Source organism: Mycobacterium sp. UM_WGJ, assembly GCF_000455125.1.
In the GTDB taxonomy this organism is placed as follows: domain Bacteria; phylum Actinomycetota; class Actinomycetes; order Mycobacteriales; family Mycobacteriaceae; genus Mycobacterium.
In genome coordinates this window covers 1-56,188 of record NZ_AUWR01000009.1, presented here as the reverse complement: position 1 = coordinate 56,188, position 56,188 = coordinate 1, and the positions used below count along the sequence as shown (strand labels likewise).

Below are 56,188 nucleotides of genomic sequence, written 5' to 3'. Positions count from 1 at the left end.
CCTCCGGGTACAGCGCGGCGGGCTCCCAGAGCAGTTCGCGCAGACCGGCGGGCCGCTGTCCGGGTCCGGCCGAACTCAATGCGGTACGCGCGGCGTCTTGGTAGCGCAGTCCGGTGCCGGCCAGTTCCAGACCGAGCAGCTCCGCGCCGCGGTCGGTTGCGGCCATCCGCACCGCCAGCTCGCAACCGTTGGAATGACCCAGCACGAACAGCCCTGCGCCACGACCCCGTTCGCCCAGGATCCGATCGACGGCCAGATAGGCCAGCCGGACGCGTTGCTCGGGCTCGGTCATCGCCTCCGGATACAGGGCTGAGCTGCCGTAGCCCGGACGATCTAACGCGATCACGGTGTAGCCCAGCGCCGCACCGGCTCTCAACAGCGACAGCGTGGGCTGTCCGGGGCAGTCGAAGTAGATCGACGTGGTCCCACCACCGTGCAGCGCGACAACCACCGCACGCGGATCGGGGACCTCGGCGACCAGTGCCGACATCGGGACCCCGTCGGCACTGACCATCCGCGGGCGCACCGTTGTGTTCACGAGTCGGTCCTCACGAGTCGGTCCGCAGCAAGATGACCCCACTCGGTGTCAGTCCGCCGCTGCTGGCCACGGCGACCCGCGCATCGGCGATCTGGCGTTCACCGGCCTCACCGCGCAGCTGGGTGACCGCCTCGTGGATCAGTCCCATGCCGTGCGTACGGCCGTGCGAGAGCTGACCACCGTGGGTGTTCAGCGGCAGCACCCCGTCGCGTGCGATGTTGACGCCCCCGTCCAAGAAGCTCTTCGCCTCCCCGATGCCGCAGAAGCCCAGTGCCTCAATCCAAGACAGGCAGTTGAAGGTGAACCCGTCGTAGAGTTCGGCGACGTCGACGTCCGCCGGCCGCAACGACGTCCGGGACCACAGGTGCGCGGACTGGCCGAGGACCTGCGGTTCGTGGGTCAGCGTGCTCTGGTCCCAGTCGGTTCGCTCGATGATCTGGGTGCCGACCGCCTCGACGCGGATCGGCGGCTTGGCCAAGTCGCGTGCCGCATCGACGGCCGACACGATCACCGCGACCGCGCCATCGCACGGGACGTCGCAGTCGTAGAGACCGAACGGGGTGGTGATCATCCGAGCGGACAGGTAGTCCTCCATGCCCATCGGATCGCGGTAGATCGCGGTCGGGTTGAGTGCGGCATTGGCCCGCTGGTTCAACGCGATCCAGCCGAGTGTCTCGCGGGTGGTCCCGTAGCGGTGGAAATGCCGCTGCGCATTGAGTGCCAGGGTGTGTGCTGCCGAGGTGGCGCCGAACGGAACCTGCCAACTGTTCGTACGCCGTCCGCCGGGTGGTGAGGCTTTGCCTACCTTCAGCAGCTCGCCGAAGGTCGACTCCCATACGGTTCGGAAACACAACACGTGCCGGGCCAGCCCGGTGGCCACGGCCATCATCGCGGCAATGACAGAGCCGCTCGGACCGAAGGTGTCCATGCCGCCGTTGATCCAGGTCGGGCGGAACCCCAACGCGCCCTCCAGCGCCGACACCCCGCCCTCGCCCATGCCCGCGACGTCTAAGCCCGGGTACGTGGAGAGTCCGTCGATGTCCTCGAAGGTCAAGCCCGCATCGGTGACGGCCGCCTGGCATGCCTGCACGGTCAGCGCCAGCGGCGCGGCCATCAGCCGACGGCCCAGTCGTGACGCCCCGACCCCGGTGATCGCCACCTTGTCCTCGAACTTGTCGGCGGACACCATCGGGCGCACATGCTGTGCGTAGTCTTCGGGCGCGATCTCATCTTCGGGAAGCGGCTTGATCTCCGCACTGTCGGGCACCGGCCGAAACAGCGGTAGCCAGACATCGTCGATGTTCTCGAACGCCACCTCCACCTGCTGGCCCAGCCCGAGCCGGTCGGGGTCGCAGTCGATGAGGGTGGTGGTCAGCCGAACTCGTGGGTCTTCGTCGATCGCTACCTGGGCCACCACATAGGGCGCCGGCAGACCGGGCAAGCTGAATCGGTGGTTGACGGTGAAGCCCGCCAGCGTGGCCCGGCCAGACACGTCACGCACACCCATATTCATGCTGCGGCAATACCGGCACACCGGTTGTGGCGGATGGATCAGTGCGGCGCAATCGAGACAATTCTGCAGCCGCAGCACGCCGTCAGCTCCAGCGGACCAAAAGAATTCGTTCTCGGGGGTGACCGCGGGAAGGGGGCGGCCAGGTGCGCTCACAAGTCGACCTCTCCGGTGATTTCGATGATGGCGTGCACCGGGCAGTCCAGCAGGGCGCGCCTGACATCGTGCTCGTCGGCATTCTCAACCGACCCGTCGCCCGTCAAGGACGCATAGCCCCAGTCGTCCAGCGAAAAATGTTTGGGCGCGTGTTTGGCGCAGAACCCGAACCCGTCGCACAGCGTGCGGTCCAGGCGGATCTTCATGCCGTCACCTCCTCGACCTGGTAGGGACGCATCGCGCGGAAGGCGCCGCCACGGCAGACGTCGCAGGCGCCGTCGAGGTGGCGCGTCACCAACTCCGGAAACCGGGTCAGTAGACTGGCGGCAACATGGGTGGCACCGTCCAGCGTGCCGCAGGCGCCGCGCCCGGGCAGCACACCGGCCCACCGTTGCAGCCGCTGCACGTCTTCGGTGGTCGCGACTCCATCCCGCAGGGCTTCGGCGACCGCCGCCATAGCCACGGTGCCGTTGAAGCACGACCCACACTGCCCGGCGTTCTCCCTGCCGAAATAGGCCAATACCGCGGCCGTCACCGCCACCGGGCAGTCGTCGGTGAGAACGCAGATCGCCCCGCAGCCCAGGCCGCTGCCGCTCGCGCGCAGCGACTCGTGGTCGAGGGTGACCCGCAGCGCTTCGTGGTTGAGCAGACCGGCGAAATACCCACCCATCAGAACACCGCGGACCTGCTCGGCCGCAATCCCGTGCGCGCTCAGCAGTTCGGCGATCGGGACGCCATGCGGCAGCTCGTAGAGCACGGGCGAAACCCCGCCGCCGCTGACCGTGGCCAGGAAGGTACCCGGCGACAAGGCAGTTCCGTGCGTGCGAAACGCTTCGGCTCCGTGCTGTTGCAGATAGGGGAGATTCGCCAGCGTTTCGACATTGGAGACCAGGGTCGGCAGCGCACCGACTCCCTGTTGGTAGGGGCGAGGTGGTTTGTCCGTCGGCTTGGCCGGGCCGCCGTTGATGGCCCGCACCGCCGCAGTCTCCTCGCCGGCCACATAGCCCGCGTCGACGGTGACCACCCGGATCGACAGCCCGCCAAGGACTTCCGGGCCGACCTCGGTCAGGGCGTTCTCGACGCTGCGGGCCGCCCAGGCATCGGAGACATAGACGTAGGCGCGACGTGCCGCCACCGTAGCCGCGGCCAGCCGTAACCCGTCCAGTACCAGATGGGGTCGGTTGCGCAGCAGCCACCGGTCCTTGATCGAGGCTGGTTCGCCCTCTTCGCCATTGGCCACCACGACGGTGTCGCGGCCGCGGCGGCCGGCGTCGCGCACCGAACGCAGCTTGACTGCGAGCGGGAATCCCGCGCCGCCGCGGCCGAGCAGACCGCTGCGTTCCACCTCGGCGAGAAGCTCGTCCGGGTCGCGCAGCGGTCGATAGCCGCCGGCCTGGTATTCCGTTGCGCCCTCGACACCGGACTGCAGTCGCAGCAGTCGCGGCGGGCAGCCCGGCCAGGCGGCCACAGTGATCGCTTTGGCGTCCGGAGTGACCGTGCTGTTGGTCGTCATTGACACCTCGTTTGACTAGGCTCGCGGACGTGAGAACAGCGGTGGTGCGACTCGACGTCGACCCGGCCGGGAAGCTGGTGCCCGAGCATCTGATGTCGGGAATGGCAACGCTGCGCGAGCTGGCCGGCCAAGCCGGTGTCGATGTGGTCGATGCCGACATCGCCGCCATGCCGGTGGGCCGGCGACACGTACGGTTGCTGATCACCGGAGCCGAACGGGACGTCATTGATATCGGTGTGCGGCTGTGCGCCAAAGCCTTCGGCACGGCGCCGACGCCAGGTGTGGTGACCTACCTCAGCAGGGGCACCGATGACGACGTGCACGGGGTGCTGGCCGGGCTGGGACTGTCCGGCGAGATCGCTCGCGCAGCGGGGCCCGATGGTCTGGACATCGTGCACGTGACGTTGGCGGAGTCGGATCTGCAGCGGGTCGGCGAAAGCCGGATCCACACGGCGCTGGAGGCGTCGCTGAACTGCGAGGTTCACATCCATACCAGCTGAGTGCATCAGCGGCCCAAAAATTCCAGGATCGCCGGGGCGGCCTGCACCCAGGTGTCGAACATGTTGAAGTGACTGACTTTTCCCGATGCCCGATCTTCAGCGGCCCGCTCCCAGGCGTCTTCGGGCCAGGGTGGGTCGATCAGCTCGGATCCCTTGATCAGGCAGTTGACCTCCAGTGAGGTCCGTTTCGGGTGGTCCCAGTCGTTCTCGCCGCCGCGGATGATCAGTGTGGGAACCGTGATCCGGTCGAACATCTCGTCGTCCACGCCGGGAATCGTCTGGCCCGGCTTGGAGACGAAGGCGTTGAGCCAGCGCAACATCACCTTGAGGAACGCATCGCCGTCCAGGTCGAGCAGCCGTTGTTTGTTGTTGGGATTCTCCTCGATCCGCTCCTGCCATTCGCGTACGCCCAGCAGGGCCGCCGGGCCGCCACCACGCGCGGCCAGGATGCTGGGCACCACGTAGTAGGACCCGAGCACGAAGGTGCCGTAGATGCCGCCCACGATGTTCCACAGGGCCAGCTTGGTGACCAACTCCGGATAGAGCATGGTGGTCAGGATCGAGTCGCGTGCCCCACCCGAGCCGCCGGCCAGGATGACCGGTCCAGTCCCCAGGGCGGTCAACAGTCCGTGCAGGGTTTCGGCGCGCATGTGCGATTCGGACTGGCCGTAGAACTGCACGTCGGAGGCCCCGCAGTTGGGCCGGTCCCACAGCAGCACGCGGTACCCGCCTTCGACGAGAGCGTCGGCGAGCGGGCGCAATCCGGGGATCTCCTTGGAGAATCGCCCACCGGGGGTCAAGACGATCAGCTCACCCGTGGTACCGAGGATCTCGTAGACAACGTTGCCGGCGTTGACTTCGATAGAGGCCACCGAAAACTCCTGTGCGCTAGGCCTGGACGAGGACGTCGTTGCCGACTACCCGCACCGGGTAGGTGCGGATGCTCCACTCCGGTTTGACCGCGGTCGTACCGGTGGCGAGTTCGAAACCCCATTGATGCCAAGGGCAGTAGATGTACTCGAGGTCGCGGACCATGGCGGCGTCGCCCGGGCGCTCCTCGTCGACGACGGTACGGCCGCGCAGCCGGCCCGAGCACAGCGGACCGCCCTGGTGAGGGCAGAAGTTCGCGATTGCGTAGAACGTCCCATTGATGTTGTACACGCCGACTCCGTGATGCCCGATCGGCACGAGCTTGTGCGTGCCGGGCGGGATTTCATCGATCGTGGCAACAATGTGCTCGCGGCCCTGGGCCAGCCGGGGCCGCTGCTCGTCGTGGCTCATCTAGAACACCCGCACCTGTCCCTCGAGGGCCGGGACCGTGTCGGGAAGGTGGTAGGTCTGCAGTCCGTTTTTGAACATCACCGCTTCCCGGGCCGCCTTGGGCAGGTGTTTGACCAGCCAGCGCGGATCGTCGAAGGTCCAGTGCGGGTAGTCCGAGGAATAGAGCAGGATCTTCTCGCACTCCATCCATTCCAGGGCACGTGAGAGTTCGGTCTTATCCTCCGGGTAGTCCAATGGCTGGGTGGTGAATTTGATGTGTTCCTTGACGTATTCACTGGGCTTGCGCTTGATGTCCACCCATGACTTGCGGGCCGCGTAGATGGCGTCCATCCGCCACATCAGCGGCAGGATCCAGGTGAAGGCGTGTTCGACGAGCACGATGCGCAGGTTCGGGTGCCGGTCGAAGACCCCGTCGAACACCAGGCTCATCACCTGGTTCGCTGCCAGCAGCGAGTAGGTGACCATGAAATCGTGGTTGTAGCTGGGCATTCCTACCGGCGGCATCGGCAGTTCTTCGTGATGGCTGCGGGACAGGTGGCAGCTCACGGTGATGTCGTGCTTGGTGGCCGCCGCCCAGATCGGGTCGTACTTGGGGTCGCCCCACGCGGGCCGTGGCTCGGCCTTGATCAGGATCTGCGCCATGTAGGGGTGCCCGGCCCATTTCTCGATCTCGGCGACCGCGCCGGCGGGGTCCTCGATCGCGGCGCAGATCGAGCCGCGCCAGCGCTCATGCCAGTTGTTCTTGGCGTCGAGCCAATGGTTGGCCTGCCAGTCGTTGAGCGCAGTCGACATCGCCTGCTGTGCTTCGGGGAAGCGGGCCGGGTAGGCGGCGGGCTCAAGGATCGCGTAGTCGGCGCCCGCTTCCATGATGAGTTGTTTGAACGCCAACTCCGGGTCGCTTCCCGGGAATTCGCCATCGGCCGGGAACGCGTCAACACGCATGGCGAAGGCGTGTGCGTAGTCGGGGGCGTCGTAGTAGATCTGCTCGCCGACCCGACGGGGCAGAAAGTACTTGCTGCGCCAGGGCTCGGGGAGATATTGCACCAGGTCGCCGCGCCGCGGCACCGGGTGAACGTCCGAATCCACACACCGCACAGCGATTCGCTCGGCGGCCGGCTTACGCTCGGTGGCTGTCACGGTCATCGTGAACTCCCTTGATTCCTGCTGCTCTCTAGTGTGCGCCCGCGACGGCGCCCACGTCGATGCCGTATAGCCGACTGGCGTTGCGCCAGCACAGCTTGTCGCGCTGTTCGGCGCTGAATGCGCGTGGAACGATCAGGTCGTTGCGCTGCCAGTGCGGATAGCTGGACCCGTACATCACCATGTCCTCTTTGCCGGTGAAGCCGAACCATTCGCCGGCAAAATCGGTGTCCCCGGGGCCGTCCATGGCGCCCTGCACGAAGTAGACGTGGCCGGGCAGGTAGTCGCTGGGCATCTTCGGCGCCCAGGGTGTTTGCTCCAGGTGTGGCCGGCCGAAGGTGTCCATCCGCCAGATGATCGGCGTCAGCAAGTCCGCGGCGCCGTCGGCCCACACGAACTTCAGCGCCGGCATCCGCTCGAAGACGCCCTCGGCGATCATGTTCATCAGGTGGTACAGGTAATTGCATGCCATGAAGCTGACGTACTGCTCGTAGGTGCGGGGCACGCCGGACGGCGTCGGCGAGGCGGAGATGCCCGAACCCACCTCGATGTGTGCCACGACCGGCAGGCTCGCGTCGATGGCCGCCTCCCACAGCGGCCAGAACTGCGGTTTGCCGAAGAGTTCCCGGGATTGCAACGGAACGCCGATCTGCACGATCCGGGGGTGATCCTTCCAGCGTTCGATCTCCCGCAGCGCGCCGGCGATGTCGTCGGGGTTGACCCGGATGGTGCCCCGGAAGCGCTCGCCGTACTCGGGGTGGTCCAGCCAGCGCGACACCAGAATCTCGTTGTGCGCCGCGGCGATCGCAGATCCCAGATGCCGGTCCGGCATGACCCCGCGGGTCATCGGGTGCAGCACCGCCACGTCGATCCCGCGTTCGGCGAACAGGTGCTGGGCGACCAGGTCGGGGTCCGACCCCGGGTATTGGCGCTGCGGGCCGTCGGTGCCGGGGGCGTACTCGCCGCCCGGCGCGCCGTACCAGTCCATTTCGTAGTCGGGAAAGCCGCGGCTCTTGAACGGTTCGCGCATGAAGGTGCGGAGGTCGGAGTTGGATGCCGCAAAGATGTGCACACTGGCGTCGATGACAGGCGTGCGGGTGCCGTCGGGGTGCTCGATCATCAACGCCGCCCTTCGTAGTACCGCCCGCCGGGCACGTGGTGCAGTCACCGTGCCGCCCGACCCCCCGGTGGTACCCATTGTATAGCTGTATTCTTTGCATGCAAGAACAAGATTCTCATACTGACCCGCGACGGTTGCCCGCAGTGGGTGACGTCGTCGCCAGATCACTACGTCGTTATGCAGCGACGGCAAGGCATCTCAACACGAGATCGTTACATCCATTAGCGAGAATGTTATTCTCAATCGGCGCTTGGGAGAGGTGGCTGCGATGCTTTTGGAGTTCGACGAAGATCAGCGACTGTGGCAGGGCACGGTACGCGATGTGGTGGGCAAGCAGTGCTCGCCCTCGCTGGTACGCCGTGTCGCCGAGGGAGAGGAAGGCGGCGCAGTCGACTCACTCTGGAAGGTCTACGTCGACCTGGGCTGGACCGAGCTGCACGAGCCCGAGAACGCGGTAGAGCTGGCGATCGTCCTGGAAGAACTGGGCCGCGCCACCGACCCGACGCCCTTCCTGGCGACCATGACCCAATTCGCCCCGCTGGTCGGTGAGCGCCACAACCCGGACGGTTCCACTGGCGCAGCGGTCTTCAGTGGGGTGAGTGCGCATCGCAACGCCGCCGGCTGGGTGCTGGAGGGAACCGCCCTGCGTGTCCTGGACGGCGACCGCGCCGATCGGCTGGCGGTAGTCACCGCGGCGGGTGTGTTCTTGGTCGACGCCGGCGCGGTGACGACCCGAAAATCGGCCGTCTTCGACCCGACGTTGCACGTCAGCGACGTGTCCTTCGCCGGCGTTGAGGTGCCTGACGGGGCCCGGATCCGCGTCGACGTCGAGCGGGCGCGCCACGTCGCGCTCAGCGGAATGGCGATGACGATGGTCGGTGCCTGCCAGCGCATCCTCGACCTGGCCTTGGAGCATGTCCGCAGCCGGCAACAGTTCGGGGTGCCGATCGGCTCCTTCCAGGCCGTCCAGCACAAGGCCGCCGACATGCACGTGGCGATCGAACGCGCCCGGGCGCTGGCCTATTTCGCCGCGTTGACGATCACAGTCGATGACCCGCGGCGGCGGATGGCATCCGCCATGGCCAAGGCCGCCGCTGGGGAATGCCAGTCGGTGGTCTTCCGCCATGGGCTGCAACTGTTCGGCGCGATGGGCTTCACTTGGGAGAACGACCTGCAGTTCGCGCTCAAGCGGGCCAAGGCGGGCGAGTTGATGCTGGGGGGCGCCGCGCAGCACCGCGCCGCGATCGCCGAGGAGTACCTTGCAGCTCGCATTTGACGCGCACGTCGAGGAGTTCCGCGCCGAGTTCGCGGCCTTCCTCGACGCCAGCCTGCCCCCCGAGGCCGACGCCTTGGAGCGGCCACGTTCGGTGTCGCACATGCCGCAATGGGCGCGCGACTGGCAGCGACTGCTGTTCGACAACGGCTGGTTGTTGCCCGGCAATCCGCCGGAGTTCGGTGGTCGCAACGCCACCCTGCTGCAGCAGTTCGTGCATCTAGAAGAGCTGTGCCGGCGCCGCATCTATCACAGCTTCAATCCGCAAGGTGTGAATATTATTGCGGCATCGCTTCTTTCGTTCGGTAGCGATGAGCAGAAGCAACGCTGGGCGGTGCCGATTCTGCGTGCTGAGATCACCGCCTCGCTGGGCATGAGTGAGCCGAGTGCGGGATCGGACCTGGCGTCCTTGCGGACCAGGGCCGATCGTGACGGAGAAGACTTCATCGTCAACGGCCAGAAGGTGTGGACCTCGGGCGCCCACGATGCCGACGTGCTGCTCACCTTCGTTCGTACCGATCCCGATGCGCCCAAACACAAGGGCATCAGTGTGCTGGTCATCCCGACCGACACCGCGGGGGTGGTGCGCCGTCCGTTCCCCACCATCTGCGGGATCGACGACGAAGACTTCAACGAGGTCTTCTTCACCGATGTGCGGGTGCCGGCGGAGAATCTCGTCGGTCCGCTGCACGGTGGCTGGCGGGTGGCCAACGGATCCCTGGGGCACGAACGCACCATGATGTGGCTGGGTTTCGCCGACCGGCTGGACAACATCATCGCCGACTTCCATCCCGAGGGTGCGCTCGAACGTGACCGGTTTGCCACCGCGGTCATGGATTATCAGGCCCTGCGCCTGCTGGGGTCGGCGGCGCTGGCGCGCGCGGCGCGCGGCGAGGAGGACGCGGCCGCACTGTCGGTGCTCAAGCTGCTCGGTTCCGAGGCCGAGATGTTCGCCTCCGGTCACGCGCTGGACGCGGCCGGTGCGGACGGCCTGGTACACCCTGCGAATTCGGGATCATATGCGCCGATGAACCTCGACAGTTACTTCGCCAGCTGGTTCGAGCGGCACGCCCGAAGCTTCTCCGGCACCATCGCCGGGGGTACCTCGGAGATTCACCGCAACATCATTGCCCAACAGGGGCTGGGACTGCCTCGCGGCTAGCGCGAGGCTCAGTCGATGACGACCGGTTCCTTGCGCTCGGTGATCGGGCGCGCGCACTCCTGCTCATCGCAGATCCGCTGCAGCTTCTCCAGGGTCGCGTCCAGCCCCGGCCCGAGCCGCTTGCCCGGGGTGAAGGTGGCCGGCAGGTTCCGCATGCCCTGGATGACGCCGATCGTGTCGTAGTGCACCGCGCCTGCAGGGTCGCACTGGTAGTCGGGCATCCGGTCGAGCACCGCGGTCAGCATCGACTTGAAAACCGTGCGCGCCACGTTGGACCCGATGCAGCGGTGTACTCCCAGGCCGAAGCTGAAGTGCCGGTTGCCTTTACGGTCCAAAATGATGCTGTTGGGATCTTCGAAGATGGCCGGGTCGCGGTTGGCCATCGCCCACGACAGCCACAGTCGCTCGAACTGTTTGAACTGCTGGCCCTCCACCTCGACGTCCTCGGCGAATGTCCGGCCGTCGCCGGGGGCGGGCGTGAAGAACCGGAGGAATTCCTCGGTCGCCGGGTCCAACAGCGTCGCGCGTTCCCGGCTGAGCCGGGTGCGCTCGGCCGGATTCTGGCCGAGCCATTCCAGTGCGTGCGCCGTCAGCGCCGTGGTGGTGTCGAAACCGCCGCCGATGACCAGGCCCAGGTTGCCCAGGATCTCGATGTCGGGTGCCGGCTCACCGTCGATGCGCAACTGCAGCATCGCGTTGACCAGCCCCGGGCGCGGGTTCTCCCGGATCTCCATCATGTTGTTGATGATGTCGATGCCCATCTCGCGATGCTGCTCGTTGATCTTTTCACGATCGGGTGAGTGCTCCGGGGTGTACACCGAGGCGTGGGTGGGCTCGCTGTAGACGTTCCACTTCTTGAGTTCGATGCCCATCATGGCGAGGGTGAACACCGCGGGCACCACGTTGGCCAGGTGCTCGACAAAATCGATCTGGCCCGACTCGATGTGCTCATCGAGCGCGGCGCGGGTGATCTCATCCACGAACGGCACCCACCGCTTGATCGCAGCGGGGGACAGGTACGGGTTCAGCGCGCCACGGTAGGCGCTGTGTTCGGGCTCATCCATCTCCAGGATGCCGCCGCGCACCACGGTCGCACGGCTCGCCTTGGGAATTGTGATGCCCTGGAAAGGAGTTTCGCCGCTGACGTCGTGGTGGTTGGAGACGACCGGACAGCGGGCCAGCTCGAAGACATGCTTGCTGTCGGCGGCCACCCAGTGCCCGTTGTAGGTGGGACTCCACGCCATCGGACACTTGGCGTGCATCTCGCTGGTGATCTCGTCGAATCGATCGCGGTACTCCGGGGTGTGCCGATCGAAGTAGAAGGTGTTCTTCTTGCGATCGTCGGATGCATCGTCTTGGCCGGTCGCGGGCAGTGAGTCGTTGACGCTCAAGGAATCCTCCCTTTCATTCCTCGATGAGAATGGCCTGTTCGGGGCAGGAGTGTGCGGCCTCACGCACGGCGTCCTGCTGATCGGCCGGAACCACTTCGGACACCGGCGAAGAGGTGCCGTCAATGTCGTTGAGCACGAAGGAGTCGGGCGCGATCATCGCGCACAGCGTGTGGCCCTGGCACCGCTGGCCATCAACGGAAACCTTCATGTTCTCGCTCCTTTCAACCGATTTCGGTGCGCTGCGAAACGACGGGTGCCATCAGACGTGGTAGTCGTACCACTTCAGGTATCCGCCGGCGTCAACTCGCAACTGCATGCCGGTGACGTAGCGGGCCTCCTCGGAAGCGAGCCACAGCACTGCGTTGGAGATGTCCTCGGGTTCGATGAACGGCACCTTCATCGCCTGCTGGACGTAGAAGACCGGCTCGGCGTCGGCGCGGGTCGGGTGTTCCAGGTCGGGCCGGAAGGAGCGGTACATCGGCTCGCTCTGCAACATGTCGGTGTTGCAGTTGGTCGGGTGGATGACGTTGGCCCGGATGCCGCGTACCGCCAACTCCGTTGCGAGATCATGGACGTACTGTGCGATCAACCGCTTGGAGGTCATGTAGGCCATCCCGCCGGGGTCGGCGCCCGGGTTCGCCTTCTGATGGGCGTCCATCAACGCGGCCGCCGAGGAGGTGGCGATGATCGAGGCGCCTTCGGACAGGTGGGGCAGCGCGACCTGGATGCCGTTGATGGTTCCGACCAGGTTGGTATTGATGACGTCGGTCCAGGCCTGCAGCGGCGGGTTGCCCTTCATGCCTGCGACACCGGCCTGCGCGACTACGATGTCGAGCTTGCCGAACTCGGCCAGGCCGGCGTCCAGCGCGGTCTTGAGCGCCGCTGCGTCGCGTACGTCGGCCTGCGCGGTGACAATGCTGCGACCGGTCTTCTCGACCAGCTTGGCGGTCTCCTCGAGATCCTCCGGCCGCGCCATCGGGTAGCCGATCGTCTCGATGTCCTGGCACAGGTCGACGGCGATGATGTCGGCGCCTTCCTCGGCAAGTCGCAGTGCATGGCTGCGGCCCTGCCCGCGGGCTGCCCCCGTGATGAATGCGACCTTCCCGGCAACGCGTCCCACTGGTGTTCCTTTCGTTGGTGCCCGTGCACGCCGTGGCGTGGAAATATCTTGAATGTCAGGTGTTTCGGCCGCCATTGACGCCGAGGATCTGTCCCGTGATGTAGCCGGCCTCCTCGGACACCAGGAACGCGCAGGCGGCGGCGATGTCGTCGGGTTTTCCCATGCGTCGCACGGGGGTCTTGGCGATGTTGTCCTCGATGTTGCCGAGGAAGCCTTGACGGTCGGCGTTGCGCAGCATGGGGGTGTCGATGAAGCCCGGCGGCACGGCGTTGACCGTGATACCGCTCGGCCCGTACTCCAGCGCCAAGGTCTTGGTGAGCCCGTTGACGGCGGACTTGGCCGCGACGTAGTGCGCCATATAGGGAGTGCCGGAGTGCGTGCTCGACGAGGAGATGTTGACGATGCGCCCCCAGCCGGCCTCGACCATGTCGGGCAGCACCGCCTGAACGGTGTGGAAGACCCCGTTGAGATTGATGTCGATGATCTGTTGCCAGTCCTCGAAGCTGATGTGGCTGAACTTTTTGAAGCCGTCTTTGCCGGCGGCGTTGACCAGGATGGTGACCGGGCCGAGCTGTTCGCGGATCTGGGTCAGTGCGGCGTCGATCTGTGCGCGATCGGTCACGTCGGCGGCGAAGGCCAGATCCTGGCCGTGTTCATGCGCCGGTCCCAGCTTCGCCTCTCCTCCGTCGAGGCTCGCTGAACCGCCGTTGGGTTTGAGATCGATGATGGCCACCCGATGGCCGGCGGCCCGCAATCGGGCCACGACCGCCGCACCGATGCCCGAGGCGCCCCCGGTCACGACAGCAGTCCTTACGAGGCCGGTCTCGGTCACAAAGAATCTCCCTTCCGAGTGGTGAGAATCGTACTCTCGCACATTGGATTCTGGCAAGGCGCACCCGGACTCCCTCTAAGCTGCGAAAATGCCGCAGCCGCATTAACTCTCGCCGTAGAACGGCAGGTTGCAACGCTTTTCGGGCGGCCTTGAGTTCTCACATAGGAGATGTATGATTCGCCGCAGATGAGAACCTAGTTACCCGTCTGGAGGCTTGATGCGTACGCAGGACACAGCAGAGACCGCCGCCGATAGCTCCATGGGACAGGGTGTCGACCGGCGACTGCTGATCAACGGTGAGTTGGTGGAGGCGGACACCACGTATGCCTCGCTCAACCCGGCCACCGGCGAACTCCTGGGCTACGCCCCCGAGGCCGGCGTCGAGGACGCGGGCGCGGCCATCGCGGCGGCCCGTCGGGCCTTCGATACCGGTGAGTGGGCCACCGACACCGCACTGCGGATCCGCTGCCTGGACCAACTGCACCGTGCGCTCGTCGAGCACCGTGACGAACTCGCCGCACTGACCATCGCCGAGGTCGGTGCTACCCCGGCGCTGACCCAGGGTGCACAGCTGGACCAGCCGATCGCGATCGTGCGCTACTACGCCGATCTGCTGAAGAACTATCCGATGACCGAAGATCTCGGCAACGTCGAGAGCCGCGGAATGCTGCATCACCGCTGGGTGGAGAAGGAAGCCGCCGGCGTCGTCGGCGCGATCATCGCCTACAACTACCCCAACCAACTGGCCCTGGCGAAGCTCGCGCCCGCGCTGGCCGCCGGCTGCACCGTGGTACTCAAGGCCGCGCCCGACACGCCGCTGATCACTCTCGCGCTCGGCGAACTGATCGCCAACCACACTGATATCCCCGCCGGGGTGGTCAATGTGCTCAGCTCGTCGGACCCCGCGGTCGGTGCCGTGTTGACCACCGACGCGGGCGTGGACATGGTCACTTTCACCGGATCCACCCCGACTGGGCGGGCGATCATGGCCGCTGCCAGCGGGACACTCAAGCGGGTCTTCTTGGAGCTGGGCGGCAAGTCCGCGGCCATCGTCCTCGATGACGCCGACTTCAACATGGCCGCGGTGTTCGCCGCGTTCTCCATGGTCACCCACGCCGGCCAGGGCTGCGCACTGACATCGAGGCTGCTGGTGCCCAACAGCCATCACGACGAGATCGTCGAGATGATCAAGACAAACTTCTCGCACGTGCGCTACGGCGACCCGACCGACCCCAAGACCTACATGGGGCCGCTGATCAGCGCTAAGCAGCGCGACAAGGTCGACGCCATGGTGCAACGCGCGGTGGCCGCCGGTGCCACGCTGGTGACCGGCGGGGAAAAGGTCGACCCCGGCTTCTTCTACACCCCAACGCTGTTGACCAACGTCGACCCGGACAGCGAGATCGCCCAGGAGGAGGTCTTCGGACCCGTCCTGACGGTGATCGGCTATGACGACGACGATGATGCGGTCCGCATCGCCAACAACTCGATCTACGGACTGTCCGGTGCCGTTTTCGGCAGCCAGGACCGGGCGCTGGCGCTGGCCCGCCGGATCCGGACCGGAACCTTCTCGATCAACGGTGGCAACTACTTCAGCCCGGACGCGCCGTTCGGGGGATACAAGCAGTCCGGCATCGGCCGGGAGATGGGTGTCGCGGGGCTGGAGGAATTCCTGGAGAGCAAGACCCTCGCCACGCCCGTCGGAGCCGCCGAATGAGGCCGCTGGAGGGCATCCGGGTGCTCGAGGTCGCGATGTACGGATTTGTCCCGTCGGCCGGTGCGGTACTGGCCGAATGGGGTGCTGAGGTCATCAAGGTCGAGCATGCGGTCACCGGCGACCCGCAGCGCGGGCTGCGTCAGACCGGCATGTTGCGGGTCGAGGGCGACCCCAACCCCAACATCGAGCACGCCAACCGCGGAAAGCGCAGCATCGGCCTGGACGTGTCGACGCCCGAGGGGCGCGAGGTGTTGCTCGAATTGGCAAAAGGCGCAGACGTTTTCCTGACCAGTTTCCTTCCCGGTCACCGCAAGAAGTTCGCTATGGACGTCGAGGACATTCGTGCGGTCAACCCGAAGATCATCTACGCGCGCGGCAGCGCGCTGGGCCCCCGCGGCACCGAATCGGAAAAAGGCGGCTACGACATGACCGCCTTCTGGTGTCGCGCCGGTACCGCCGCCACCATCACCCCGCCCGGTATCGACGGCATGATCGCACCGCCCGGGCCGGCCTACGGGGACACCATCTCCGGCACCAACCTGGCCGGCGGTATCGCGGCGGCGCTGTTCAAGCGCGAGCGCACCGGCGAGCCGTCGGTGGTGGACGTATCGCTGCTGGGCAGCGGCCTGTGGGCCATGGGCCACACCGTCGCCTTGACCAGTCATCTGGGCGAGCGCCTGATTCAACAACCGCCAGGCGTGCATGGCTCGCCGATCAACCCGCTGGTGGGGGTGTACGCGACCGCCGACGAGCGCTACATCTCGTTTGTCATGATGCAGCCCACCAAGTTCTGGGCCGACGTGTGCCAACACATGGAACTGCATGACTACATCGACGATCCACGGTTCGCCACCGCGCAGTCCTTCGCCGAGCACACCCCGGCCGCGGTGGAGATCCTGTGCGCGGCGATGGCCAAGCGGACGCTAGCCGAGTGGAGTGAGCGCTTCGCCACCCTGGCCGGCCCGTGGGCGCCGGTCCAGGACACCTTGCAGGCCGCTGCGGACGCGCAGATCCGCGCCAACGAATACATCGTGCAGGCCGGCGAACTCGAATTGGTCGCCAACCCGGTGCAGTTCGACGTGACCGCCCCGAGGACCGGTGCGGCACCCAGATTCGCCGAGCAGACCGACGAGATCCTGGCCGAGCTCGGCCTGGACTGGGACCGCATCATCGAACTCAAGACCGTCGGCGCGGTCACCTAGGCGACCGGGTAGCAGCAAGGAGTTTCTCGATGCCATACATCGCCAAAGGCCACCCGCTGGGTGCCAGTGGTGTGGCACAGTGCGTAGAACTCTTCGAGCCTGCGGTGTCGGCGGTAACCATCGTGGAAGGGGCGGCAGCGATGGTGCTCAGTGGTGTCGGAGCGCTGATCCCGGCTCGCGATGACGTCCGCCTCAACGCCGCGGTGACGGGGCGGTAATGGTTCAGGGAGCGACGGCAGATCCGCCGCTGGGCGGCCACCTCAACGATCCGGACCGAGGGCCGGTCGCCGCGGGCCGGCATCGGCCCGAAGGGGCGCGGCGCCGGCAACCGACGTACCTGCGTCCGCTGATCGGACTGGCGACGGTGCTGACGATCGCGGCCCTCATCGGGCTGCCGATCGCGCTGTTTCGCGACAGCTTCACCCGCACCGTGCCCGTCACGGTGCTGTCGCAGCGCGCCGGCCTGGTGATGTACCCCGACGCCAAGGTAAAGATCCGCGGTGTACAGGTCGGCAAGGTCGACGACATCGAGGCCAAGCCGGACGGCACTGCTGTCCTGCATCTGAAGATGGAGCCGGGACAGCTGGCGCTGATTCCGGCCAACGTCACCGCCCGGATCGCCTCCTCGACGGTGTTCGGGGCCAAGTTCGTCGATCTGGTGCCGCCGCCGGAACCGGTCACCGCCCGCATGCATGCCGGCCAGGTCCTGGCGGGCGAACACGTTACCGTCGAGATCAATACGGTGTTCCAGCAGCTGGTGCGGGTCTTGGACAAGATCGACCCGAAGAAGCTCAACGAGACTCTGAGTGCGGTCTCGACGGCGTTCAACGGACGCGGGCAGAAGCTGGGGCAGGCGCTCACCGACTTCGACAAGCTGCTGACCGAGATCGAGCCCAGCCTGGGCACCTTGGAACACGAGACCGCCACCATGGCACCGGTGTTCCGGTCCTACGCTGATGCGGCCCCGGACCTGACCGCCGCCCTGAATGCCACCACCACCATGAGTGACAGCATCGTGGCCGAGCAGGACAGCCTGGACACCTTCCTGCTCAGCGCCATCGGGCTGGCCGATACCGGCAACGAGGTGCTGGGTGAGAATCGACAGGCCCTGACCGACTTGACACAGGTACTGGAGCCGACCGCCGCGCTGCTGGACAAGTATCACGAGGAACTCGGCTGCTCGATCGGCGGTCTGGTGCCGTTCGCCAAATCCCCGCCGTTCGATGTCCCCGGCATCATCATCACCGCCAGCTTCACCCTGGCCAAGGAACGCTACCGCTACCCCGACCATCTACCGAAGGTGGCGGCCCGCTCCGACCGGTCCTACTGCACCGAATTGGGCCTGCCCGACGTACCGCCGGAGTACCGGGTGCCCGCGTTGATCGCCGACACCGGCGCCAACCCGTACGAATACGGCAACCAGGGCATCCTGCTCAACTCCGATGGCCTCAAGCAAGCGCTGTTCGGCCCGATCGGTGGGCCGCCGCGCAACAGCGCCCAAGTGGGGATGCCGGGATGAGAAGCGGGCTGGCGACTCTGGTCAAGTTCGGCGTCTACGCCGTGGTGATGGTACTGGCGACGGTGTTTCTGTTCGCGATCTTCGCCGAAGTGCGGACCGGCCCAACGGTGGGCTATCAGGCGGTGTTCGCCGACGCTTCGCGGCTCAAGGCCGGCGACAGCGTGCGGGTCGCCGGCGTGCGGGTCGGCACGGTCGGTGGCGTATCGCTGCGTCCAGACGGAACGGTTCTGGTGAAGTTCCAAGCCGACCGCAACATCCCGCTCACCACCGGCACCCAGGCCTCGGTGCGCTACCTGAACCTGGTCGGTGACCGCTACCTGGAACTGGTCGATGGGCCGGGTTCGACTCGGCTGTTGGGAAAGGGAGCGCAGATCCCGCTCGAGCGCACCGCGCCGGCGCTGGATCTGGACCTGCTGCTCAACGGCCTCAAGCCGGTGATCCGCGGACTGAATCCGCAGGACGTCAATTCGCTCACGGCCTCGTTGATTCAGATCATGCAGGGCCAAGGCGGCACCATCGACTCATTGATGTCGCGGACGTCGTCGTTCTCAAACTCCTTGGCCGACAACAACCAGGTGATCGAATCGCTGATCGACCAACTGCGTACGACGCTGGCCACCCTGTCCAACGGCGACAAACGGTTCTCCGGGGCGATCGACCGGCTGAGCAAGCTGGTCGCCGGCCTGGCGGCCGATCGCGACCCGATCGGGACCGCGGTGTCCGCTCTGGACCGCGGCACCGCGTCGCTGGCCGATCTGCTCGGCAACGCCCGGGATCCTTTGACCAACACCATCACTCAGGTGGATCGGTTGACCACGGCGATCAACGCTGACCTGGCCGGCCTGGACATGTCGTTGCAGAAGGCTCCGGAGAACTACCGCAAGGCCATCCGACTCGGCGCCTACGGCGGGTTTATCCAGTACTACCTCTGCGCTGTCCAGATCCGGGTCAGCGACACCCAAGGCCGCACAGCGGTGTTCCCCTGGATCAAGGCGGAGGAGGGCCGATGCAGCGACACCGACTGAGTGCCATGCCGTCCGGCTCCGCCCCACCACGACGGGGGGTCGGCCGATGCTGAAATACCATGGCAGCCACCTGACGCGAATGGGCCTGATCGGCATCGTGGTCGTCGCGTTTATCGTTGCGATCGGGCTGCAGCCCGAACAACTGATCCAGTGGGCCACCTGCGTGCGCTACCAGGCCCGGTTCGCGGAAGCCGGTGGTCTCAGCACTGGCGCTGATGTCACGTTGTCGGGGATCAAGGTGGGCTCGGTCACCGATGTCGCGTTAGACAACGGCGATGCCCTAGTGACCTTCACCCTGGCGGGCAAGTACGGGCTGGGCGGGCAGACCACCGCACACATCCGCACCGGGTCGCTGCTCGGTGAGCGGGTGCTGACGGTGGAGCCGGCCGGCAGCGGCAAGATGCGCCCGCTCGAGGTCATCCCGCTCACCCGCACGTCCTCGCCGTACTCGCTGGTCGACGTGGTCGGTGAACTGACCACGAACACCGCCGGCACCGACACCGAGTCGCTGAACCGGTCGCTGGACACCCTCTCGGACACCATCAACCAGATCGCTCCGCAGTTGGGGCCGACGTTCGACGGTCTGAGCAGGCTGTCCCGGGCGGTGAACAGCCGCAATGAGGGCCTCGCCGACCTGCTGAAGTCGGCCGCAGATCTCACCGGTGTGCTCTCCGAACGCAGCCAGCAGATCAATTCGCTGATCCTGGACGCCGACAGCCTTGTCGACGTGCTCAACACCCGACGGCAGGCCATCGTCAATCTGCTGGTCAGCACGTCGGCGGTGTCCCGGCAGCTGTCCGAACTGGTCGCCCAGAACAACGAACAGCTCAAACCGACGCTCGAGAAGATCATCGAACTGAACAAGATCTTGGTGAAGAACCGGGACAACCTCGCCAAGGCGCTGCCCGGTCTGGCGAAATACGAACTCACCCAAGGCGAGACAGTGTCCAACGGGGCTTACTACAGCGCCTACGTTCCGAACCTGTTCCTGCCGCAGCTGCTTCAGCCGTTCTTCGACTACGCCTTCGGATTCCGGCGTGGCGTCGACGCCGGGCAGCCGCCGGACAATGCCGGGCCGCGTGCCGAACTTCCGTTCCCGGTCAATGGGATCCCGCAACCAGGAGACCTGCCGCCCCGATGAGGACTCGTAAACCACTGCAGATTGCGGCAGCCGCCCTGGCGGCAGTGCTGCTGGCGGGTGCGGGCATGCTCGTCCGTCAGACCGTACTGAAACCGACCGGGATCACGGCGTACTTCTCCACCGCGACCGCCATCTATCCCGGTGACGAGGTCCGGGTCGCCGGGGTGAAGGTCGGCTCCATCGACCGTATCGAACCGCAGGGCACACAGGCCAAACTGACGTTGCGGGTCGACCGCAAGGTGCCGATCCCGGCCGACGCCAAAGCTGTCATCGTCGCCCCCAACCTGGTGGCGGCGCGGTTCGTCCAACTGACCCCCGCCTACCATCGCGGCGACGGGCCGACCCTTGCCGACGGCGCGGTGATCCCGCGCGAGCACACCGCTGTCCCGGTCGAGTGGGATGAGGTCAAGACCCAGTTGAACCGGCTTGCCGCCGAATTGGGGCCGCGTAGCGGAGTTTCGGGAACGTCGGCGTCGCGCTTCATCGACAGCGCGGCCAATGCGATGGACGGTAACGGCGCCAAACTGCGCGAGACGTTGGCGCAACTGTCCGGCGTGGCCCGGATCTTCGCCGAGGGCAGCGGCAACATCGTCGACATCATTTCGGGTCTGCAGACCTTCGTGACCGCGCTACGCGACAGCGATCAGCAGATCGTGGTGTTCGAATCCCGGCTCGCCACCTTGACGAGCGTGGTCAACGACAGCCGATCCAACCTGGATGCAGCTCTCACCGACTTCGCCGGCGCGATCGACACGGTGCGGGATTTCGTGGCGGGCAGCCGCGCCGAAACCGCCGAGGCCTTGCAGGGCGTGGCCAAGGTCAGTCAGACGCTGGTCGATTCGAAGAATGCGATCCGCAACATTCTGCACATCACCCCGAACGCGATCGCCAACACGCTCAACATGTACAACGTGACCAGCGGGACCCCGGTGGGTTCGTTCGCGTTCGCCAACTTCAGTAACCCGGTCCAGGCGATCTGCACGATGACCGGCGCGATCGGCAACGTGACGTCGACGGAGACCGGAAAGCTGTGCGAGCAGTACCTTGGGCCGGCTATGCGGCTGCTGAACTTCAACGGCCTCCCGTTTCCGATGTCGCCGTACCTGACCAAGGCGGCCAGCCCGGAGAAGTTGATCTACACCGATCCGGCGTTGATGCCGCACGCAGAGCACCCCGGGAACCTGCCGGAACAGGAGCCGTCGATCTCGGCCTACACCGGGTTGCACGGCGATGTTCCCCCGCCGCCGGGCTGGACCGATCCGTTGCAGCCCCGCGGTTCCTACGCGCCGGACGGATTGCCCGCCGCAGCGACACCGCCGCTGATCCCCGGAGTGCCGCTGCCCAGCCCGACCACCTTCGACGGGATGTTGCTGCCGGGCGGCCCGCCGCCGGGGCCGCCGCCCGGCCTGCCAGGTCCGTTACCGGCGGAAGGGACACCCTCGCCATGATCGGTCTCCGTTCCCTGCGGCGCAGTGCGGCGCTTGCCCTCGCGGTCGCCGGTACCTCGACCGGCTGTGCCTTCGGCGGTTTGAACTCGCTGGCGCTGCCGGGTGTTGAGGGCCGCGGAGCCGGGGCGCAGCATTTCACGGTCCAGCTGGCCAATGTCGGGACACTGGAATCTAATTCGCCGGTGATGCTTTCCGACGTGGTGATCGGCAGCGTCGGCAAGATGACCGTCAGCGACTGGCACGCCAATGTCGACATCGCGGTCAACCCCGGCGTCGAAGTCCCGGCGAATGCGGTCGCGACCGTCGGGCAGACCAGCCTGCTCGGTTCGATGCACCTGGCGCTCAATCCGCCGATCGGACAGGCGCCGACGGGCAGGCTGATGTCCGGGGCCACCATCCCGCTAAGCGACTCGTCGACCTATCCGTCGACCGAGCAGACGCTGTCGTCGCTGGCTGTGCTGGTCAACGGCGGCGGACTTGGTCAGATCGGTGACATCATCCATAACTTCAGTGCGTCCATGGCCGGCCGTGAGGCCGACATCCGCGATCTGATCGTGCGGCTGGACCACTTCACCGGCGCGTTGGACCGGCAGCGGGACAACATCGTCGACGCCATCGGCGAGATGAATCGGGCGGCCACGACTTTCGCCGGGCAGCGCGACACCATCAACCGTGCGCTGAACAAGATCCCGCCGGCCATCGACGTCTTGATAAGGGAGCGACCAAAATTCGTCACCGCGTTGACCAAGCTGGGGCAGTTCGGTGACCTGTCGTCGGGTCTGGTCAACGACTCCGGGCACCAACTGGTCTCCGATCTCATCCACATCGAGCCGGCCTTGCGTTCGCTGGCCAACATCGGCCCGGAGCTCAACTCGGCAGTGGCCTACGCCTCGGCCTTCCCCTACGGCCCCAACGCGATCGAGCGTGCCGTGCGGGGCGACTTCTTGAACCTGTTCGCCGTTTTCGACCTCACCAAGCCCCGACTCAAGCGGGCGCTGTTCGCCGGCACGCAGTGGGGTGACGAGGACGCGAAACTGGTTCCGGCGCCCGGTGACCCGTGGTATCTGAACTATTCCTACGATCCGCTGCAAGAGCCGATCCTGCAGTCATCGGGCCAGGCCGTGCCGCCGGGAGCGGTTGCCTCGGGAGGCGGTGGCTAGATGCTGACACGCTTTGTTCGGATCCAGCTGATCCTGTTCCTGGTGGCATCGGTGATCGGTGTGGGAGCCATGTTGTTCGGCTACATGCAGGTGCCGACCATGCTCGGGATCGGCCGGGTGGTGGTCAAGCTGGACCTGCCCGAGACCGGGGGGCTCTACCGGTTCTCCAATGTCACCTACAACGGGGTGCAGGTCGGCACGGTCACCGATGTCTCGTTGACGTCCAATGGCGTGCGGGCCACGCTGTCGCTGAATCGGTCCCCGAAGATCCCGGCCGATCTGGTGGCCGCGGTGCGCAGCGTGTCGGCGATCGGCGAGCAGTACGTCGATCTGCAACCGCGCAGCGACAACGGCCCGTACCTGCACACGGGCTCGGTGATCGCAGCCGCTGACACGCAAGTCCCGCAACAGGTCGGCCCGATGCTCGATCAGGTCAGTGCACTGGTCGACAGCATCCCCAAGGACAAGCTCAGCGGCCTGCTCGACGAGACGTTCCAGGCCTTCGACGGCGCCGGCTACGACTTTCAGTCACTGCTGGACTCGGCCACCACCATCAGCGGTGACGCCAACCGGGTCTCGGATAAGGTGCGCAAACTGATCGATGACGGTGCGCCACTGCTGGACTCCCAGGAACGAAGCACCGATGCGATCCGGACCTGGGCGCGCAGCGTTGCCGGGATCTCCGAACAGGTCGCCGCCAACGATCCCCAGTTACGGGCCATCCTGCAACGCGGACCCGGATTCGCCGACGAAGTCTCCGGCCTGATGCAGGATCTCAAACCCACGCTGCCGATTCTGCTGGCGAACCTGAACACCCTCGGCCAGGTGCTGATGGTTTACAACCCGTCGCTGGAGCAGTTGATGGTGCTGTTGCCCGGATACATTGCGGCCCAGCAGTCGTTCGGTCTGCCCAAGAACAACCCGACTGGTCTGCCCCAGGGCGACTTCACTCTCACGTTCGGTGACCCCAACCCCTGTACGGTGGGGTTCTTGCCGCCGTCGTCGTGGCGTTCCCCGGCCGATACCACCACAATCGACACTCCCGACGGTCTGTACTGCAAACTGCCGCAGGACTCACCGGTGTCGGTCCGCGGTGCCCGCAACTTCCCGTGTATCGAGCATCCGGGCAAGCGCGCGCCCACTGTCGAACTCTGCGACGACCCGAAGGGCTTCGTCCCGATCGCGATGCGCCAGCACCTCACCGGCCCCGGGCCGTTCGACCCGAACCTGCTCAAGCAGGGCGTCCCGGTCGATGACCGGGTCGACTTCAGCGACCGGCTCTTCGCTCCCGTCGGAGGCACTCCGCTGCCGCCGTGGGCCACTCCGTCGGGGACGCCGCCTGATTCGCCTCGGCCGGTGGTGCCCGCGCCGCCGCCGCTGGCAGGGAACTCCGGGATCGGTGAGCAGACGCCGTCGGTCGCGGTGGTGCCCTACGACCCGAACACCGGCAAGTACATGACCCCCGACGGGCGCTACGAGCAGCAGACGAGTTTGGTGCCGGGTGCGGGGCCCAAGTCGTGGACCGACCTGATGCCATTCTGAGCGCCGAGGGAGGACGAATGCGCGTACGTGAATTGATCGTCGCCACAGCGGCGTTCGGACTTGTGGTCGGGGCGACCCCGGCGCCGCCGGCGCACGCGGGCCTGGGCTTTGAGCTCAACGGCCCCTACCGGGTCACCTCGAACGGGGACTGGGCCAAGACCAACGAGGTCTTCATGAACGAGGTCACCGTTACGTCGGTGTGGACGTTCAGCTCCAGCTGCGAGAACGCGCACGTCTGCACCGGCCAGGTGAGCAGCGACCAGGGCTGGACCGCACCGCTGGAGTTCCGTACCTCGCGCTGGATCGTCGACCGCTTCCACGAGAACTGGCAGACCTGCCCGGACGGCACCACCTCGTCGGGTCGCCAGCGCTACCAGTTCCAAGGCAGTGATACCAACGGTCAATACGAGAAACGCAATATCGACCGGCTCGTCGGTTACGACCGGACGATCGGAGTCTCGGGCGCGTGTGGCCGTAACCAGCCCACGGTGATCCTCATGCCGTTGACCGTCGAGCGACTCTAGGTGCTGGGGGGAGACCATGCAGACCACTCGCGTGATGAAAGTGCTTGTCGCGGCGGTACTTGCCGCCGGGACGGTCGCCGAGGTGACGCCCGCGGCGCCGGCGGTCGCAGATCCGTACGTGCCGATGTGCGATGTCCCGGCATGTACACCCGGAATCATGCCGAACGTCGTGCTGGGTGCGCCGTGCTCAAATACCACCTACTTCGTTTTCGGATCCGCGGTCGCCGGGCCCTCGACCCTGCCTGGTCGACTGGTGTACTGCGCGTCCCCGCGCCGCTACGAGCCCCGCTGGTTCCGTTCCCCGGAGATGCACGGCATCAAAGAGGAGAACAGCAAGTGCGACGAGTATTCGGGTGAGGTGGCGCAGGCACCCGATGGGCTTTTCTTGACCTGTGTCGCCGACGGTGAGTCGTTGTGGCGTCGTGGTGATCTGTAGCGGAACAACGCTTCTGGTATGCCGAGGAGTTCACCCATGATCCGAACCACTGCCGGGGCAGCGCTCGGTGCGTTGACCATCGCCATAGCCGTGGCGCCGGCCGCCGCAGCCGATATGCGCTACGGCAACTACGAAGTCCTGACCAATCGGTGGACCGACGCCACGTGGGTCTGGGCGGCCTACCCCTGCGAGACGATGGGCAAGTTCGACGACCTGCCGGCGGGCTGTGTAACGGTGAGTGCGATCGACCGGCCGCATTTCTTCGGCCGCGGATACTACGGCGGGACCGCCAGACTGGTGAACGGTCAGTACTCGTTCACCTCTGATTACCCGAACGGTCTGACTTGCCCGTTCGGACCTTCAATGCCGACGCGCGACACCTACACCTGGGACGCGAACACGCTGGCCGGCGTCGTCGAATCACATTTCGACGTGGGCTGTATGAATGGTCCGGGCGGCGTCAACACCTGGACGTTCGCCCTGGTGCGCATGTAGCTCGCGGCTGTCTGCAGAGAATGGTCAGACCGGGTCGAACGAGGAGATCAGCCACCGGCCGTCGTGCTTCTCCAAGCCGACCTTGACGCTGCTCATCGAGAACGAGCCGTCCGGATTCGTCTTGCTGATCGTGGTCTGGTTGAGGTAGATCAGCACCTCCGCGGACCTGGGGTGCAGGGATACCAGCCCCTTGCGCACCACCGCGGCCACTGTCTGTACTTCCTTCTCCTTGACCGCCGGGGTAACGACCTTCTGGGTGAAATCGGTGTAGCGCGCGAGGAAGTCGCCGGTGAGGTGGCTCTCGGCGGTGGCGAAGTCCTGCTCCATCGTCTTGGGTGCATACGTCAACACGGCGACCGCGCCGTCGGCGGCGGCAGCCATCACGGCCTGCTCGGCCGCGGGTCCGAGTTGCTGATCGGCCCGAAGCACTCCGAAGTACAGCCAGGCAGTCAGCCCCGCCGACGCCACCAGCAGCCCGGCCAGGGCGGCGGCGACCCAGCGCGCCGTGGAGACGGTCGGGCCGGCTTGCGGCTGCTCGGCCGGTGGCTCTTCCCCCAGCTGCTGGTCAGGTTCCAGGGCGTCATCTTTGAGGGCGCCGTCGGCCTCGGTGGGCACGGCCTCGTCGTCGGACTCGGACTCGGTCGCCTCGGGTGTCACGTCGGTCTCGTCGGGTTCGCTCATGCCGCGAAGTCCACCTTCGACATCTTGATCCGATCGCCTTCGTGGGCCAGGTGTACGGTGAGGCGCCAAGCGCGGGGTTCCTCTTTGGCTCCAGCGATATTGGTGACCTTGGTGTTGGCCGCGACCAGCACCACCGCGTCGTTGTCCGACATCGATTCCACCCCCGCGACCGCCGTGTCGACCGTGGTGACGGTTTTCGACTTGCGGGCCACCTGGGCGAAGTCGCCGGCGTGGGCTTCGAAGTCCTTCTTGAACTCGCCGGTCGAGTTGTCGAGGATCGCCTTGACGTTGTCATCGACGGTTTCGTAATTCAACGACATCAGCGTCACCACGCCCTGACGAGCGGCCGCGGCGTATTCGGCGGATTGGCGCTGGCGCAGCGCCACACTGTTGTGGTGGGCCAGCATCACCACGTCCGCCGCGATAAGTCCACCGATGGTGAGCACGGCCAGCGTCGCCGCTGCCCAGGGCAGCACTTTGCGGATTCCGGTGATCGTGCTGGACTTCTCAGCCGGCTGTTCGGCGGAACCCTCCTCAACCCCTTCGCCAACTCCCGGGGCCGGCTCGGCCGCTTCGGAAGTCTCGATCACCTGAGCGGTTTCCAGCTCGACCGCCGCAGTGGATTCCGGCTCGGGCTCCTGCTGGGCCTTGAGCAGCTCCGCTCGGGCGCGGGCCAGCTCCGCCGCCGCCTCGGCGGCCTTCGCCTCGGCCTCCGCCAGCGTCAGGGCGTCTTTCGAAGCGCGCTTGGCGGCGTGCTTCCCGGCATGTTTTCTGGGCCCCCCCGGCTTCGCCGGATCACGCGACGGCATACGCCTCTCCTGTCCGTTATCCACCCAGCACCAGGGTCCCTCACCAAGTGCGGAGCGAGCAGAGCGCCCCCTTGGTACCGGCGTCGGTGGCGACCACGACGTCGTCAACGCGCAGTTCGCAGACGAACCCGGGCGTGGGCAGCTCCGGATGCATTCCGGGCAGCGACACCACCACCATGGCCCAATCTTGCGGATCGGCCAGGTTGGTCTCGAAGATCCAGGGCTGGTTGGGGCCGATCGTGACGTCTGCACGGGGACTGTACTGGTACGGGTTGTGGCTGTACTCGCCGAAATTGGGCGGCTGAACCTCGCGGTAGTAGACGTACGCTTGCGCGGTCTGAGTCGCACTGACCGAGTAGCGGACCCGGTGCGGCGTCGGATCGTCGGCGCCCGCCGGGATGGCGGCGGCCAGCGCTGCGGCGCACGCTGTCCCCACGACCAGGGACGATGCGCTGACCTGCCTGCCTGTCACGGGGTCCTCCACTGCTGCACCGGCCGGAGCGGCCGCGTGGGCAAAGACTCAAATTCTTGGTAGCGAAGAATAACATTTCCGCTGTGCCGACCGCGAGACCAATCGGCCGGCTACGCCTCCGCGTCGGTGGTGGCAGCTGCGCGCCCCGCGCGGAAGCCGAACACCATGGCCGGTCCGATGGTGCCGCCCGCGCCACCGTAGGCCCGGCCCGTCACGCCCGCCATCGCGTTGCCCGCGGCGAACAGCCCGGGGATGGGCCGGCCGGTGACGTGCAGGACCCGGCCATCGGAGTCGGTGCGGGGTCCGCCCTTGGTGCCCATCGCGCCGACGGACAGCGGTACGGCGTAGAAGGGTGCGGTGTCGATAGGTCCCAGGGTGCGCCCGGCAACCGTGCTCGCTTGGTCGTCGCCCCAATAGCCGTCGTAGGCGCTGGATCCGCGCCCGAATTCGGGATCCGACCCCGCCGCGACGTCGCGGTTCCAGGCGGCCACCGTGCGCGCCAGGCCCTCGGCGTCGATTCCGGTCTTGGCGGCCAGGCCGGCCAGGTCGGGTGATTCGGAGAACCACTCCGGTGCGGTGTCGTCGGGTGCGACGCCGAGAAAGCCGTACCGGCGCAGGTGTCCGGCGTCGAACACGATCCACGCCGGATCATTGACGTATCCGGCGCGCGGTTCCAGGTAGTGGAACGCGCCAGCCATCGAGTTGTAATCGCAGGCCTCGTTCACGAACCGCCGCCCTGCCCGGTTGACGATGATGCTGCGCGGGCGAGTCCGCTCGAGCCGTACGCTGCGGCTGCGCTGCTCCCCGTCGATGGTGTCACCGGGGATCCGGACGATCGGGACCCACCACGCCTCGCCCATGTTGGCCAGGTCTGCGCCCTGCGCCATCGCCATGCGCAGCGCGTCACCGGTGTTGTTCGGCGGTGACACCGCACCGCGCATCGGCCCGCGCAGAAAGGCCTCCACCAGGGAGACGTCCCATTCGAAACCGCCGTTGGCCAGGATCACGCCCCGTCGGGCGCGCACCCGCCGCGACGAGCCGTCGCCATCGACCCGCACACCCGCGATGCCCTCGGCGTCGGCGAGGAGCTCGACGCCGCGGCACCCGGTCTGCGGCGCGACCCCGGCGTCGAGCACACCGCGCAGCAACCCGGCGATCAGCGCGGTACCGGCCACGCAGATATCGCCGGCGTCTGTTGTTTCGATGTCGGCGTGCAGCCGGGCGCGGGTCTCGGCGTCGAACCCGACATTGCTGTAGTCGGCGGGGAACGCGGTGATCCGGTCCTGCCAAGAGCCCACTCGGGAGACGTCATAGGGCAGCGGGCTCAGCGAGCGGCCGCCCGACGGGCGCCCGCCGGGCAGCTCCGGCTTGTAGTCCGGGAAGCCGGTGGCGACCTCGAAGCGGACATCGCTGTGGGCTTCGACGAAGTCGACCATCTCCTGGCCGGTCTGTACGAACGTCGAGACCAGCGCGTCGTCCATCGCGCCGAAGGACTGGGCGCGCAGGTAATCCATCGCGGCCTCGACACTGAGCCCGGGGGCCCGATTGTGTGCCGGAATCCAGGCGATGCCACCCGAGACCGCGGTGGTGCCGCCCACCGTGTCCGACTTCTCGTAGAGGGCCACCGATGCGCCATGTACTGCTGCGGCGAGCGCGGCGGTGAGCCCGGCACCACCGGTGCCCAGCACCGCCACGTCGACGGTGTCGTCCCAATCGTGTTGCGCGCCGGCTGGCATCAAAGATGTTCCTCTCGGGCGGATTCAGCTCAAGATCTCGGACAGGCGGCCGGCAGCGGCCAGCACGGCATCGCGACCGCGCAGCACCACGTCCTCGCGGTGCGAGATCAGGTTGATGCAGGTCGGCGGCGCCGGGGGGCGGCGGCGAACCGGAACGGCCAACCCGAAGGTTCCGGGCTCGATCTCGCCGTGGGTGACCACCCAGCCGCGCTCCCGAGTCTGCGGGACGATGTCGCGTTCTCCGGGGCGCGCAGGCATGGCTGCCAGCAGCGCGATCCCGGCGGCGCCCAGGCTGAGCGGATGGCGGCTGCCCTCGTGGAACGCGAGTTGGTAGCCGACTTGGGTGGGGACGATGACCGCGACGGCCACCTGCTGATCGCCCTCGGCAACCAGCAGCGAGACCGTGGTCCCGAGTTCGTCGGCGAGCGCGCGCAGGGTCGGCAGGCTCACCTGTCGCACGTTGTTGTCGAACGAGGCTCCCAGTACGGCCAACGCTGCGGCCGGGCGATACCGGCCGTCGTCCCCCTTGGCGATCAGCCGGAAGCCGGTCAGCGTGTTCAGTAATCGGTAACTGATGGTCCGGTGCACGCCGACGCGGTCGGCGACCTGTTGCACCGTCAACCCCTCCGGCGCGGCGGCAACCGCCTGTAAGGCGGCCAACCCGCGGGCCAGGGTCTGCGAACCCCGCGCGGTCTCGGCGGCAGCGTCGGGCATCAGCGTGGGCATCGGCAGGGCCTCCTTGACATCCACCCGCATGAGAGTGATGCTCTTGAATATAACGTACATACATGTGCGATAAAAGCACGTCCAATATGCCGTAAAACGAGAATCACATTTCCACCGCGAGCTAGGGAAGAGGTGGCCGGTGCCGGAGTTCGAGAGCGTCTGGAGTGATCTCCAGGGCGTCGCGTTCGAGCAGGGCTACCTCGATGCGCGCGGTGTGCGCACCCGGTACTTGCGGGCCGGCGACCCGGCCAAGCCGGTACTGGTGCTGCTGCACGGATCCGGGGGGCACGCCGAGGCCTACGTCCGAAATCTCGCCGCGCACGCCGAGCATTTCTGGACCTGGTCGGTGGACATGCTCGGTCACGGCTACACCGACAAGCCCGGTCACCCCCTGGAGGTTGGCCACTACGTGGCGCACCTGGTGGACGTGCTGGACGCGATCGGTGCGCAGACGGCCAGCATCAGCGGCGAATCCCTCGGCGGCTGGGTGGCGGCGCGCGCCGCCATCGACCACCCGGACCGGGTTCACCGGTTGGTGCTCAACACCGCGGGTGGTTCCCAGGCCGATCCCGAGGTGATGAAGCGAATCGTCACGTTGTCGATGGCTGCGGTCGAGAATCCCAGCTGGGAAACGGTCCAGGCGCGCATCAAGTGGTTGATGGCCGACAAGACCAAGGACTACGACGACATCGTGGCCAGCCGTCAGCGGATCTACCGGTTGCCGGGATTCGTCGACGCAATGCGCGACATCATGGCGTTGCAGGACCCGCAGATCCGGGCGCGGAATCTATTGGGGCCCGCCGAATACGGAAGAATCACTGCGCCCACCCTGGTGGTCTGGACCAGCGACGACCCGACGGCCGACGTCGAGGAGGGCAAGCGGATCGCGTCGATGATCCCCGGCGCCCGGTTTGAACTGATGCCCGGCTGCGGCCACTGGCCACAGTATGAGGACCCCGAGACCTTCAACCGCCTTCACCTGGAATTTCTGCTGGAGCGCTAGCGTGGCTGCGCTCAGTGATGTCGAAGTCGTCGTGGTCGGCGCCGGGCCGGTCGGCCTGACCCTGGCCAACATCCTCGGCCTGCAAGGGATTCGCACCCTGGTCATCGAGGACCGCGACACCCTCATCGACTATCCCCGCGGGGTCGGCCTCGACGATGAGTCGCTGCGCACCTTCCAGGCGATCGGCCTGGTGGATGCTGTGCTGCCGCATACCGTCCCGAACCAGATCCTGCGGTTCTATGACGGCCGCCGGCGACTGCTGGCCGAAATGGCGCCTGCCGACGCCTGTTTCGGCTGGCCCAAGCGCAATGGATTCGTGCAGCCGCTGGTCGACGCCGAACTGCTGCGCGGCTTGGAACGCTTCGACCACGTCCAGGTGTTGTGGGGCCGGCCGATGACTGGGTGTGCTGAAACCGACGATGCGGTGGCGGTCAGCATCGGTGGCGACGGACCGGAACCCGAGACGGTGTCGGCTCGCTACGTGGTCGGGTGCGACGGCGGGCGCAGCGCCACCCGCCGGCTGATGGGAGTGTCCTTCGACGGCACCACCTCGTCGACGCGCTGGCTGGTGGTTGACATCGCCAATGACCCGCTCGGCCATCCCAACAGTGAAGTCGGCGCCGACCCGGCGCGCCCGTACGCATCGATCTCGATTGCGCACGGTATTCGCCGGTTCGAGTTCATGATCCACGCCCACGAGACCGATGAGCAGGCCGAGGATCCCGAATTCGTCGCGGCCATGCTGGCCCCGTTCCTGCCTTATCCGCACGACGTCGACGTGATCCGCCACCGGCTCTACACCCACCACTCCCGGATCGCCGGGGCCTTCCGCCGCGGGCGGCTGCTGTTGGCCGGCGACGCCGCCCATCTCATGCCGGTCTGGCAGGGCCAGGGCTACAACAGCGGGATCCGCGACGCGATGAACCTGGGCTGGAAGCTGGCCGCGGTGGTCCGGGGTCAGGCTCGGCCAAGCCTGCTGGACAGCTACGACACCGAGCGTCGCAAGCACGCCCGCGCCATGATCGACCTCTCCACGATGGTGGGCAAAGTGATCTCGCCGACCAACCGCCGCGTCGCCGGCCTGCGTGACCGGGTGATCCGGGCCGCCTCGGCGGTACCGACCCTCAAACGCTACGTCCTGGAGATGCGGTTCAAACCGATGCCGCGCTACGAGCAGGGTGCGGTCGTCCATGACCAGCCACGGCGCCCCGACTCCCCGGCGGGAACCCTGTTCATCCAGCCTCGCGTCGACACCCGCACTGGCACAGACCTACTCCTCGACGACGTGATCGGCACCGGGTTCGCGGTATTGGCCTGGAACAACAATCCCCGGGCGCTGCTCGGCGAGGAGGCGTTCGCGCGGTGGACGGCGCTGGGGGCGAGCTTCATCGCGGTGCGACCCTCGACCCAACTGCACTGGACCCCGCCCGGTCAGGCCGATGACCCCGCCATCACCATCGTCGGCGACCGGACCGGCGCGCTGAAGGCCTGGTTCGACCGCCACAGCGAATCGGTGCTGTTCCTGCGCCCGGACCGCTGCATTGCCGCCGCCTGCATCGCCCAGCGCGCACCCGAGGTGAGCGCACGACTGTGCAGCGCTTTGTCGCTCAAGCCGACGGCCCTTCCCGTGCAAGGGGGTGAAAGCCCCGATGCCACTGGCCCTGTGCTGCATGTCCCACAGCCCACTGCTGAATCTGCCGGGACCACCCCGTGAACTGATGGACGACATCGAGGCCGCGATCGCGCACGCCGCGGCGTTCGTCGCCGACTTCGACCCGCAGCTGACGGTGATCTTCGCGCCGGACCACTACAACGGGTTCTTCCTGCAACTGATGCCGCCGTTCTGCATCGGCACGTCGGCCCAGGGGATCGGTGACTACGGCACACACCTGGGGGCACTGAACGTTCCGTCCGACCTCGCGCACGAGTGCGCGGAGGCAGTGCTGGAACGCGGTGTGGACGTGGCCGTTTCGGCGTCCATGGACGTCGACCACGCCGTGACGCAGCCGCTGCAGCGGCTGTTCGCAGACGTAGCCGCGTCCCCGGTGATTCCGATCTTCCTCAACGCGGTCGCCGCCCCGCTGGGGCCGATACACCGCGCCCGCGCGCTGGGCGCGGCGGTCGGGGAGTTCCTGGCCGGCCTGGACTTGCGCGTACTCGTCGTGGGATCCGGTGGGCTCTCGCACGATCCGCCGATCCCGACGCTGGCGACCGCGCCCCCGGTCACCCGGGACCGGATCCTGCACGGCACCGCCATGAGCGCCGAGCAGCGCCAGGCACGCCAGGAAGCGGTGATCGCAGCGGCGCGCGACTTCGCCGCCGGGACGAACGACCTCGCACCGCTAAACCCGGAATTCGACGAGCGGTTCCTGTCGATCGTGGACAGTGGGCGCCTTGACGACCTCAACGACTGGTCCAACGCATACATCACCGATGCGGGCGGTGGATCGGCTCACGAAATACGCACCTGGGCGGCCGCTTTCGGTGCTCTTGGGGCCAAGGGAAGCTATCGCATCGCCCAGCGCTACTACCGGCCGGCGCCCGAACTGATCGCCGGTTTCGCCATCCGCATCGCGCAACCCATGGAGGTGATCCGGTGACCGACCCCGACCACGTCGTCGACGTGCTCATCATCGGCTCCGGCGGCGGCGGAATGACTGCGGCGCTGGCGGCCGACGCCCGCGGCCTGAACACCCTGGTCGTGGAGAAGTCGCACTACTTCGGTGGCTCCACCGCGCTGTCCGGCGGCGGCATCTGGGTGCCGGGGGCGCCCTCGCAACGTCGGGAAGGCTATGCGCCCGACCCCGACGACGTCCTCACCTACCTGCGCGCGATCACCGACGGCCTGGTCAGCGACGCACGACTGCGGCAATACGTCGATGCTGCACCGCGGATGATGGAGTTCTTGGAACAGGCCAGCTCCTGGTTCGAGTTCGTCTGGAAGCCCGGCTACGCCGACTACTACCCGGAGCTGCCGGGCGGCTCCGAGCTCGGCAGCACCATCAACGTGCCCGCCATCGACCTGCGCAAGCTCGGCGACGAGGAACAGAATCTGCTGGCCCCGCTGGCGCTGGCGCCCAAGGGGATCTGGCTGGGCCCCAAGGATCTTCGGCTCTTCTACCAAGTCCGCCAGTCCTGGCGTGGCAAAGCGGTCCTGGTGAAGCTGCTGTGGCGGATGTTTCGCGCCCGGGTGTTCGGCGACCGGATGGCCGCCATCGGCCAATCACTGGCCGCGCGGCTCCGGCTGGCCATGGTCGAACGCGACATACCGCTGTGGCTGGACACGGCGATGACCGAGCTGATCACCGAGGACTCCGGGGCGGTGATCGGTGCGGTGGTGCAGCGCAACGGGCGGGCGCAGCGCATCCGGGCGCGCCGCGGCGTGATCCTGGCCAGCGGCGGGTTCGACCATGACTTGGCGTGGCGTCAGCAGCATCAGCCTGTGCTGGAACACGATTGGAGCTTCGGCAACCCGCTGGCCACCGGCGACGGCATCCGGGCCGGGGAACGTGTCGGCGCGGCGACCGACCTGCTCGACGAGGCCTGGTGGTTCCCGGCGGTGTGCTGGCCCGACGGGCGCCTGCAGTTCATGCTCAACGAACGCATGATGCCCTCCCAATTCATCGTCAACGGTGCCGGCGAGCGGTTCATCAACGAAGCGGCGCCCTACATGGACTTCGCGCACGCCATGATCGCCGGCCAGCAGGCCGGTGTCACCCACATCCCGTGCTGGCTGGTCACCGACCAGCGATCCTTTCACCGCTACGTCGTCGCCGGACACCTGCCGATCCCGAAGATCCCCGGCGCACCCGTGCCGACCGGGCGCCGAATACCGCAGGCCTGGCTGGACTCCGGCGTGGTGAAGGCGGCCAACTCCTTCGCGGAGCTGGCCGGCGAGATCGGCGTCCCGGCCGAAAGGCTGCGCAGCACGGCACAGCGGTTCAACGAGCTGGCCCGCGCCGGCCACGATGACGACTTCAATCGCGGCGACAGTGTCTATGACAACTACTACGGGGACCCGACGCTGCCCAACCCCAACCTGCACCCACTGGGCAAGCCGCCCTACTACGCCTTCCGCATCATCCTCGGCGATCTGGGCACCTCGGGCGGCCTGCGTACCGACGAGCACGCCCGGGTACTGCGCGCCGACAACTCGGTGATCGAGGGCCTCTACGCGGTGGGCAACACCTCGGCCCCGGTGATGGGCCGCAGCTACGCCGGCGCCGGAGCGACCATCGGCCCCGCGATGACCTTCGGTTACGTCGCCGCCCAACACCTTGCCGACATTTCTGATCGCCAGCCGTCCGCCGAATCGCAGGCTCCCAACCAATCGCCCAGGAGGTAAACCGTGAAGATCTCACTGTTCTACGAATTCGCGCTGCCGCGTCCATGGTCCGACGACGATGAACGCCAGCTGTTCTCCGACGGACTCGACGAGGTGGAGCTGGCCGACAAGGCCGGGTTCTCCACGGTCTGGCTCACCGAGCACCACTTCCTGGAGGAGTACTGCCACGCCACCGCACCGGAGATGTTCTTGGCCGCGGCCAGCCAGCGGACCAAGAACATCCGGCTCGGTTTCGGGATCATGCACCTGCCCCCGGTGGTCAACCACCCCGCCCGGGTGGCCGAGCGGGTCGCCACCTTGGACCTGCTCTCCGGTGGCCGAGTCGAATTCGGCACCGGAGAGGGATCCTCGATCGCCGAGCTCGGCGGATTCGGGATCGACCCGGCCGACAAGCGCACCCAGTGGGAGGAAGCACTCGAGGTCTCGATCCGCTGCATGACCGAGGAGCCGTTTACCGGCTTTGACGGCCAGCACGTGCAGATGCCGGCCCGCAACGTGGTGCCCAAGCCGCTGCAGAAGCCGCATCCGCCGGTCTGGGTGGCCTGCACCCGGCCGGCTTCGGTGCAGATGGCCGCGAGTAAGTGCATCGGCGCCTTGAGCTTCGCCTACACCGGTCCCGGCCCGCTGGCCGAGCGCGTCAACGGCTACTACAAGGAACTCGAAGAGAACGGCGTCCCGGTCACCCCCCAGGTGAACCCCAACATCCTGGCCATCGGCGGCGACCTGTCGATGATGGTGGCCCCCACCGACGAGCAGGCCATCGCACGCCTCGGGGTCGGCGGCGGATTCTTCTCGTTCGGGATCATGCACTACTACATGACCGGCGAGCACACCCCGGGCCGAACCGGGGTCTGGAACCGCTACCTCGAAGAAGTGGAAAAGGATCCGACGCTGGCCTACGGGCCGGGCCGCGGGGCAATCGGAAGCCCTGCGACCGCACGGGAGTTCCTGCGTGGCTATGAGGAGAGCGGCGTCGACGAGCTCATCCTGTTGCTCAACCCGCGCAGCCACGAGGCGACCATGGAAGCCATCGAACTGATGGGCAAAGAGGTGCTGCCGGAGTTCATCGAACGCGACGAGAAGGCAGTTGCCGAGAAGGCCAAGCGTCTTGAACCGGTGCTGGAGAAGCTGGAGTCCCGCCGACAAGCCTCCACCGCACCGGCATTCGACGAGTCCTACTCGTTCGGCGGATTGCCGACCGGTCGAGGCGGCACGTTCACCGCCACCGAGATCCCCGAGGCGATGGCCGAGATGAACGAGGGTCGGGTGCAGGCCGCGCAACTTGCCCGGGAAGAGCGAGAAGAGCGGGAACGCGGCCAGCAGTGAGCGCGCCGTCTGGACTGTGGCGCTACGACGGTCGACGAGCCGTGGTCACCGGCTGCGCGTCGGGAATCGGCGCGGCGCTGGTGACGCAGCTCGGTGAACTCGGGGCGCAGGTCGTCGGCTTGGACCGGGTCGAGCCTGCGGCAAGCGTCGACGAATTTCACCCGACGGATCTGTCTGATCCGGCGTCCATCGATCACGCCGCCGCAGCGATCCGGGCGGCGGGACACGTTGATGCGCTGTTCAACGTCGCCGGGGTCTCCTCGGGCATCGGTGACCCCGAGCGGGTGGTCACGATCAACTTTCTGGGCTTGCGCCACCTCACCGAGGCGCTGCTGCCGGTGATGCCGACGGGCTCGGCGATCGTCAATGTGTCCTCACTGGCCGCGGCGGCATTCCGCGAGAACGCGCAGACCACGGTCGGCCTGTTGAACTCCCAAGGCATGGCTGCCGGATTACAGTGGTGCCGTGCTAATCCCGCCGCGCTCGCCGACGGCGGCTACCGGCTGTCCAAAGAGGCGATCATCCTCTACGGCATGCTCAACGCCGGACCACTGGCGCACCGCGGAATCCGGATCAACTGCACCGCACCCGGTGTCACCGAAACCCCGATCCTCGACCAATTGCGCAGCAGGTACGGGCAGGACTATCTCGACGACATTCCCAAACCCTTGGGGCGGGTCGCCAGCGCTGACGAACAGGCTGCACCGCTGGTGTTCCTGAATAGTCCCGCAGCCGGTTACATCACCGGCCAGGTGCTCTGGGTCGACGGCGGCAACACCGGCGGCCGGGTCGCCGCCGCGCTGACGGACGGATCGGTGCCGTGGCCGACCTGACCGAGTTCCGGCGGGTGGCCGAGACGGTCCGCAATTGGGGACGTTGGGGCGACGCCGACGAGCTGGGTACGCTCAACCTCATCACCCCGGCGAAGGTCGCCGAGGCCGCCGCCCTGGTCCGCCGCGGCAAGGTCTTCCCGCTCGGCGTGGATTTCGGGTCGTCGGGTCCGCAGGGCGCTTTCCAGTTCCGGCACAATCCGATTCACGTGATGACCGTCGACGGCGGCGACGTCAGCACGCTTGCGCAGTACGGCCCGGAATGGCATCGCAATAACGTGGCGCAGCAGCTGAGCAAGTTCTTCGTCGACAACCCGTTCCGGTTCAACGACGACATGATCGTGATGCCATTGCAGGCCGCCAGCCAATGGGATGCGCTGTCACACGTCTACTACGACGACCTGCTCTACAACGGCTTCCCGGCGAGTTCGGTGACCAGCCTGGGCGCCTACCACTGCGGCATCGACAAGGTCGACGGCAAGGGGATCACCTCGCGCGGTGTGCTGCTGGATGTGGTCGCGCACCGCGGAGCAGACACCTTCCTGCCGCTGGGCACCCCGATCACTCCGGAGGAGCTCGACGATGTCGCCCGCGCCCAGAAAGTCAGCGTCGAACCCGGCGACATCGTGGTTGTCCGAACCGGTTGGTGGGAAAGGTTTGTGGCGACCGGCAACGGCGCTGAACCGGGCGCCGGACTGGACTGGCGGTGCGCCTCCTGGCTGCACGCCCACGACGTCGCCGCGGTGGCCGCCGACAACCTGATGGTCGAAGACCCGGTCTCCGGCGTCGAGGGAACATATCTGCCCCTGCACATGCTGTGCCTGCGCGACATGGGGTTGATGCTCGGGGAGTACTGGGACCTCGGCGCGCTGGCCGCAGATTGCGCCGTCGATGGCCGTTACGAGTTCCAGCTGGTGGCGCCGCCGTTGCGGGTGACCGGCGGAGTCGGGTCACCGGTGAACCCGATCGCGATCAAATAGCCCGGGGCAGGAGCATCATGCGATTCGTCTTCGTGCACGGTGGGTTTCACGCATCCTGGTGCTGGAGTCGCACCATCGCGGAGTTGGAGAAGATCGGCCACACCGGTATCGCCGTCGACCTGCCCGGCCACGGTGCCCGGCTCCATGAGGAGTCCACCCTGGCCAACCGCCGAGAGGCCGTGGCCTCGGTGCTGCAACCCGGCGATGTTCTGGTCGGGCACTCCGGGGGCGGCTTCGACGCCACCCTAGGCGCCGACAGTGCCCCGGATCTGGTGCGCCATATCGTCTATCTCGCCGCGGCGCTGCCCAGGGAGGGCCGCAGCTACACCGATGCGATGACGATGGGCAGCGAGGGAGCTGAATTCTTCGACACCGCCGCCAGCGACATGCTGGCCCATCTGCACTTCGCGGACGACGGGACGATGACCTTCGCCGATATCGACGGTGCGCGGCAGTACTTCTACCACGACTGCGACGACGACACCGTGCGGTGGGCCTTCGAACGGCTCGGGACGGAGCGGTTCGGCGAGACGACGATCGCACCGGTATCGGTACCGGCCTTCTGGGCGGCCGACATCGGGCGCAGCTTCATCCGCTGCGAACAGGACCGTGCCTATCCGCGGTGGCTGGCAGACCTGGTCTGCGGGCGGCTCGGGGTGGAACCCCTGACCATCGACGCCTCACACTCACCGTTCCTGAGCCGTCCCGCCGAACTCGCCGAACTATTGGTGCACGCCACCACGACCCGGCCGATCGGCCCGCTGATCCCCGACTGAGGAGCCCCCGTGCTGGTTACGCGCAAGACCGTCGTCGTGGACGGCCTGAGCACCTCCTACCTGGAAGCGGGTGACCCGTTCGCCCCGGCGGTTGTCCTGCTGCACGGTGGTGAGTTCGGTGCCAGCGCTGAAATCGGCTGGGAACACGCCATTCCCGCACTGGCCGATCGCTATCGGGTGCTCGCGCCGGACCTGCTCGGCTTCGGCGAGTCGGCCAAGGTCCTCGACTTCAACGACGGACGCGGCATGCGGATCCGCCATGTCGCGCGGTTCTGCGCGGTGCTGGGAGTCGAATCCGCTGATTTCGTAGGCAATTCGATGGGCGCGATCATGGCTTTGGTCGACACCACCTCGGAGGCGCCGGTGCTGCCGGTGCGGCGCATGGTGCTCATCTGCGGGGGCGGGGAGATCCAGCAGAACGAACACATGGCCGCGCTCTACGACTACGACGCGACGGTGCCCGCGATGCGCCGGATCGTAACCGCGCTGTTCCACGATCCGGCCTATCCTGCCGACGAGGAGTATGTCGGGCGGCGGCACGCGTCGAGTGTGGCTCCCGGCGCCTGGGAAGCGGTGGCGGCGGCACGGTTCCGCCGACCGGGTGCCGAGCCGCCGGCCGCGGCATCGAGCAACCGTGCCTACGAACGTATTTCGGTGCCGACGTTGGTAATTGAAGGTGCCTGCGACAAGCTGCTCCCACCCGGCTGGGCTGGGCAGATCGCCGACCAGATCCCCGGCGGGCGCGCCGTCGTTGTGGACGGCGCCGGCCACTGCCCACAGATCGAGCAGGCCGAACAGGTCAATGGCCTACTGCTGGACTTCCTGGACTGAGGCCGGGGGATTGGTGAACCAGACGTTCTCCTCGCGCAGGTTTGCGCTGCGCCAGCCAGCGCCGGTGCGGACCAGTTCGTGGTGGTAGTAGCCACCGCAATAGCTCAACCCGGTCATACCTGGCAGCTGCATGGGGTTGTAGAACATCGCCTGTGCGAGCGCGGAATCGCCGCTGTATTCCAGCACTTCGATGTTGGTGATGTAATGCATCGACATCGGGATTTCCTGGAAGCCGCTCGCCAGCCAATCGGCGACTTCGTCACGCGTGCCGCAGATCGCGCCCGCTGATGAGTAGTCGATGACGGCGTCCTCGGTGAACACCGACCGATACAACGCCCAGTCCTTGGTGTCCACGGCACGGGCATAGCGGTAGAGCAGCGCGGAGATCTCCAGCCGATCGTCGGTCGAGACGGGGTCTGTCATGCTGCCGACCTTAGGTCGCCTGACCATTTAAATCAGTCGCTTGACTGAACCCGGGCCAACGGGTTGAGTCGATCACGGACGTGGTCCGCAGCGGAAGGGTGCAGATGGGCAACGAATTGACCGGCAAGGTGGCAATCGTCACCGGAGGTGCATCGGGTATCGGCCGCGGGATCGCCGAGCGATTCCTCGCCGAGGGGGCACGCGTTGTCATCGCCGACACGGATCGCGAACGCGGCGAAGCGCTCGCGGGCCAACTCGGTGCGGAGGCGATCTTCCGGGTCGCCGATGTCTCTGACCCGGCCCAAGTGGGCGCCCTGGTCGAATCGGCCGTCGAGATGTTCGGCGGACTGGACATCATGGTCAACAACGCCGGGGTCTCGGGCACCATGCACAACAGGTTTCTCGACGACGACCTGGCTGACTTTCACCGCATCATGGCGGTCAACGTGCTCGGTGTGATGGCCGGTACTCGCGACGCCGCGCGGCACATGTCCAAGGCCGGCGGCGGGTCGATCCTCAATCTGACCTCGATCGGTGGCATCCAGGCCGGCGGCGGGGTGATGACCTACCGCGCGTCGAAAGCCGCGGTCATCCAGTTCACCAAATCCGCGGCGATTGAGCTGGCCCACTACGACATCCGGGTCAATGCCATTGCCCCCGGCAACGTTCCGACGCCGTTCGTGGCGTCGTCGGCGGCAGCGAACCTGGATCCGGAGGACCTGGAACGATACGAAGCGGCGATTCGCGAGACGATGCGGGCCGACCGGCCCCTGAAGCGGGAGGGGACCGCGGCTGACGTCGCCGAAGCTGCGCTCTACCTCGCCGGTGAGCGCTCCCGGTACGTGACGGGCGTGGTGCTGCCGGTGGACGGCGGAACCGTCGCAGGCAAGGCGATCCGGCGCCGGGGGCCCGGTGACGCAGAAAATTAAATCAATCGCTTGACTTAAACCGTGAATCACGGTTGACTGACGCCGTGACCACCGCTGATCGGGCCGTGCGGGCTGAGCGGGCCAACAGCACGCGGGATGCGATCCTGACCGCGGCCGAACGGCTGTTCGCCGACCACGGGGTATTCGCGGTCTCCAACCGGCAGGTCAGCGAGGCCGCCGGCCAGGGCAATAACGCCGCCGTCGGATACCACTTCGGCACCAAGACCGACCTGGTCCGCGAGATCGAGCGCCGGCACCGAGTGCCGGTCGAGCGGCTGCGCGAAGAGATGGTGTCGGAGGCAGCGGATTCCACCGACCTGCGCCATTGGGTGGCCTGCCTGGTCCGCCCGCTCACCGATCACCTTGCCGCGTTGGGCAATCCGACCTGGTACGCCCGTTTTGCCGCGCAGGTGATGGCCGATCCGGCCTACCACAACATCGTCGTCAAGGACGCGTTGAGTTCGCCGTCGCTGGTGCAGGTCATCGACGGCATCAACACCTGCCTTCCCGATCTGCCGGTCCGGGTCCACCAGGCGCGCAACGTGATGGCCCGAAACCTGTTGATGCACAGCTGTGCCGAACACGAGCGAGCACTGGCATCCGGGGGGTCGGCATCTGCCAGTTGGACCGAAGCCGGATCCGACCTGATCGACGCAATCGTGGGACTGTGGCTCGCTCCGGTTACCGGAGTTCAGGGAGGCCCGCAATGAAAGTGACCGTCGACCAAGACATCTGCGCGTCCTCGGGGCAATGCGTGGGGTTTGCGCCCCGCGTGTTCGATCAGCGTGATGAGGACGGTGTCGTCGTCCTGCTCGACGAGGCCCCGCCGCAGGAGTTGGCCGACGCCGTGCGCCAGGCGGCCCGAGTCTGTCCGTCCGGAGCCATCAAGATCGTCGAGGAGTGAGCGTGACCGAAGCGTCCACCATCGCCAGCACCGCAACGCCGGAGTATCCGATGAGCCGCGACGGCCGATGCCCGTTCGCGCCGCCGCCGGAGACCATGGCGCTGGCCGCGCAGCGGCCGCTGAGCCGGGTGCGGATCTGGGACGGCAGCACCCCGTGGCTGATCACCGGCTACGACGCGGTGCGCACCCTGTTCTCCGATCCCCGCGTGAGCGTCGACGACCACCAGCCCGGCTTCCCGCACTGGAACGAGATGATGCGCGCCAGCGTCGACCACCGACCCAAATCGGTGTTCACCACCGACGGCGCCGAACACATCCGCTACCGGCGGATTCTGTCCCCGGCCCTGACCATGAAACGGGTCGACGCCCTGGCCCCGGTCGCGCAACGCATCACCGACGAACACATCGACGCGATCCTGGCCGGACCGCAACCGGCCGACCTGATCGAGGGATTCGCCTTGCCCATCCCCTCCCTGGTCATCAGCGAACTGCTCGGCGTGCCCTATGAGGACCACGAGTTCTTCCAGCAGCACGCCACTATGGGCGTGGACCGCAATGCCACCTCCGACGACCTCGCCGAGGGTGCCACCGGGCTCTCCAAGTACCTGGTCAAGCTGCTGGAGACCCGGATGGCCGAACCGGCCGACGACATGGTCTCCGCCCTGGGCAAGCGGGTGCAAGACGGGGAGCTGTCGATACGCGAGGCCACCCAACTCGGTACCGGAATGCTCATCGCCGGGCACGAGACCACCGCCAACATGATCGGCCTGGGCATCGTGGCGCTGCTGCACGAGCCCGACAAGATCGCCGAGAAGACGGCGGTGTTCCGCGGCGACGACGACGCCGCGATCGCTAACGCGGTCGAGGAACTGCTGCGCTACCTGTCGATCATCCACACCGGCCAGCGGCGGGTGGCCCTTGAGGACATCGAGATCGGCGGCGAGACCATCCGGGCCGGTGACGGCATCATCATCGACCTGGCCCCAGCCAACTGGGACGCCACCGTCTTCCCCGAGCCCGACGTCCTCGACTTGGCGCGCCCGGCCCGCCAGCACATGGCGTTCGGGTTTGGACCGCACCAGTGCGTCGGTCAGCAGCTGGCCCGCGCCGAGATGGTGATCGCATTTCACACCCTGTTCCAGCGCATCCCCACCCTGAAGCTGGCGGTGGACATCAACGAGATCCCGTTCAAGAACGACCGGCTCGCCTACGGCGTCTACGAACTCCCCGTCACCTGGTAACCGCCCGATTGGAAGTGGATTGACATGGCCAGCACACCAACTGAAGCCGCCGCGTTTCACAGCACAGCGTTCTATCCGGTCGGCGGCTACGGGGCGCCCAAGGACCGTCATGGGCGCGCCGGTGCGGGCATCGCTGGTGTCGGTCTGCCGGCCGGTACCGAAGTGTTCTCCGCCGACAACCACATCTCCATCGCCGACGACATCTTCTACCAACGGTTCCCCGAGGACCTCAAGGACAAGGCGCCCCGCATCTGGTACGAGGACGGCGCCTACATGGTCGGCCGCAAGGGGCAGTCGTTCCTGCCGGGCGACTTCTCGGCGGTGCTCATGCAGTACGACGATCTGGCCGGTGCGGCCAGCAGCAATATCGAGGCACGGATCCAGGAGCTGGCCACCGACGGCGTCGACAAGGAACTGGCGTTCCCCAATGCGGTGCTGGCGCTGTTTCATTTCCCCGACAAAGAGCTGCGGGAGCGGGTATTCCGCATCTACAACGAGTACATGGCCGAGTTGCAGGAGCGATCGAACGGCCACTTCTACGGAGTGGGTCTGATCAACTGGTGGGACCCCGCCGGCACCAGGCGCACGGTGGAGGAGTGTAAGGCGCTGGGGCTCAAGACGTTCCTGCTGCCGCTGAACCCCGGCAAGGACGACGACGGCAACATCATCGACTTCGGTGCCCGGGTGATGGATCCGGTCTGGGACGAGATCGAGCAGGCCGGGCTACCGATCACCCACCACATCGGTGAAACCCCGCCGAAGACGCCCTGCGAGGTCAACAGTGTCGTGGTGGGCATGATGGTCAATGTCGACTCGTTCCGCGAACAGTTCGCCAAGTACATCTTCTCCGGCATCCTGGACCGTCACCCGGGCCTGCGGATCGGCTGGTTCGAAGGCGGAATCGCCTGGGTTCCCACCGCTTTGCAGGACGCAGAACACCTGCTGGCCTCCTATCAACACATGTTCACCCACCAACTACAGCACGACATCCGGCACTACTGGGACACCCACATGAGCGCATCGTTCATGGTCGACCCGCTCGGCCTGCGACTGATCGATCAGATCGGAGTGGACAAGGTGATGTGGTCGTCGGACTACCCGCACAACGAGAGCACCTTCGGCTACTCGGAGAAGTCACTGGCCAACGTTGTCGCGGCCCTGGGACCGCAGGACGCGGCGAAAGTCGTGAGCGCCAACGTCAAGGAGTTTCTGGGGGTCTGAAGCCGGGCGGCCGCGAGGTCATGACCACCGATGCTTTCATTGCAACTGCTGAAGGAGTTGATCGCGAATGTCAGACACGCCGGGTTCTTCCGCGCGGCCGTCCGCGGCAGAGATCATCCGCTACCACAAGGACCCGGCCACCAAGATCGCCACCATCACCTTCGACCGGCCCGAATACCTCAACGCCCCGACATCGTCGGCGCGGCTGCGCTACGCGGACCTGCTGCGTGGTGCCAGCGTGGACGACGACGTCAAAGTGGTGGTGATCCGTGGTGTCGGCGACAACCTGGGCAGCGGTGCGGACCTTCCCGAGTTCATGGCGGGCGTCGAGGATCCCGAAAGGCGGTTGGCTGAACTGCGTTTGGAAGGCATGGACGTCAACTATCCGCCCCAGGGCACCTTTCGCAACGGCGCCACCATCAGCGCCTGGTACGCCAATGTGCAGGCCGGCAACCGTCCGCTGCAGGAGCTCAAGAAGATCAGCATCGTCGAGGCCAAGGGCTACTGCTATGGCTGGCACTTCTACCAGGCCGCCGACGCCGATCTGGTGATCTCCAGCGACGACGCACTGTTCGGCCACCCGTCCTTCCGCTACTACGGCTGGGGGCCGCGGATGTGGACCTGGGTGCAGATGATGGGGCTTCGCAAATTCTCCGAGATGGTGTTCACCGGCCGGCCTTTCACCGCCGCCGACATGGAGAAGTGCAACTTCCTCAACAAGGTGGTCCCGCGCGACCAACTCGAAGCCGAGATCGACAAGTACGCGCTGGCCTGTGCGCGCAACCGTCCGGTCGACACCGTGTTCATGCAGAAGATGTTCTTCGAGGTCTACAAGCAGCATCAGGGTGAGTACATGGGCAGCCTGCTGTCGGCGTTCTTCGAGTCGATGGGTTCGGGTGTGGCACCCGACGCCGATGACCTGATGCTCGACGACGCCATCGAATCCGGTCTGTCCGGGGCGGTCAAGGACAACGACTCGAAGTTCCCGCCCGACTTCCGGCTGAGCAAGTCCAGTCGCAACAAGGAATCCTGACGCCGTGGCGCCGCTGCACGGCTACACCATCGTCGACCTGTCCGACGGTATCGCCGGGGCCTATGCCACCAAGATGCTCGCCGACGGGGGCGCAACGGTGGTAGATGTCGAACCCCCGCAAGGGGATTCGATGCGCCGCTGGTCGGCATCACAGGCCGAGGTCGATCCCGCGTCCGGCGGTGCACTGTTCAGTTTCCTGGGCTGCTCCAAACACAGTGTGGTCGCCGACCCAGGCAACGTCGACGACATCGAGTTCGTACATCGGCTGCTGGCCTCCGCCGATGCGGTGGTGTGGTCGCCGGACGGGGCCGTCGGCCGGCACCCGTCGTTGTCGCCGGCTGAGATCCGCCGGCGGCACCCGCACCTGGTGGTCACCGCCATCACGCCCTTCGGACTGGAAGGTCCGTGGCGGGACCGCCCGGCCACCGAGTTCACCCTGCAGGCCTGGTCGGGGGGAGCGGTCGGGCTCGGCCGCGGCTCGCAGGATCGCGCACCGGTACACATCGGCGGGCAGGTCGGGGACTGGCTGGTCGGGGCGTATGCGGCCGCGATGACGTTGGCGTCGCGGGTTCGTGCGCTGCGCGACGGCCGCGGCGAGCTGATCGACCTGTCCGGGCTGGAAGCCCAGATCCTCGGCCTGACTTACTATCCCGTCACCTACTTTCAGGTCCTCGATCGCCCGTGGCGGTCCGAACGCCGGCCGACGGTGCCCGGTGTCGCCGAGGCCGCCGACGGGCTGGTCGCGCTGGGCTGCGGCACCGCGCAGCAGTGGTTCGACCTGTGTGCGATGTCGGGGCACGACGAGTGGATCGACGAGAACTCGCCGCTGTCGATCACCGAGCAGGCGAACCTGCACGCGCCGGAGCTGTACCAGTGGGTACGCAGTCACAAGGTCGACGATGTCCGCGACCTGGCGTCGGGGTTCCGGATACCCAACTCGCCGGTCGGTAACGGCGAGAACGTGCCGACGTTTGACCACTTCCGGCATCGCGAGTTGTTCACCCGCAATCCGCGCGACGGGTTCGTTCAGCCGCTACCGCCCTATCGGCTGCGCGGTGTGGCGCTACAGACGCCGACCCCGGCTCCGCGGCTGGGCGAACACACCGACTTCTACCGACAACTGCCGCCGGTGCGCCGAGACGCCCCGGCATCGGAACCGGCCGGGGATCGGTTGCCGCTGAGCGGCATCCGGGTGCTGGACATGACCACTTTCTGGGCCGGTCCGTCGTGCACACACCTGCTGGCCATGCTCGGCGCCGAGGTGATCCATCTCGAGTCGACCCGCCATCCCGACGGCACCCGGCTGATCGCCGGGATACCGGTCAGCGAGGAGTCATGGTGGGAGAAATCCCCGATCTTCTCGGCGCTCAACACCAATAAGAAGGGCCTGACGCTGGACTTCCAGATCGAGGCCGGCCGCGACGTGCTGCACCGCCTGATCGCCGGCTGCGATGTCATCGTCGAGAACTTCACCCCCCGCGTCATCGAGAACCTCGGTCTGGACTTCGACTTCGTGCAGTCGCTGCGCAGCGACGTGATCATGCTGCGAATGCCCGGATTCGGCCTGGACGGCCCGTGGCGGGACAACCCAGCGTTCGCCTACGTCATCGAGGACGCCTCCGGTCTGAGCTGGCTGACCGGCTACCCCGATCGCAACCCCTACGAGCCGTACTCGATCGGTGACCCGAACGCGGGTGTGCATGCGCTGACGGGTCTGCTACTGGCCCTGGAGCATCGGCGCCGCACCGGGGAAGGCGTGCTGGTGGAGGCGGCCATGGTCGACGCCGCACTCAACATCGCCGCCGAGCAGGTGATCGAATACTCCGCCAACGGCGCGTTGCTGCAACGTGACGGAAACCGCGGGCCGGCGGCCGCCCCGCAGAACTTCTATCGGACCGCCGGCGTCGACGAATTCGGCAGGGAAGACTGCTGGGTCGCCATCGCCGTTGCCACCGATGAGCAGTGGGCCAGTCTGCGGGCCGCGCTGGGTGACCCGGCCTGGACTGCCGATCCGGCCTTATCGGACGCGACCGGACGACGCGCCCGCCACGACCTGATCGACGAACAGCTGTCCGCCTGGTGCGCGAGGCGCAGCGCCGACGACATCGTCGCAGCACTGTGGGACGCCGGGGTACCGGTCGCCAAGGTCATGCAACCGCATCGCCAGACCGAGTTGGCGCAGCTGGCCGCGCGGAACTTCTTCGAGCAGGTCGATCACCCGGTCAACGGTCCCGCTCCGCACAGCACACTGCCGGCCCGAATGTCGCAGGGCCCGAGTCGCATTCATACCCGCCCCGCACCACTGCTGGGCCAGCACAATCATGAGCTGCTCAGCGAGCTGGGGCTTACCGAGGTCGAGATTGCCGCGTTGGTAGCCGATGGGGTTATCGGCAGCTCGCCGGGATAGCCGGGCAGCTACCGGCCGGTGCGCGTGATCGAGTGCACCAGCTCGATCGCGGCGCCTAGCGTGGCGATCCGATCTTCGAGGCGCTCGCCGGCTGGGTAGACCCGCACGGTGTCCACGCCGGTGTCGCACCAGACCTGCAGGCGATCCCGAACCATCGAAGCGGTGCCGATCAAGGTGGTGGCCAGCACCATCTCGTCGGTGATCAACGCGGCGGCGCCTTCCCGGTCGCCGGCCTGCCAGCGCTCCTTCACCGCGGCGGCGACATCCGACCAGCCCTGCCGACTGTAGGCCTGGTTGTAGAAATTGGTACTGGCCGAACCCATTCCGCCCAGGCTGAAAGCCAGCTCGGTCTTGCGGCTGTCGATCAGTTCCTTCAGATGCTTGTCGTCGCTGGCGAACGATACTTCGGCGCCCTGGCAGACGTCGAGGTCCGCACGAGTGCGCCCGGAGCGGGCCAGGCCGCTGTCGAGATGGGTGAAGTAGGCCGCGTCGGCACCCTCGGGCACGAAGCTGGTGCCGAGCCAGCCGTCGGCGACCTCGCCGGTCAGCGTCAGCATCGCCGGGGTGAGGCTGGCCAGATACAGCGGGATCGAGTGTTCGGCGCGCATCGACAACCGCATGGGCTTGGTGGCCGAACCGAGTCGGGGGATCTGGAACTGTTTGCCGCTATAAGCGATCCGCTCGCCGGCGACCGCCTGCCGGATGATCTCGATGGTCTCGCGCATCCGGGGAAGCGGCCGGTCGAAGGACTGACCGTGCAGCCCCTCGATGACCTGGGGGCCCGAGGCGCCCAGACCGAGCAGGAACCGTCCGCCGGACAGGTTGGACAGTGTGATGGCGGCTTGGGCAATGGCGACCGGAGTGCGAGTGGACAGCTGGATGATCCCCGATCCCAGCAGCATTCGGTCGGTGCACGCGGCGTAGTAGCCCAGTGCCGAGACCGCGTCCGCGCCCCACGCCTCGGCGACCCAGCAGATGTCCAGGCCCATCTTCTCGGCCTCGCGGACCAGCAGCTTCTGGTGCTCCCAGCTGCCGACGCTGGCCGCTTCCAGCGTGATGGCCGCGCGCATCAGTGCTCGGCGCGCTGTTTGAGGTGATCGAGGGTGGCCGTCATGCCCGCCTCGAATTCACGCAGCCGCACGAACACGATCTTCTGTTCCTTGTCCGGCATCGCGGAGATGGCCAGTGACAGCCCGGACGGCGCGGGCCCCAGCTGCATCCACTCGGTCAGGCGGGTGCCGGTCCCCTCCGGGGTCAGGCTCAACCGCCACGAGGACGTGGGGTTGACGGGATCGCTGACGGCCCAACCGAACACCGTCAGCGGTTCGAACTCGACCACTTCGGAGATCGTGGACCATTCCCCGAGGGCGGGATGCCGGTTATACCCGGTGAACCGCGCGCCCAGCCGGGGCCCATCACCGTCGGCCCATTCGACGCGCTGGAGCTCCTGACTGCTCTCGGCGACCGCGTGGATGTCGCTGGCCAGCTCCCAGACGCGCTCCGGCGGGGCGTCGATCCAGGTGGAGACCTCCACCGTCGGTGCGTCGGCGTATACGGCCCCGGTCCATTCCATGGCGGTTCCTCTCAGATGCTGCCCGGGCAACCGGCCGGGTCGGCTGTGGTGCAGAACAGGGTTCGGGCGGAGACCAGGACCCGCAGCTCGCCGGCGACATCGTCCAGCGGCTGCAGGCTCGCCTCGGTGCGGCACATGATGATCGCGCCCTGCATCGCGGCGATGCACATGGTCGCCAGCCGGCCGGCCGCGTCGGCGTCCAGGCCGTCGGTCACGAAGCAGTCGATCAACCGCGTCTTCCAGGCCGCGAAGATCCGCTGCGCGTGATGGAGCAGCGGCGAGTCGGGCCCGGAACTGACCGCGGCCGATACCATCGGGCACCCGGCGGTATAGCCGGTCTCGGTCAGCATCTTTCGCCAGAAGGCGGCCAGCCGATCGAGCACCGCGATCGGACCGCCGGCTGCGGAGCCGGTGATGAGTGAGCCGATCGCATCGCCGCCGAGTTGAACGGCTTCGTCGAGGATCTGGGCGCGTCCGCCCGGAAAGTGGTGATAGATCGAGCCGCGCTGCGCGCCACTGCGGCTCACCAGGGTGTCCAGGGTGATCCCGTCGGCGCCGCGTTCGCGCAGCAGTGCCACGGCGGTCAGCACCATCGCCTGCCGGGTGTCGCGCGCCATCGGCCGATTATGATCAGTTGCATAATCGGCCGTCAACGCATATCCAGGTCGTTGACTCTGCGCTCACCAGACAGGTCACTCGCACTTTCGCCTGGTGGACGCAGAGTCAACGTACCGAGACAGCTATTTCAGGCAGCTTCCCGCGTCGACCGGCAAGGTGACGCCGGTGATGTAGCGGGCTTCGTCAGAGGCCAGGAACAGCACGGCGTTGCTGATGTCCACCGCGTCCACCCAGGGCACCGGCAGGGTGTGGAACATCTGGCAGATCGGCGCCATGTCCTCGGGACCGGGGTTCTCCAGGTCCGGGCGGAACATCTTCCAGGTGCCCTCGTTCATGATCATTCCGGTGCTGACGTGGGTGGGGTGCACGGTGTTGACGCGAATGTTCTGATGTCCCAACTCGACGGCGAACGAGCGCATGATGCCCACCACGCCGTGCTTGGCGGCGACGTAGTTGCCGCAATGCGGGTAGGCCTTGAGTCCGCCGACGGAGCTGGTCAGGATGATCGACCCGCCCCTTCCTCCGGAAATAAGGTGCGGGACACCCGCTTTGACGGTTTTCCACACGCCCGACAGGTTGATGTCGATCATCTCCTGCCAGTCGTGTTCGGTGCACTGGTCCAGGGTGTCGCCACCGTTGCCGATGCCGGCGTTGGCCACGATGATGTCCAGGCGACCCAGCTCCTCCACGCCGGCGTCCACCGCGGCCTTGAGTCCGTCGAAGTCGCGCACATCGACTTCGGCGGTGAAGATCCGGCGGCCTCGGGCCTTGACCAGGTCGACGGTCTCGGCCAGTTCCTCCGGGGTGGCCGGCGGGATCGGCGAATTCGCGACGATCGGCTTACAGACGTCGATCGCGATGATGTCGGCGCCCTCCTCGGCCAGCCGCACCGCGTGGCTGCGGCCCTGGCCGTGGGCTGCGCCGGTGATGAATGCGACCTTGCCCTCAACACGTCCAGTCATGGAAACCCTCAATTCGTATCTCGTAGAAGTGGATTCATCCGACCGAAGCGGGCATGGACTCCCACCCGCGGACCGTCGAAGTCGGTGACAGCGCTGCCTTGGTGAGGTCGACGTCCCACTCGGGGAAGCGTTTGAGGATCTCCTCCAGCGCGATTCGCCCTTCCAGGCGGGCCAGTGCGGCACCCAAGCAGTAGTGCGCGCCCACACTGAAAGTCAGGTGCTGGCGTGCCTCGCGGTGGATGTCGAAAACGTCCCCGTCCGGGGCGAACCGGCGGTGGTCGCGGTTGGCCGCGCCGATCAGCATCATCATCACGGCACCTTCGGGCACGGTCTGGCCGTAGTACTCCACATCGCGGGTGACGTAGCGCGCCACGTGCGGTGCCGGTGGCTCGAAGCGCAGCAGCTCTTCGATCGCCTGCGGGATCAGCGCGGGGTTCGCCACCAACTCGCGACGCTGGTCGGGATGCTCTGAGAGCACCTTGCCGGTCCAACCGATCAGCCGGGTGGTGGTTTCGTTTCCGGCCCCGGCCACCAGCATCACGTACATCAGCAACTCGTCGCGTGTCAGCCGCCGAGTGGTGCCGGATTCGTCGGTGAATTCGACGTTGAGCAGTTCGGTCATGATGTCGTCGGACGGGTGCTCGACGCGCCAGTCCAGATAGTCGGCGAAGATCGAACCGTCGTCGAAGCCTTCGGAGGCAACCGTCATCGGCTTGCCGGCTTCGGTGCGCATGTTGTCATTCGAGCGGTCCCGGATGATCTCCTGATCGGCTTCGGGAATGCCCACCAGCATGCCGATGACCCGCATGGGCATCTGGGCGCCGAGGTCCGCCACGAAATCGAGGCGGCCGGTGCCGATCAGGGGATCGAGGCAACGGGCGCAGTACTCGCGGATCTTGGATTCGAGTTCGGCGATCTTGCGCGGGGTGAACATCCGGGCCAGCAACTTGCGGTGAATGTCGTGGATCGGTGGGTCCTCGAACAGGATCAGGCCGGGCGGGATCGGGGTATTGGCCTTGATCAGCTCCAGAATCGCCCCGCGCGCCGAGCTGAAGGTCTGGTGATCGACCAGGGCCTTGTTGACGTCGTCGAACCGGCTCAGTGCGTAGAAGTCGTGCTCGGCGTTGTAGTACAGCGGTGCCTCTTCGCGAAGCCGACGAAACATCGGGTACGGATTGCTGTTGAGGTCAACGTCATACGGGTCGTAGCGCGCTTCGTCGGTGGTGGTCACCGTCATGTTGTTGGTCCCTTCGGCAGAGCTGCGGTCTACAGGCCCGCGGTGGCCGGAGCCGCCACTGGCGTGAATTCCAGATGCAGTTCGGTCAATCCGCGCAGGATGAATGTCGGCTCGAAGGTGAACCGGCGCTCGCCGGCCGGGCCGTGCTGGGTCTCGTCGAGCCGAATGTCGGTCATCCGATCCAGGATTCGTTCCAGCGAGATGCGGCTCTCGGCGCGGGCCAGCGGTGAGCCCGGACAGGTGTGGCTGCCCCGGGCGAATGCCAGGTGCTCGCGCACGTTGGGACGGTCGATTCGCAGCTCATGCGGGTTCTCGAATTTGCGGGGGTCGCGGTTGACGGCGCCGGGGAACATGACCACGACGGTGCCGGCCTTCAGTTCGACCCCGCCCAGCGTGGTGGTCTTGCGCACCAATCGGGGGTCGGTCTTCACCGGGCTTTCCAGCCGCAGGGTCTCCTCGAGGAAGTTCGGGATCTTGCTGCGATCGGCGCGCAACTGCTCGACGAGGCCGGGGTCCTCGGCCATGAACCGCAATGCGGCACTGAGCAGTTTGGTGGTGGTCTCCTGCCCGGCACCGAACAGGAAGGTGGCGCTCTTGACCACGTCGGCGATCTCGGGGATCGAGCCGTCTTCGTAGGTGGCGGTGGCCAGATCGGTCAGTACGTCGCCGCGCGGGTTCTCGCGCCGGTCAGACAGGTAGCGGCTGAACTTGTCGTCCAGCCAGGCCAGCGGATCGTGGGCCAGCTCCTCGTGGTCCAGTGCGCCGATGCGGGCACCCGGCTGCGGTGCGCCCAGCACCTCCTGGAACACCGGCCGGTCCTCTTCGGGTACGCCGAGCAGGTCGGCGACCACCAGCATTGCGAACGGCCTGGCGTAGGAGGTGAGGAATTCGCAGCTGCCGCTGTCGATGAAGTAGTCGAGCTGGCGGTCGGCCAGCTGCCACATGAAGTCCTGGTTCTCCTTGAGTCGCTTGGGGGTCAGCAGTCGGCTCAGTATCGACCGCGCCTTCGTGTGCGTGGGCGGGTCCATGGTGACCATGTGTTCGGTCATCGGCATCAGGTGGCGGTGCGCCTCGATCTGCTCGCTGATGTCGTCGCCTTCGGGGGTGAACGGCAGCGGCGGGAACGGTCCGCCGACCGCGACCAGGTTGGAGTAGGTGTCGGAGTCGCGGTAGATCTCGTTGGCCTCTTCGTGGCCGGTTACCGCGACCACGTCGTACACGCCCAGCGGCGTGACCGGGCTCTGGGCCCGCAGGTAGTCGAAGTACGGGTGGGGATCGGGTACCAGGGACTGATCGGTGAAGAAATCGATCGTCGCGAAGTCAGTCAACGTGGACCTCTCTGCAGAACGGGCTGACAGATGCTGTGCACCTGCTTAGCATGGGCGGGGTTGGGGGTCAAGGGTTGCGGCGCCACTACGATGGCCGCCGAAGGTGTAAAGGTGACGACAACGATGCGGAGCGACCTGTATGCCCGAATCGGCTAAGGGACAGCGCAGAATTGGTGCCCCGGACGCGAAGAACCGGACCCTGTTGCTCGACGCCGCGGAAGAGCTGCTGCTGACCGACGGCGCCGGTGCGGTCAGTTCCCGTCGCGTTGCTGAGCGGGCGGGCCTCAAGCATCAGCTCGTGCACTATTACTTCCGCACCATGGATGACCTGTTCCTGGCGATCTTCCGCCGGCGTGGCGATCAGGGATTGGCCGAACAGGCGGCGGTGCTGGCGTCGCCGAAGCCGCTCTGGGCGCTGTGGCGATTCAACACCGATCCGGCATGGACGGCGTTGACCATGCAGTTCATTACCGTGGCCAACGAGCGCGAGGCCTTGCGGGCCGAGATCGCCAATTACGCCGAGCGGCTGCGCGCCGAACAGATCCAGGCGGTGTCCGGGCTGTTCGCCCGGTACGGCGTCGACGACGCGGAGTTCCCGCCGACGGTACTGATGGTCCTCATGACCAGCGCCTCGCGGATGCTGATCATCGAGCAGGAGGCGCTGGGCATGACCCTCGGCCATCCCGAGACCATCGAGTTCGTCGAGCGCTGGCTGCACCGGCTCGAGGGCGACCCGCCACCGTCCGCGCCGCTTTCGGGCGTCGCGCTGGTGTCGGGGCCCGTCGAGCATTAGCGCTGCTTCCTGCCTTGTTGGAGGCGATCCGCGGCCTCCCAGTGCTCGTCGGCGACCCACAGCCGGGCGAACGCCGCCACCGCCTCGTCCGCTGTTGCGCCACCGAGCACCCGTTTGATCTCCCCGGCCGACGGGTTGGCCAGTGACCGGGCCAAGGCGCGCCATTCGGCGTCGAAGGACTCCCGGGGAACCACCCGATTGACCAGGCCGATGCGTTCGGCCGCCGAAGCGTCCAGCATGGTCCCGGTGCCGGCCAGCAGCAACGCCTGACTGTGTCCGACCAATCTGCCCAGCCGCTCGGCGCCACCCCAGGCCGGCATGATCGCCAGGGACACCTGATTGAACGCGATCTTGATGTCGGCGGCCGCGATCCGGATGTCGGCGGCGACCGCAACTTCGGCGCCACCGCCCAACGCGTGGCCGTTCAGGGCAGCAATCACCGGTGCCGGGAAGGCGGCGATCCGATCGCACAGGGTGCGCATCCGCCAGGCCATGTCCGATGCCTCGGCCTCGGTGCGCAGCGCGGCGAGCTGCTTGAGGTCGCCGCCGGAGACGAAGGCGCGGTCGCCGCCGCCGGTGATCACCAGGGCCTGCGCGCCGGAGACCTTGTCCAGTGCCCGGTCGAGTTGCGCCATGGTCTCCGGGGCGATGGCGTTGCGGGCCTCGGGCCGGTCGATGGTGATGATGGCCAGGCCGTCATCCAGTTGTACGCCCAGTTCGTCCGGACGGTCCTGACCCATGGCTCTCCACTCAAGATATTGGCATTCTCAAAAACGGAGAATAGCATCACGGGTGAGATGCGAAAGATTCCTGCCGACCTGGTTCGGCGCTACGAAGAGCAGGGATGGTGGACCCGCGAAACACTCGGTGACCTGCTCGCCGCCGGGCTGGCAGCGAGCGCGGAAACCGGGTTCGAGGTGCACTCGGCGGTGCGGCCGTGGCGGGGGAGTTTCGCCGACGTGGAACTGGTTGCCCGCCGACTGGCGGCGGGCCTGCGGGCGCGCGGCGTGGGTCCGGGTGACGTGGTGGCCCTGCAGTTGCCCAACTGGATGGAGGCGGCCGCGGCGTTCTGGGCGGCGGCGTTTCTGGGCGCGATCGTGGTGCCCGTCGTGCACTTCTACGGTCCGCGGGAACTGGGTTTCATCCTGACCGCCAGCCGGCCGCGGGTGTTCATCACCGCCGAGCGATTCGGGCGGATGAGTTTTCGTCCCGAGTTGTGCGCCGACGTCCCGATCGTCGGGGTGGTGGGCGGGAACAGT

Annotated in this window: 58 protein-coding genes (1 of these 58 cut by a window edge); 33 read left to right on the top strand and 25 right to left on the bottom strand. The window is 66.7% G+C overall.

The window, feature by feature from the left end; translation table 11 throughout:
• The 4 genes in view from N416_RS0104295 to N416_RS0104280 are tightly spaced (at most 34 nt apart) and all read right to left on the bottom strand, a layout consistent with a single transcriptional unit that may run on beyond the window.
• Positions 1-514 carry the 5' portion of an alpha/beta fold hydrolase gene (locus tag N416_RS0104295; protein WP_024440897.1) on the bottom strand. It extends 344 nt beyond the left edge of the window, so only the first 514 of its 858 coding nucleotides appear in the window; the start codon lies at positions 512-514; the stop codon falls past the left edge of the window.
• A gap of 34 nt (positions 515-548) precedes the next feature.
• Entirely contained in the window at positions 549-2,204 is a 1,656-nt protein-coding gene (locus N416_RS0104290) for an OB-fold domain-containing protein (RefSeq protein WP_024440896.1), read from the bottom strand.
• Positions 2,201-2,410 carry a ferredoxin gene (locus N416_RS0104285; RefSeq protein WP_024440895.1) on the bottom strand — a complete coding sequence of 70 codons (210 nt, stop codon included), beginning with the start codon at positions 2,408-2,410 and terminating at the stop codon, positions 2,201-2,203. Before N416_RS0104285 ends, N416_RS0104290 begins: the two co-directional genes overlap by 4 nt.
• On the bottom strand, positions 2,407-3,717 hold the full coding sequence (locus N416_RS0104280; protein ID WP_024440894.1) for an NADH-ubiquinone oxidoreductase-F iron-sulfur binding region domain-containing protein: 1,311 nt from the start codon (positions 3,715-3,717) through the stop codon (positions 2,407-2,409). Before N416_RS0104280 ends, N416_RS0104285 begins: the two co-directional genes overlap by 4 nt.
• Positions 3,718-3,746: 29 nt before the next feature.
• Between N416_RS0104280 and N416_RS0104275 the strand changes: the two genes are divergently transcribed.
• Entirely contained in the window at positions 3,747-4,217 is a 471-nt protein-coding gene (locus N416_RS0104275; protein ID WP_036457227.1) for a hypothetical protein, read from the top strand.
• Positions 4,218-4,222: 5 nt separating this feature from the next.
• On the opposite strand, the gene N416_RS0104270 is transcribed toward N416_RS0104275, so the two are convergent.
• The 4 genes from N416_RS0104270 to N416_RS0104255 are packed head-to-tail and all read right to left on the bottom strand — an operon-like array spanning position 4,223 to position 7,758.
• Positions 4,223-5,089, bottom strand: coding sequence for an alpha/beta fold hydrolase (locus tag N416_RS0104270; protein WP_024440892.1), 867 nt, complete (start codon positions 5,087-5,089; stop codon positions 4,223-4,225).
• 16 nt (positions 5,090-5,105) lie between these two features.
• Entirely contained in the window at positions 5,106-5,498 is a 393-nt protein-coding gene (locus N416_RS0104265; RefSeq protein WP_024440891.1) for a Rieske 2Fe-2S domain-containing protein, read from the bottom strand.
• Positions 5,499-6,641: an amidohydrolase family protein gene (locus N416_RS0104260; protein ID WP_024440890.1), complete on the bottom strand. Its 1,143-nt coding sequence runs from the start codon at positions 6,639-6,641 to the stop codon at positions 5,499-5,501.
• 28 nt (positions 6,642-6,669) lie between these two features.
• Positions 6,670-7,758: an amidohydrolase family protein gene (locus N416_RS0104255; RefSeq protein ID WP_024440889.1), complete on the bottom strand. Its 1,089-nt coding sequence runs from the start codon at positions 7,756-7,758 to the stop codon at positions 6,670-6,672.
• 268 nt (positions 7,759-8,026) lie between these two features.
• Between N416_RS0104255 and N416_RS0104250 the strand changes: the two genes are divergently transcribed.
• Positions 8,027-9,034, top strand: a complete 1,008-nt coding sequence (locus N416_RS0104250; RefSeq protein WP_024440888.1) for an acyl-CoA dehydrogenase family protein — start codon at positions 8,027-8,029, stop codon at positions 9,032-9,034.
• Positions 9,018-10,193, top strand: coding sequence for an acyl-CoA dehydrogenase family protein (locus N416_RS0104245; protein WP_024440887.1), 1,176 nt, complete (start codon positions 9,018-9,020; stop codon positions 10,191-10,193). The genes N416_RS0104250 and N416_RS0104245 overlap by 17 nt, the downstream gene beginning before the upstream one ends.
• Positions 10,194-10,201: 8 nt before the next feature.
• Here N416_RS0104245 and N416_RS0104240 read toward each other — a convergent pair whose 3' ends face one another.
• From N416_RS0104240 to N416_RS0104225, 4 genes are read right to left on the bottom strand one after another with little or no spacing between them, the layout of a single operon-like run.
• On the bottom strand, positions 10,202-11,584 hold the full coding sequence (locus N416_RS0104240; protein ID WP_024440886.1) for a cytochrome P450: 1,383 nt from the start codon (positions 11,582-11,584) through the stop codon (positions 10,202-10,204).
• Between the two features lie 13 nt (positions 11,585-11,597).
• A complete protein-coding gene (locus N416_RS0104235) occupies positions 11,598-11,792 on the bottom strand; it encodes a ferredoxin (RefSeq protein WP_024440885.1) in 195 nt (64 codons plus the stop codon).
• A 51-nt stretch (positions 11,793-11,843) separates the two neighbouring features.
• Entirely contained in the window at positions 11,844-12,704 is an 861-nt protein-coding gene (locus N416_RS0104230) for a mycofactocin-coupled SDR family oxidoreductase (protein WP_024440884.1), read from the bottom strand.
• Positions 12,705-12,759: 55 nt separating this feature from the next.
• Complete coding sequence (locus tag N416_RS0104225; protein WP_036457226.1) at positions 12,760-13,536, bottom strand: SDR family NAD(P)-dependent oxidoreductase; 777 nt, start codon at positions 13,534-13,536, stop codon at positions 12,760-12,762.
• 217 nt (positions 13,537-13,753) lie between these two features.
• Between N416_RS0104225 and N416_RS0104220 the strand changes: the two genes are divergently transcribed.
• The 12 genes from N416_RS0104220 to N416_RS0104165 are packed head-to-tail and all read left to right on the top strand — an operon-like array spanning position 13,754 to position 25,745.
• On the top strand, positions 13,754-15,253 hold the full coding sequence (locus tag N416_RS0104220; RefSeq protein WP_024440882.1) for an aldehyde dehydrogenase family protein: 1,500 nt from the start codon (positions 13,754-13,756) through the stop codon (positions 15,251-15,253).
• Positions 15,250-16,455, top strand: coding sequence for a CaiB/BaiF CoA-transferase family protein (locus N416_RS0104215; RefSeq protein ID WP_024440881.1), 1,206 nt, complete (start codon positions 15,250-15,252; stop codon positions 16,453-16,455). The genes N416_RS0104220 and N416_RS0104215 overlap by 4 nt, the downstream gene beginning before the upstream one ends.
• Positions 16,456-16,484: 29 nt before the next feature.
• On the top strand, positions 16,485-16,673 hold the full coding sequence (locus tag N416_RS0104210; protein WP_024440880.1) for a hypothetical protein: 189 nt from the start codon (positions 16,485-16,487) through the stop codon (positions 16,671-16,673).
• Positions 16,673-17,974, top strand: a complete 1,302-nt coding sequence (locus N416_RS0104205; protein WP_081654448.1) for an MCE family protein — start codon at positions 16,673-16,675, stop codon at positions 17,972-17,974. Before N416_RS0104210 ends, N416_RS0104205 begins: the two co-directional genes overlap by 1 nt.
• Positions 17,971-18,999: an MCE family protein gene (locus tag N416_RS0104200; protein ID WP_024440878.1), complete on the top strand. Its 1,029-nt coding sequence runs from the start codon at positions 17,971-17,973 to the stop codon at positions 18,997-18,999. The genes N416_RS0104205 and N416_RS0104200 overlap by 4 nt, the downstream gene beginning before the upstream one ends.
• A gap of 46 nt (positions 19,000-19,045) precedes the next feature.
• Positions 19,046-20,140, top strand: coding sequence for an MCE family protein (locus tag N416_RS0104195; RefSeq protein WP_024440877.1), 1,095 nt, complete (start codon positions 19,046-19,048; stop codon positions 20,138-20,140).
• Entirely contained in the window at positions 20,137-21,588 is a 1,452-nt protein-coding gene (locus N416_RS0104190; RefSeq protein WP_024440876.1) for an MCE family protein, read from the top strand. The genes N416_RS0104195 and N416_RS0104190 overlap by 4 nt, the downstream gene beginning before the upstream one ends.
• Positions 21,585-22,748 carry an MCE family protein gene (locus N416_RS0104185; RefSeq protein WP_036457225.1) on the top strand — a complete coding sequence of 388 codons (1,164 nt, stop codon included), beginning with the start codon at positions 21,585-21,587 and terminating at the stop codon, positions 22,746-22,748. The genes N416_RS0104190 and N416_RS0104185 overlap by 4 nt, the downstream gene beginning before the upstream one ends.
• On the top strand, positions 22,749-24,290 hold the full coding sequence (locus N416_RS0104180; RefSeq protein WP_024440874.1) for an MCE family protein: 1,542 nt from the start codon (positions 22,749-22,751) through the stop codon (positions 24,288-24,290).
• Between the two features lie 17 nt (positions 24,291-24,307).
• Positions 24,308-24,814: a hypothetical protein gene (locus tag N416_RS0104175; RefSeq protein WP_024440873.1), complete on the top strand. Its 507-nt coding sequence runs from the start codon at positions 24,308-24,310 to the stop codon at positions 24,812-24,814.
• A 16-nt stretch (positions 24,815-24,830) separates the two neighbouring features.
• Positions 24,831-25,250, top strand: a complete 420-nt coding sequence (locus N416_RS0104170) for a hypothetical protein (protein WP_174549775.1) — start codon at positions 24,831-24,833, stop codon at positions 25,248-25,250.
• A gap of 36 nt (positions 25,251-25,286) precedes the next feature.
• Positions 25,287-25,745, top strand: coding sequence for a hypothetical protein (locus tag N416_RS0104165; protein WP_024440871.1), 459 nt, complete (start codon positions 25,287-25,289; stop codon positions 25,743-25,745).
• Positions 25,746-25,769: 24 nt separating this feature from the next.
• Here N416_RS0104165 and N416_RS0104160 read toward each other — a convergent pair whose 3' ends face one another.
• From N416_RS0104160 to N416_RS0104140, 5 genes are all read right to left on the bottom strand, one after another.
• The gene (locus N416_RS0104160) at positions 25,770-26,426 is read right to left on the bottom strand and encodes a hypothetical protein (RefSeq protein WP_024440870.1); all 657 of its coding nucleotides are present in this window, start codon (positions 26,424-26,426) and stop codon (positions 25,770-25,772) included.
• Entirely contained in the window at positions 26,423-27,235 is an 813-nt protein-coding gene (locus N416_RS0104155; protein WP_024440869.1) for a VirB8/TrbF family protein, read from the bottom strand. The genes N416_RS0104160 and N416_RS0104155 overlap by 4 nt, the downstream gene beginning before the upstream one ends.
• Before the next feature lie 40 nt (positions 27,236-27,275).
• Entirely contained in the window at positions 27,276-27,707 is a 432-nt protein-coding gene (locus N416_RS0104150) for a hypothetical protein (protein WP_024440868.1), read from the bottom strand.
• Positions 27,708-27,817: 110 nt separating this feature from the next.
• Complete coding sequence (locus N416_RS0104145; protein ID WP_024440867.1) at positions 27,818-29,443, bottom strand: FAD-dependent oxidoreductase; 1,626 nt, start codon at positions 29,441-29,443, stop codon at positions 27,818-27,820.
• A 24-nt stretch (positions 29,444-29,467) separates the two neighbouring features.
• Positions 29,468-30,169, bottom strand: a complete 702-nt coding sequence (locus N416_RS0104140; RefSeq protein WP_051190178.1) for a helix-turn-helix domain-containing protein — start codon at positions 30,167-30,169, stop codon at positions 29,468-29,470.
• 139 nt (positions 30,170-30,308) lie between these two features.
• Between N416_RS0104140 and N416_RS0104135 the strand changes: the two genes are divergently transcribed.
• The 9 genes from N416_RS0104135 to N416_RS0104095 are packed head-to-tail and all read left to right on the top strand — an operon-like array spanning position 30,309 to position 40,260.
• Positions 30,309-31,172 (top strand): alpha/beta fold hydrolase, encoded by an 864-nt coding sequence (locus N416_RS0104135; RefSeq protein WP_024440865.1) that lies wholly within the window; start codon positions 30,309-30,311, stop codon positions 31,170-31,172.
• Between the two features lies 1 nt (position 31,173).
• On the top strand, positions 31,174-32,886 hold the full coding sequence (locus tag N416_RS0104130; protein ID WP_024440864.1) for a bifunctional 3-(3-hydroxy-phenyl)propionate/3-hydroxycinnamic acid hydroxylase: 1,713 nt from the start codon (positions 31,174-31,176) through the stop codon (positions 32,884-32,886).
• On the top strand, positions 32,843-33,772 hold the full coding sequence (locus N416_RS0104125; RefSeq protein WP_036457222.1) for a 3-carboxyethylcatechol 2,3-dioxygenase: 930 nt from the start codon (positions 32,843-32,845) through the stop codon (positions 33,770-33,772). The genes N416_RS0104130 and N416_RS0104125 overlap by 44 nt, the downstream gene beginning before the upstream one ends.
• Positions 33,769-35,517 carry an FAD-binding protein gene (locus N416_RS0104120; RefSeq protein ID WP_024440862.1) on the top strand — a complete coding sequence of 583 codons (1,749 nt, stop codon included), beginning with the start codon at positions 33,769-33,771 and terminating at the stop codon, positions 35,515-35,517. Before N416_RS0104125 ends, N416_RS0104120 begins: the two co-directional genes overlap by 4 nt.
• Positions 35,518-35,520: 3 nt before the next feature.
• The gene (locus tag N416_RS0104115; protein WP_024440861.1) at positions 35,521-36,843 is read left to right on the top strand and encodes an LLM class flavin-dependent oxidoreductase; all 1,323 of its coding nucleotides are present in this window, start codon (positions 35,521-35,523) and stop codon (positions 36,841-36,843) included.
• Positions 36,840-37,676 (top strand): coniferyl-alcohol dehydrogenase, encoded by an 837-nt coding sequence (locus N416_RS0104110; protein ID WP_024440860.1) that lies wholly within the window; start codon positions 36,840-36,842, stop codon positions 37,674-37,676. Before N416_RS0104115 ends, N416_RS0104110 begins: the two co-directional genes overlap by 4 nt.
• Positions 37,664-38,653, top strand: coding sequence for a cyclase family protein (locus tag N416_RS0104105; RefSeq protein ID WP_024440859.1), 990 nt, complete (start codon positions 37,664-37,666; stop codon positions 38,651-38,653). Before N416_RS0104110 ends, N416_RS0104105 begins: the two co-directional genes overlap by 13 nt.
• 17 nt (positions 38,654-38,670) lie before the next feature.
• Entirely contained in the window at positions 38,671-39,429 is a 759-nt protein-coding gene (locus N416_RS0104100; protein ID WP_024440858.1) for an alpha/beta fold hydrolase, read from the top strand.
• 9 nt (positions 39,430-39,438) lie between these two features.
• Complete coding sequence (locus N416_RS0104095; protein ID WP_024440857.1) at positions 39,439-40,260, top strand: alpha/beta fold hydrolase; 822 nt, start codon at positions 39,439-39,441, stop codon at positions 40,258-40,260.
• Here the strand turns inward: N416_RS0104095 and N416_RS0104090 are convergent.
• Positions 40,237-40,683 (bottom strand): nuclear transport factor 2 family protein, encoded by a 447-nt coding sequence (locus N416_RS0104090; protein WP_024440856.1) that lies wholly within the window; start codon positions 40,681-40,683, stop codon positions 40,237-40,239. The genes N416_RS0104095 and N416_RS0104090 overlap by 24 nt on opposite strands.
• A gap of 104 nt (positions 40,684-40,787) precedes the next feature.
• Here N416_RS0104090 and N416_RS0104085 point away from each other — a divergent pair, with 104 nt between their 5' ends.
• The 7 genes from N416_RS0104085 (at position 40,788) to N416_RS0104055 (ending at position 48,418) form a co-directional block, all read left to right on the top strand.
• Positions 40,788-41,612, top strand: coding sequence for an SDR family NAD(P)-dependent oxidoreductase (locus tag N416_RS0104085; RefSeq protein WP_024440855.1), 825 nt, complete (start codon positions 40,788-40,790; stop codon positions 41,610-41,612).
• Between the two features lie 44 nt (positions 41,613-41,656).
• Positions 41,657-42,322: a TetR/AcrR family transcriptional regulator gene (locus tag N416_RS0104080; RefSeq protein ID WP_024440854.1), complete on the top strand. Its 666-nt coding sequence runs from the start codon at positions 41,657-41,659 to the stop codon at positions 42,320-42,322.
• A complete protein-coding gene (locus N416_RS0104075) occupies positions 42,319-42,516 on the top strand; it encodes a ferredoxin (RefSeq protein WP_024440853.1) in 198 nt (65 codons plus the stop codon). The genes N416_RS0104080 and N416_RS0104075 overlap by 4 nt, the downstream gene beginning before the upstream one ends.
• 50 nt (positions 42,517-42,566) lie before the next feature.
• Positions 42,567-43,757, top strand: coding sequence for a cytochrome P450 (locus N416_RS0104070; RefSeq protein WP_081654449.1), 1,191 nt, complete (start codon positions 42,567-42,569; stop codon positions 43,755-43,757).
• Between the two features lie 24 nt (positions 43,758-43,781).
• Positions 43,782-44,978, top strand: a complete 1,197-nt coding sequence (locus tag N416_RS0104065) for an amidohydrolase family protein (RefSeq protein ID WP_024440851.1) — start codon at positions 43,782-43,784, stop codon at positions 44,976-44,978.
• Positions 44,979-45,045: 67 nt separating this feature from the next.
• Positions 45,046-46,011: an enoyl-CoA hydratase/isomerase family protein gene (locus N416_RS0104060; protein WP_024440850.1), complete on the top strand. Its 966-nt coding sequence runs from the start codon at positions 45,046-45,048 to the stop codon at positions 46,009-46,011.
• Between the two features lie 4 nt (positions 46,012-46,015).
• Complete coding sequence (locus tag N416_RS0104055) at positions 46,016-48,418, top strand: CoA transferase (protein WP_024440849.1); 2,403 nt, start codon at positions 46,016-46,018, stop codon at positions 48,416-48,418.
• A gap of 8 nt (positions 48,419-48,426) precedes the next feature.
• Here the strand turns inward: N416_RS0104055 and N416_RS0104050 are convergent, their stop codons facing one another.
• From N416_RS0104050 to N416_RS0104025, 6 genes are all read right to left on the bottom strand, one after another.
• Positions 48,427-49,488 carry an LLM class flavin-dependent oxidoreductase gene (locus tag N416_RS0104050; RefSeq protein WP_024440848.1) on the bottom strand — a complete coding sequence of 354 codons (1,062 nt, stop codon included), beginning with the start codon at positions 49,486-49,488 and terminating at the stop codon, positions 48,427-48,429.
• Positions 49,488-49,991, bottom strand: coding sequence for an SRPBCC family protein (locus tag N416_RS0104045; protein WP_024440847.1), 504 nt, complete (start codon positions 49,989-49,991; stop codon positions 49,488-49,490). The genes N416_RS0104050 and N416_RS0104045 overlap by 1 nt, the downstream gene beginning before the upstream one ends.
• Before the next feature lie 11 nt (positions 49,992-50,002).
• Positions 50,003-50,608, bottom strand: a complete 606-nt coding sequence (locus N416_RS0104040; RefSeq protein ID WP_051190176.1) for a TetR/AcrR family transcriptional regulator — start codon at positions 50,606-50,608, stop codon at positions 50,003-50,005.
• A 123-nt stretch (positions 50,609-50,731) separates the two neighbouring features.
• A complete protein-coding gene (locus N416_RS0104035) occupies positions 50,732-51,571 on the bottom strand; it encodes a mycofactocin-coupled SDR family oxidoreductase (RefSeq protein WP_024440845.1) in 840 nt (279 codons plus the stop codon).
• 34 nt (positions 51,572-51,605) lie between these two features.
• Positions 51,606-52,808: a cytochrome P450 gene (locus N416_RS0104030; protein ID WP_024440844.1), complete on the bottom strand. Its 1,203-nt coding sequence runs from the start codon at positions 52,806-52,808 to the stop codon at positions 51,606-51,608.
• Between the two features lie 29 nt (positions 52,809-52,837).
• Positions 52,838-54,136, bottom strand: coding sequence for a cytochrome P450 (locus tag N416_RS0104025; RefSeq protein WP_024440843.1), 1,299 nt, complete (start codon positions 54,134-54,136; stop codon positions 52,838-52,840).
• A gap of 139 nt (positions 54,137-54,275) precedes the next feature.
• Between N416_RS0104025 and N416_RS0104020 the strand changes: the two genes are divergently transcribed.
• Entirely contained in the window at positions 54,276-54,929 is a 654-nt protein-coding gene (locus N416_RS0104020; protein WP_024440842.1) for a TetR/AcrR family transcriptional regulator, read from the top strand.
• Here N416_RS0104020 and N416_RS0104015 read toward each other — a convergent pair.
• A complete protein-coding gene (locus N416_RS0104015) occupies positions 54,926-55,669 on the bottom strand; it encodes an enoyl-CoA hydratase/isomerase family protein (RefSeq protein ID WP_036457218.1) in 744 nt (247 codons plus the stop codon). The two genes, N416_RS0104020 and N416_RS0104015, sit on opposite strands and share 4 nt — an antisense overlap.
• A 57-nt stretch (positions 55,670-55,726) precedes the next feature.
• Between N416_RS0104015 and N416_RS21275 the strand changes: the two genes are divergently transcribed.
• A partial coding sequence (locus N416_RS21275; protein WP_036457216.1) for an AMP-binding protein occupies positions 55,727-56,188 on the top strand: 462 nt, incomplete at its 3' end.

What these genes read in the sequence shown, in the direction of transcription:
- N416_RS0104260 (WP_024440890.1), bottom strand. Translation starts at nt 6,641, where the DNA reads ATGACCGTGACAGCCACCGAGCGTAAGCCGGCCGCCGAGCGAATCGCT.
- N416_RS0104170 (WP_174549775.1), top strand. Translation starts at nt 24,831, where the DNA reads ATGCAGACCACTCGCGTGATGAAAGTGCTTGTCGCGGCGGTACTTGCC.
- N416_RS0104175 (WP_024440873.1), top strand. Translation starts at nt 24,308, where the DNA reads ATGCGCGTACGTGAATTGATCGTCGCCACAGCGGCGTTCGGACTTGTG.
- N416_RS0104180 (WP_024440874.1), top strand. Translation starts at nt 22,749, where the DNA reads ATGCTGACACGCTTTGTTCGGATCCAGCTGATCCTGTTCCTGGTGGCA.
- N416_RS0104020 (WP_024440842.1), top strand. Translation starts at nt 54,276, where the DNA reads ATGCCCGAATCGGCTAAGGGACAGCGCAGAATTGGTGCCCCGGACGCG.
- N416_RS0104035 (WP_024440845.1), bottom strand. Translation starts at nt 51,571, where the DNA reads ATGACTGGACGTGTTGAGGGCAAGGTCGCATTCATCACCGGCGCAGCC.
- N416_RS0104210 (WP_024440880.1), top strand. Translation starts at nt 16,485, where the DNA reads ATGCCATACATCGCCAAAGGCCACCCGCTGGGTGCCAGTGGTGTGGCA.
- N416_RS0104155 (WP_024440869.1), bottom strand. Translation starts at nt 27,235, where the DNA reads ATGCCGTCGCGTGATCCGGCGAAGCCGGGGGGGCCCAGAAAACATGCC.
- N416_RS0104205 (WP_081654448.1), top strand. Translation starts at nt 16,673, where the DNA reads ATGGTTCAGGGAGCGACGGCAGATCCGCCGCTGGGCGGCCACCTCAAC.
- N416_RS0104215 (WP_024440881.1), top strand. Translation starts at nt 15,250, where the DNA reads ATGAGGCCGCTGGAGGGCATCCGGGTGCTCGAGGTCGCGATGTACGGA.
- N416_RS0104190 (WP_024440876.1), top strand. Translation starts at nt 20,137, where the DNA reads ATGAGGACTCGTAAACCACTGCAGATTGCGGCAGCCGCCCTGGCGGCA.
- N416_RS0104125 (WP_036457222.1), top strand. Translation starts at nt 32,843, where the DNA reads ATGTCCCACAGCCCACTGCTGAATCTGCCGGGACCACCCCGTGAACTG.
- N416_RS0104045 (WP_024440847.1), bottom strand. Translation starts at nt 49,991, where the DNA reads ATGGAATGGACCGGGGCCGTATACGCCGACGCACCGACGGTGGAGGTC.
- N416_RS0104250 (WP_024440888.1), top strand. Translation starts at nt 8,027, where the DNA reads ATGCTTTTGGAGTTCGACGAAGATCAGCGACTGTGGCAGGGCACGGTA.
- N416_RS0104040 (WP_051190176.1), bottom strand. Translation starts at nt 50,608, where the DNA reads ATGGCGCGCGACACCCGGCAGGCGATGGTGCTGACCGCCGTGGCACTG.
- N416_RS0104165 (WP_024440871.1), top strand. Translation starts at nt 25,287, where the DNA reads ATGATCCGAACCACTGCCGGGGCAGCGCTCGGTGCGTTGACCATCGCC.
- N416_RS0104220 (WP_024440882.1), top strand. Translation starts at nt 13,754, where the DNA reads ATGCGTACGCAGGACACAGCAGAGACCGCCGCCGATAGCTCCATGGGA.
- N416_RS0104085 (WP_024440855.1), top strand. Translation starts at nt 40,788, where the DNA reads ATGGGCAACGAATTGACCGGCAAGGTGGCAATCGTCACCGGAGGTGCA.
- N416_RS0104015 (WP_036457218.1), bottom strand. Translation starts at nt 55,669, where the DNA reads ATGGGTCAGGACCGTCCGGACGAACTGGGCGTACAACTGGATGACGGC.
- N416_RS0104160 (WP_024440870.1), bottom strand. Translation starts at nt 26,426, where the DNA reads ATGAGCGAACCCGACGAGACCGACGTGACACCCGAGGCGACCGAGTCC.
- N416_RS0104235 (WP_024440885.1), bottom strand. Translation starts at nt 11,792, where the DNA reads ATGAAGGTTTCCGTTGATGGCCAGCGGTGCCAGGGCCACACGCTGTGC.
- N416_RS0104265 (WP_024440891.1), bottom strand. Translation starts at nt 5,498, where the DNA reads ATGAGCCACGACGAGCAGCGGCCCCGGCTGGCCCAGGGCCGCGAGCAC.
- N416_RS0104285 (WP_024440895.1), bottom strand. Translation starts at nt 2,410, where the DNA reads ATGAAGATCCGCCTGGACCGCACGCTGTGCGACGGGTTCGGGTTCTGC.
- N416_RS0104070 (WP_081654449.1), top strand. Translation starts at nt 42,567, where the DNA reads ATGAGCCGCGACGGCCGATGCCCGTTCGCGCCGCCGCCGGAGACCATG.
- N416_RS0104050 (WP_024440848.1), bottom strand. Translation starts at nt 49,488, where the DNA reads ATGCGCGCGGCCATCACGCTGGAAGCGGCCAGCGTCGGCAGCTGGGAG.
- N416_RS0104145 (WP_024440867.1), bottom strand. Translation starts at nt 29,443, where the DNA reads ATGCCAGCCGGCGCGCAACACGATTGGGACGACACCGTCGACGTGGCG.
- N416_RS0104060 (WP_024440850.1), top strand. Translation starts at nt 45,046, where the DNA reads ATGTCAGACACGCCGGGTTCTTCCGCGCGGCCGTCCGCGGCAGAGATC.
- N416_RS0104255 (WP_024440889.1), bottom strand. Translation starts at nt 7,758, where the DNA reads ATGATCGAGCACCCCGACGGCACCCGCACGCCTGTCATCGACGCCAGT.
- N416_RS0104030 (WP_024440844.1), bottom strand. Translation starts at nt 52,808, where the DNA reads ATGACGGTGACCACCACCGACGAAGCGCGCTACGACCCGTATGACGTT.
- N416_RS0104140 (WP_051190178.1), bottom strand. Translation starts at nt 30,169, where the DNA reads ATGCCCACGCTGATGCCCGACGCTGCCGCCGAGACCGCGCGGGGTTCG.
- N416_RS0104195 (WP_024440877.1), top strand. Translation starts at nt 19,046, where the DNA reads ATGCTGAAATACCATGGCAGCCACCTGACGCGAATGGGCCTGATCGGC.
- N416_RS0104185 (WP_036457225.1), top strand. Translation starts at nt 21,585, where the DNA reads ATGATCGGTCTCCGTTCCCTGCGGCGCAGTGCGGCGCTTGCCCTCGCG.
- N416_RS0104100 (WP_024440858.1), top strand. Translation starts at nt 38,671, where the DNA reads ATGCGATTCGTCTTCGTGCACGGTGGGTTTCACGCATCCTGGTGCTGG.
- N416_RS0104090 (WP_024440856.1), bottom strand. Translation starts at nt 40,683, where the DNA reads ATGACAGACCCCGTCTCGACCGACGATCGGCTGGAGATCTCCGCGCTG.
- N416_RS0104075 (WP_024440853.1), top strand. Translation starts at nt 42,319, where the DNA reads ATGAAAGTGACCGTCGACCAAGACATCTGCGCGTCCTCGGGGCAATGC.
- N416_RS0104200 (WP_024440878.1), top strand. Translation starts at nt 17,971, where the DNA reads ATGAGAAGCGGGCTGGCGACTCTGGTCAAGTTCGGCGTCTACGCCGTG.
- N416_RS0104280 (WP_024440894.1), bottom strand. Translation starts at nt 3,717, where the DNA reads ATGACGACCAACAGCACGGTCACTCCGGACGCCAAAGCGATCACTGTG.
- N416_RS0104065 (WP_024440851.1), top strand. Translation starts at nt 43,782, where the DNA reads ATGGCCAGCACACCAACTGAAGCCGCCGCGTTTCACAGCACAGCGTTC.